Below are 52,944 nucleotides of genomic sequence, written 5' to 3'. Positions count from 1 at the left end.
ATCGCCGAGTTCCGCGAAGCGGCGGCGAGCGCCAACATCCCGGTCGTTCAAGCGTAAGCTGAACCCTGGGTAAAAAAGACCCCGCCAATCGGCGGGGTTTTTTATTGGGCTTGTGGGAGCGGGCTTGCCCCGCGATACGATGTACCAGGCAACCTGCAATCGCGGGGCAAGCCCGCTCCCACAGCCCCCATCAAATCACAAACAGATCCATGAACCTGTGCACCGCCGTCGCTTCGAGCGCCTGCTGGTTCTTGCACAGCGTGAAAATCTCACTCACCCGCTGCCCGGCAAAACGGGTCGCCAGGTTGGCCTTGAACTTCTCCTCCAGCATCGGAATTCCTTCCGCCCGACGGCGGCGATGACCGATCGGGTACTCCACCACCACCTGTGCGGTGCTCGAACCATCGCTGAAGAACACCTGTACCCCATTGGCAATGGAACGCTTGTCGGCCTCCAGGTATTCACGGGTAAAGCGCGGCTCCTCGACGATCTCCATCTTCTCGCGCAGCCGGTCGATGAGCGGGTGGGCGGCGTGGAACTCATCCTCGTAGTGCTCGGCCACCAGATTGCCAAAGATCAGCGGCACGGCCGTCATGTACTGGATGCAGTGGTCGCGGTCGGCAGCATTGGCCAGCTTGCCGACCTTGGAGATGATGCGGATCGCCGACTCATGGGTGGTGATGACGATCCTGTCGATCTGCTCCAGGCGATCACGCACCTGCGGGTGCAGGGCCACCGCCGCCTCGCAGGCGGTCTGGGCGTGGAATTCGGCGGGAAAGCTGATCTTGAACAGCACGTTCTCCATCACATAGCTGGCGAACGGCTGGGGCAGGCTGAAGACTCGCTGGCTTTGGGGCTTGAGCGCCAGGTCCTTGTTGGTATGGCTGAACAGCACGTCGTAGAAGCCCCACTGCGGCGCACTCAGTACCCCGGGCACGCCCATCTCGCCGCGCAGGGCGATGTCCGCCAGGCGCACGCCGCGACTGGAGGCATCCCCCGCCGCCCAGGACTTGCGCGAGCCGGCATTGGGCGCATGACGGTAGGTGCGCAGCGCCTGACCGTCGACAAAGGCATGGGACAACGCCGACAGCAACTGCTCGCGGTTGGCCCCCATCAGCCGTGCGCACACAGCCGTGGACGCCACCTTGACCAGCAGCACATGGTCCAGGCCAACGCGGTTGAAGGAATTCTCCAGGGCGAGCACGCCCTGGATCTCGTGGGCCATGACCATGGCGTCGAGCACTGCACGCATGTTCAACGGCGCTTCGCCATTGGCCACGCGCTTTTGCGAGAGGTGGTCGGCCACCGCCAGGATGCCGCCGAGGTTGTCCGAGGGATGCCCCCACTCGGCGGCCAGCCAGGTGTCGTTGAAGTCGAGCCAACGGACGATACAACCGATGTCCCAGGCCGCCTTGACCGGGTCCAGGCGGTAGCTGGTGCCGGGCACCCGGGCGCCGAACGGCACCACCGTGCCCTCCACCAACGGTCCCAGGTGCTTGGTGCATTCGGGAAAGCGCAACGCCAGCAGGCCGCAGCCCAGGGTGTCCATCAGGCAGTTGCGCGCCGTGTCCAGCGCTTCCACCGAGTCGACCTGGTAGCCCAGGACATAGTCGGCGATGTCCTGCAGCACCCGGTCGTAGTCGGGGCGGTCGTTCAGATCAACGTTGGCACTCATTTCACATCCCTCTGTCGACAAGGTAAACAGAGAGCCGAGCGCCGCTACCGCTTAGAAGGCATCACCCGGCACCCGCACCCAACCTTCCATCAGTATGCGCGCACTGCGACTCATGATGGCCTTGGTCACGCTCCATTCGCCGTCCACCTGGCGGGCTTCGGCGCCAACGCGCAAGGTGCCGGAAGGGTGGCCGAAACGTACGGCACTGCGCTCGCCGCCACCGGCGGCCAGGTTGACCAGGGTGCCCGGCACCGCGGCTGCAGTACCGATGGCCACCGCCGCGGTACCCATCATGGCGTGGTGCAGCTTGCCCATGGACAGCGCGCGTACCAACAGATCAACGTCGGCGGCGCCCACGGTTTTACCGCTGGACGACTGATAGGTGGTCGGCGGCGCGACAAAGGCGACTTTCGGCGTGTGCTGGCGCTTGGCGGCTTCATCGACGTGGGCGATCAGGCCCATGCGCACGGCGCCGTGGGCACGGATGGTCTCGAAGCGGGCCAGGGCCTCGACATCGCCATTGATCGCATCCTGCAGTTCGGTGCCGGTGTAACCGATATCGGCGGCATTGACGAAGATGGTCGGGATGCCGGCGTTGATCATCGTCGCCTTGAGGGTGCCGACACCTGGCACCACCAGGTCGTCGACCAGGTTGCCGGTGGGGAACATCGAACCGCCCTCGCCGTCTTCGTCGGCCGCCGGATCCATGAATTCGAGCTGCACTTCGGCGGCCGGGAAGGTCACGCCGTCCAGTTCGAAGTCGCCGGTTTCCTGGACTTCGCCGTTGCTGATCGGCACGTGGGCGATGATGGTCTTGCCGATGTTGGCCTGCCAGATGCGCACGGTGGCGATGCCGTTTTCCGGCACCCGGCTGGCGTCGACCAGGCCGGCAGCAATGGCGAAGGAGCCGACCGCCGCCGAGAGGTTGCCGCAGTTGCCGCTCCAGTCGACGAAGGCCTTGTCGATCGACACCTGGCCGAACAGGTAGTCGACGTCGTGGTCGGCCTTGCCGCTGCGCGACAGGATCACGGTCTTGCTGGTGCTGGAGGTGGCGCCGCCCATGCCGTCGATCTGCTTGCCATAGGGATCGGGGCTGCCGATCACCCGCAGCAGCAGTGCATCACGGGCTGGCCCCGGGACCTGGGCGCGCTCGGGCAGGTCGTCCTGGCGGAAGAACACGCCTTTGCTGGTGCCGCCACGGATGTAGGTGGCGGGGATTCTAACTTGAGGTACATGAGCCATGTTGAGCTTGTCCTGTAATCGTGTAGGAGCGGGCTTGCCCTGCGATGGGGTAGCCAATCGCGGGGCAAGCCCGCTCCCACAGGGGGAGGTGTTGCCTGTGCCTCAGTGGATCAAACCGCCGCCGACTCGAGGAAGTCCTGGGCGAAGCGCTGCAGCACGCCGCCCGCTTCGTAGATCGAGACTTCTTCGGCAGTGTCCAGGCGGCAGGTCACCGGCACTTCGACGCGCTCGCCGGTGTGACGGGTGATCACCAGGGTCAGGGTCGCACGCGGGGTACGCTCGCCGATCACGTCGAAGGTCTCGGTGCCGTCGATCTCCAGGGTCTTGCGGTTGACGCCCGGCTTGAACTCCAGCGGCAGCACGCCCATGCCCACCAGGTTGGTGCGGTGGATACGCTCGAAACCTTCGGCGACGATGGCCTCGACACCCGCCAGGCGCACGCCCTTGGCCGCCCAGTCACGGGACGAGCCCTGGCCGTAGTCGGCACCGGCGACGATGATCAGCGGCTGCTTGCGATCCATGTAGGTCTCGATCGCTTCCCACATGCGGGTGACCTTGCCTTCCGGCTCGATCCGCGCCAGGGAACCCTGCTTGACCTTGCCGTTTTCCTGGACCATTTCGTTGAACAGTTTCGGGTTGGCGAAGGTGGCGCGCTGGGCGGTCAGGTGGTCGCCACGGTGGGTCGCGTAGGAGTTGAAGTCTTCCTCCGGCAGGCCCATTTTCGCCAGGTATTCACCGGCGGCGCTGTCGAGCATGATGGCGTTCGAGGGCGACAGGTGGTCGGTGGTGATGTTGTCCGGCAGCACCGCCAAAGGACGCATGCTCTTGAGCGTGCGCTCGCCGGCCAGGGCGCCTTCCCAGTACGGCGGACGGCGGATGTAGGTGCTCATCGGGCGCCAGTCGTACAGTGGCTCGACCTTCGGCCCAGTGTCTTCCTGGATGGCGAACATCGGGATGTAGACCTTGCGGAACTGCTCGGGCTTGACCGCTGCCTTGACCACCGCGTCGATCTCTTCGTCGCTCGGCCAGATGTCCTTGAGGCGGATTTCCTTGCCGTCGACCACGCCCAGTACATCCTTCTCGATGTCGAAGCGGATGGTGCCGGCAATGGCGTAGGCCACCACCAGCGGCGGCGAGGCCAGGAAGGCCTGCTTGGCGTAAGGGTGGATACGGCCGTCGAAGTTGCGGTTGCCCGACAGCACGGCGGTGGCGTACAGGTCGCGCTCGATGATTTCTTCCTGGATCTTCGGATCCAGGGCACCGGACATGCCGTTGCAGGTGGTGCAGGCGAAAGCGACGATACCGAAGCCCAGCTGCTCCAGCTCTTCGTTCAGGCCGGCGTCCTTGAGGTACAGCTCGACGGTCTTGGAACCCGGCGCCAGGGACGATTTGACCCACGGCTTGCGGGTCAGGCCCAGCTTGTTGGCGTTGCGCGCCAGGAGGCCCGCGGCGATCACGTTGCGCGGGTTGCTGGTGTTGGTGCAGCTGGTGATGGCAGCGATGATCACCGCGCCGTCAGGCATCAGCCCCGGCTCTTCCTGCCACTGCCCGGCGATGCCCTTGGCGGCCAGGTCGCTGGTGGCGACACGGGCGTGGGGGTTGGACGGACCGGCCATGTTGCGCACGACGCTGGACAGGTCGAAGCGCAGTACGCGCTCGTATTCGGCGTTGGCCAGGCTGTCGGACCACAGGCCGGCCTCCTTGGCGTAGGTTTCCACCAGCTTGACCTGCTGGTCTTCGCGGCCAGTGAGCTTGAGGTAGTCGATGGTCTGCTGGTCGATGGAGAACATCGCCGCGGTGGCGCCGTATTCAGGGGCCATGTTGGAGATGGTCGCACGGTCGCCCAGGGTCAGGGCACGGGCGCCTTCGCCGTAGAATTCCAGGTAGGCACCGACGACCTTTTCCTTGCGCAGGAACTCGGTCAGGGCCAGTACCACGTCAGTGGCGGTGATGCCCGGCTGCGGCTTGCCCGACAGCTCGACGCCGACGATTTCCGGCAGGCGCATCCAGGAGGCGCGGCCAAGCATGACGTTCTCGGCTTCCAGGCCGCCGACGCCGATGGCGATCACGCCCAGGGCATCGACATGCGGGGTGTGGCTGTCGGTGCCGACGCAGGTGTCCGGGTAGGCCACGCCACGGTCGTTGTGAATGACCGGCGACATCTTCTCCAGGTTGATCTGGTGCATGATGCCGTTGCCGGGCTGGATCACGTCGACGTTCTTGAACGCCTTCTTGGTCCAGTTGATGAAGTGGAAGCGGTCTTCGTTGCGACGGTCTTCGATGGCACGGTTCTTCTCGAACGCTTGCGGGTCGTAACCACCGCATTCGACGGCCAGGGAGTGGTCGACGATCAGTTGCACCGGCACCACCGGATTGACCTGGGCCGGGTCGCCGCCGCCGTCGGCAATGGCGTCACGCAGGCCGGCGAGGTCCACCAGCGCGGTCTGGCCGAGGATGTCGTGGCACACCACGCGAGCCGGGAACCAGGGGAAGTCGAGGTCGCGCTTGCGCTCGATCAACTGGCCAAGGGAATCGTTGAGGGTGGCCGGATCGCAGCGGCGCACCAGGTTTTCCGCCAGTACCCGCGAGGTGTAGGGCAGACGGTCATAGGCGCCGGGCTTGATGGCATCGACTGCCGCACGGGCGTCGAAATAATCCAGGCCAGTGCCCGGCAGGTTCTTGCGAAATTCAGTATTCATGGCACAGGGACTCAATCACGGTAAGGTCGGTGGCAGGCTTGCCTCCCTGGTAGGAGCGGGCTTGTCCCGCGATGCGATGCACCAGGCAGATCGCGATCGCGGGGCAAGCCCGCTCCCACAGGGTGGTCTCAGCGTTGCTCGATTGGCACGAACTTGCGCTGCTCGACGCCGGTGTACTCGGCGCTTGGACGGATGATGCGGTTGTTGGCGCGCTGTTCGAACACGTGGGCCGCCCAGCCGGTCAGGCGCGAGCAGACGAAGATCGGGGTGAACAGCTTGGTCGGGATGCCCATGAAGTGGTACGCCGAGGCATGGTAGAAGTCGGCGTTGGGGAACAGCTTCTTCTGCTCCCACATGGTCTTGTCGATGGCTTCGGAGACCGGGTACAGCACGGTATCGCCCACTTCATCGGCCAGCTGCTTCGACCAGCCCTTGATCACCTCGTTGCGCGGGTCGGACTCTTTGTAGATGGCATGGCCGAAGCCCATGATCTTGTCCTTGCGCTCGAGCATCTGCAGCAGCTCGGCCACCGCATCCTGCGGGCTCTGGAAGCGTTCGATCAGCTCCATCGCCGCTTCGTTGGCGCCACCGTGCAGCGGGCCGCGCAGCGAGCCGATGGCGGCGGTGATGCAGGAGTACAGGTCCGACAGGGTCGAGGCGCAGACCCGGGCAGTGAAGGTCGAGGCGTTGAACTCGTGCTCGGCGTAGAGGATCAGCGAGACGTTCATCACCTTGACGTGCAGCGCGCTCGGCTTCTTGCCATGCAGCAGGTGCAGGAAGTGGCCGCCGATGGTGTCTTCGTCGCTGGTGCACTCGATGCGCACGCCGTCATGGGTGAAGCGGTACCAGTAGCACATCACCGCCGGGAACAGCGCCAGCAGACGGTCGGTCTTGTCGCGCTGCTGCTCGAAGGTCAGCTCCGGCTCCAGGGTGCCGAGTACCGAGCAACCGGTACGCATCACGTCCATCGGGTGAGCGTCTGCCGGGATGCGCTCGAGCACTTCCTTCAGGGCCTGGGGCAGATCGCGCAGGGTCTTGAGCTTGGCCTTGTAGCTGGCCAGTTGAGCGGCAGTCGGCAACTCGCCGTACAGCAGCAGGTAGGCCACTTCTTCGAATTCGGCGCCAGCGGCCAGGTCACGGACGTCATAACCACGGTAGGTCAGGCCGGCACCGGCTTGTCCTACGGTCGACAGTGCGGTCTGCCCGGCCACTTGACCACGCAGGCCGGCACCACTGAGTACTTTTGCTTCGGCCATGTCTTTCTCCACTCTTGAATTTGTTATGGAATCTTCAGGCTAATCCTGGGTGACAGTGTCGGTTTCATCGCGGGGCAAGCCCGCTCCTACAGGCTGTGTGGGAGCGGGCTTGCCCCGCGACGGGGTCACTCACCCTTTCTTTTGCGCGAACAGGGCGTCCAGGCTTTGCTCGAACGCGTGGTAATTGATGGCCTCGTACAGCTCCATGCGGGTCTGCATGGTGTCGACGACGTTTTTCTGGGTGCCGTCGCGGCGCAGCGCGGTGTAGACATTCTCGGCCGCCTTGTTCATGGCGCGGAACGCCGACAGCGGGTAGAGCACCAGGGAAACGTCGACCGAAGCCAGTTCCTCGGTGGTGTACAGCGGGGTGGCACCGAATTCGGTGATGTTGGCCAGGATCGGCGCCTTCACCCGGTCGGCGAAGGTCTTGTACATGGCCAGCTCAGTGATGGCTTCCGGGAAGATCATGTCGGCACCGGCCTCGATGCACGCTGCAGCGCGGTCCAGGGCCGATTCCAGGCCTTCGACGGCCAGGGCGTCGGTACGCGCCATGATCACGAAGCTGTCGTCGGTACGGGCATCCACTGCCGCCTTGATGCGGTCGACCATCTCCTGCTGGGAGACGATTTCCTTGTTCGGACGGTGGCCGCAACGCTTGGCGCCGACCTGGTCCTCGATATGGATGGCCGCGGCGCCGAACTTGATCATCGACTTGACGGTACGGGCAACGTTGAAGGCCGAGGAACCGAAACCGGTGTCCACGTCCACCAGCAGCGGCAGGTCGCAGACGTCGGTGATGCGGCGCACGTCGGTCAGCACGTCATCCAGGCCGCTGATGCCCAGGTCCGGCAGGCCGAGGGAGCCGGCGGCTACACCGCCACCGGACAGGTAGATGGCCTTGAAACCGGCACGCTTGGCCAGCAGCGCATGGTTGGCGTTGATCGCACCGACAACCTGCAGCGGGTGTTCGGCGGCGACGGCATCGCGAAAGCGCTGGCCTGGACTGTTTTTCTGACTCATGACTCACCTCGTGGGCTGGCAGCGTCCTGGTAATGACGCTCGACATTACGTTTGGAAGCGCCGATGTGACGGCGCATCAAGAGCTCGGCCAGCTCGCCGTCACGGTCGGCGATGGCATCGAGAATCCGGTGGTGTTCGGCGAACGCCTGGCGTGGCCGGTTGGGTGTGGCGGAAAACTGGATGCGGTACATGCGCACCAGTTGATACAGCTCACCGCACAGCATCTGCACCAGGGTGCGGTTGCCGCTGCCCTGGATGATCCGGTAATGGAAGTCGAAATCGCCTTCCTGCTGGTAGTAGCCAAGGCCGGCCTGGAACGTGGCGTCGCGCTCGTGGGTATCGAGGACCCGGCGCAGCTCGTCGATCTCGGCTACGCTCATACGCTCGGCAGCCAGGCGACAGGCCATGCCTTCGAGGGATTCGCGGATCTCGTAGAGTTCGATCAGCTCGGCATGGCTGAGCGACACCACCCGCGCCCCGACATGGGGCACGCGCACCAGCAGGCGCTGGCCTTCCAGGCGATGGATCGCCTCGCGCAGCGGGCCGCGGCTGATGCCGTAGGTGCGCGCCAGCTCAGGCTCGGAGATCTTGCTGCCCGGGGCGATCTCACCCTTGACGATGGCGGCCTGGATACGGCGGAAGACGTTTTCCGAGAGGGTTTCCGAATCCTCGGCTACCGCGCTGGGGGCTTGGGCTGTGTCCAGCATATTGTCGACACCTCATAAATCGATAGGGCCAAAACTAGCCAAATTCGAAAGCGAAGTCAAAGACAACATGGATATTGTCGACAATCGTCTAAGAACGAACTTCACCACCTGTAGTGTTGTCTGAGTGCAGCACGCTGGCGCCCCGACATCAGCGTGATAGAATGCCGCGCCTCCCCACGGGGCACGAATAGTGTGTCTGTCATCAAATTGTGCTGGTGGCCGATCATCGAGGACGCCTGCGCAGCACTGCCAGTGGCCTTGACCCGAACATTGCACAGCACCGCGCCAGGATTTATGAGACTTACGCCCCTTCTACTGTTGCTCAGCCTTTGTATGTTGCCTGCCCTGGGCCAGGCCGCGGAAAAGACCGTCTACGGCCTTAACGAATACGCCCGCCTCGCCGATATCGACCTGGAGGTCGCCGCCAAGCTCGACACCGGGGCCAAGACCGCCTCGCTCAGTGCCCGCGACATCAAGCGCTTCAAGCGCAACGGCGAGTCCTGGGTGCGCTTCTACCTGGCGATTGACGCCGCCCACGCGCATCCGATAGAACGACCCCTGGCCCGTGTCAGCAAGATCAAGCGACGCGCCGGCGATTACAATCCTGACGAAGGCAAGGCCTATACCGCCCGTCCGGTGATCGAAATGAATATCTGCATGGGTACGGCCAAACGCGTCATCGAAGTGAACCTGACCGACCGCAGCGCGTTCCAGTACCCGCTGCTGATCGGCTCCGAGGCGCTCAAGCACTTCGATGCACTGGTCGACCCAAGCCTTAAATACGCGGCCGGCAAGCCTGCCTGCGCCCCTGACGCTCCCACCGCAGAGTAATCCCGATGCGCTCTCTTACCCTTCATCTGAAAGTCCTGATCACCGTACTGGTGCTTCTAGGCATTCTGATCACGGCTTATCAGATCTTCTTCCTCGGCATCCCGGTGACCGAGGACGAGACCGATGACCTGTGGAACATCGACGCCAAGGTCGAGTTCGTCGCCAACCCCAAGGACCCGGTCAAGGTGCAGATGTTCGTGCCGCCGTTGAACCGTGACTATGTCAGCCTCAACGAGAGCTTCATCTCCAACAACTACGGGGTCAGCGTCAACCGCGTCGACGGCAACCGCAAGGTGACCTGGTCGGCCCGCCGCGCCAGCGGCAACCAGACCCTGTACTACCGCCTGGTCCTGACCAAGCGCTACAGCACCGAAAAAGCCAAGATCAAGGGCCCGACCTTCCGCGACAGCCTGGCTGTGGAAGGCCCGGAGAAGATCGCCGCCGAAGCCCTGATGGCGCCTATCCGCCAGCACTCGGCCGACGTCGAGACCTTTGTCGGCGAGACCATCAAGCGGGTCAACAACCTCAACGACGACAACGTCAAGCTGCTGCTGGCCGGTGATCCGTCGACGATGAACAAGGCCAAGATCATCGACCTGCTGCTGTCCATCGCCCACGTACCGATCGAGAAAGTCCACACCATCCGCCTGGTCGCCGACCAGCCGCAAACCCCTGAACTGTGGCTGCGCAGCTTCAACGGCACCGACTGGCTGTACTTCAACCCGGATACCGGCGAACAGGGCCTGCCGGCGGACCGCCTGCTGTGGTGGACCGGTGACGACAACCTGATCACCGTCGATGGCGGCAAGAAAGCTGCCGTCAGCTTCAGCCTCAACAACAGCGAGATGAACGCCATCCGCCTGGCCAAGCTGACCGACGAGAACACCGACGCCGACTTCCTCGAATACTCGCTCTACGGCCTGCCGCTGCAGACCCAGCAGACCTTCATGATCATGGTGATGATCCCGATCGGCGTGCTGGTGATCCTGGTGCTGCGCAACCTGATCGGCATCCAGACCCTGGGTACCTTCACCCCGGTGCTGATCGCCCTGGCCTTCCGCGAGACCCAGCTGGGCTTCGGTATCATCCTGTTCACCGTGATCACGGCGCTGGGCCTGTCGCTACGCTCCTACCTGGAGCACCTGAAGCTGCAGATGCTGCCGCGCCTGTCGGTGGTGCTGACCTTCGTGGTGGTACTGATCGCCGCCATCAGCCTGTTCAGCCACAAACTGGGCCTGGAACGCGGCCTGTCGGTAGCGCTGTTCCCGATGGTGATCCTGACCATGACCATCGAACGCCTGTCGATCACCTGGGAAGAGCGTGGCGGTGGCCATGCCATGAAGGTCGCCATCGGCACCCTGTTCGCCGCTTCCCTGGCGCACCTGCTGATGAGCGTGCCGGAGCTGGTGTACTTCGTCTTCACCTTCCCGGCGGTATTGCTGATCCTGGTGGGCTTCATGCTGGCGATGGGTCGCTACCGCGGCTACCGCCTGACGGAGCTGGTACGTTTCAAGGCTTTCGTGAAGGCTGACGCCTGATGATCGGACTCTGGAAAACCTGGAAAGCCCTGGAGGCCCGGGGCATCATGGGTATCAACCGGCGCAATGCGGACTACGTCCTCAAGTACAACAAGCGCCACCTGTACCCGATCGTCGATGACAAGATCATCACCAAGGAGCGTGCCATCAAGGCCGGCATTCACGTGCCGGAAATGTACGGGATCATCTCCACCGAGAAAGAAATCGACAAGCTGGGCGAGATCATCGGCGGGCGCAACGACTTCGTCGTCAAGCCCGCCCAGGGTGCCGGCGGTGACGGCATCCTGGTGGTCGCCGACCGCTTCGAGGACCGTTACCGCACGGTCTCGGGCAAGATCATCAGCCACGAGGAAATCGAGCACCAGATCTCCAGCATCCTCACCGGCCTGTACTCCCTGGGCGGTCACCGCGACCGCGCGCTGATCGAATACCGGGTCACCCCCGACCAGATCTTCAAGAGCATCAGCTACGAGGGCGTGCCGGACATCCGCATCATCGTGCTGATGGGCTACCCGGTGATGGCCATGCTGCGCCTGCCGACCCGCCAGTCGGGCGGCAAGGCCAACCTGCACCAGGGCGCCATCGGCGTGGGTGTGGACCTCGCCACCGGCGTGACCCTGCGCGGCACCTGGCTGAACAACATCATCAGCAAGCACCCGGACACCACCAACGCGGTGGACGGCGTGCAACTGCCCAACTGGGACGGTTTCATGAAGCTGGCCGCCGGCTGCTACGAGCTGTGCGGGCTGGGCTACATCGGCGTCGACATGGTCCTGGACCAGGACAAGGGCCCGTTGATCCTCGAGCTCAACGCCCGCCCGGGCCTGAACATCCAGATCGCCAACGACTGCGGCCTGACCAAACGCACCCACGCCATCGAGGCGCACCTGGAGCAACTGGCCAAGGACGGCGTCAAGGAAAGCGTCGAGCAGCGCGTTCGCTTCGCCCAGGAGCTGTTCGGCCACGTGCCGTCCAACTGAAGGCAAACAGCCTGTCCGCGTCAGCCAACCCTGGCTGGCGCGGGCCGGGCACCCAAGGTCGTAGTCAAGGCTAGGAGCATTTCCTACAGCGGATTACAATCGCCTCCCCCGCATCCATAGCTGTTTACTTGCATGCCGACCTGTACGCTCCACCCCCTGCCCTACCAGGCCAATCCCGCCGTCTATTTCGCGCATATCCGCCAGGCGCCCGGCGCCGTGCTGCTCGACAGCGCCCGACCGACCGCCGAGCGCGGCCGCTTCGACCTGCAAAGCGCCTGGCCGCTAGAGACCCTTGCGCCCGACGCTGGCGAAGACGGCCAGGCCTACCTGCAGCGCCTGCGTGCAAGCCTTGGGCAACTGGGTCGGGCAAGCCTGCCGGACGGCGTCGAGCTGCCATTTGCCGGCGGCCTGATCGGCTACCTGAGCTACGACTTCGGCCGTCGCCTGGAGCAACTGCCCAGCCTTGCGGTCGACGACCTGGGCCTGGCCGACGCAAACCTCGGGCTCTATGCCTGGGCGCTGATCAGCGACCACCTGCTGCAACGCACGCACCTGCTGTTTCACCCAAGCCTGGCCGAGGCCGAACGTCAGCGCCTGATCGCCCTGTTCGAAGCGCCCGCCCCGGCCTGCGAGGCACAGTTCTCCCTGCGGGCGCCCATGCGTGGCGACATCAGCGCCGAGGACTATCACCTGGCCTTCGAACGCGTGCAGCAGTACATCCATGCCGGTGACTGCTACCAGATCAATCTCACCCAGCGTTTTCGCGCGCCGTGCCAGGGCGACCCGTGGCACGCCTACCAGGCCTTGCGCCAAGCCTGCCCGACACCGTTCTCGGGCTTTCAGCTGCTGACCGACGGCAGCGCCCTGCTGAGCTTCTCCCCGGAGCGTTTCATCCAGGTCAGCCAGGGCCAGGTGGAAACCCGGCCGATCAAGGGCACCCGCCCACGCAGCGCCGACCCTGAGACCGACGAGCGCAATGGCGCCGAACTGCTGAGCAGCGCCAAGGACCGCGCGGAAAACCTGATGATCGTCGACCTGCTGCGCAACGACCTGGGACGCACGTGCGAGATCGGCTCGGTGAAGGTGCCGGAGCTGTTCAGCCTGGAGAGCTACCCCAATGTGCATCACCTGGTCAGCAGCGTCACCGGCCGCCTGGCTGCCGGCAAGGACGCCCTGGACCTGATTGCCGGCAGCTTCCCCGGCGGTTCGATCACCGGCGCCCCGAAGATCCGCGCGATGCAAATCATCGACGAACTGGAACCCAGTCGCCGGGCGCTGTACTGCGGGTCGCTGCTGTATGTGGACGTGCGCGGCGAGATGGACAGCTCCATCGCCATTCGCAGCTTGCTGGTCAAGGATGGGCAGGTGTGCTGCTGGGGTGGCGGCGCGGTGGTGGCTGACTCGGACTGGCAGGCGGAGTACGAGGAGTCGATCACCAAGGTCAAGGTGCTGCTCGAGACCTTGCAGGGCCTCTGAAAAGCATCGCCGGCTACGCCGGCTCCCACAGTGGAGTAATTGTGGGAGCTGGCGTAGCCAGCGATTGGGGCGCTTACAGGCTCAGCGAACGGTTCGACGCCTTGATGAATTCCTTCTTCAACGCTTCGAAATCATGCACCGCCGGGAACTGCGGGAATTCGCGGATCACGTTCTCCGGCGCATGGAACAGGATCCCGGCATCCGCTTCGCCGAGCATGGTGGTGTCATTGTACGAATCACCGGCCGCGATCACCCGGTAGTACAGGCTCTTGAACGCCAGCACCGATTGACGCTTGGGGTCTTTCTGACGCAGCTGGTAGCCGGTCACCCGGTCGCTCTCGTCGGTGATCAGGCGGTGGCAGAGCAAGGTCGGGAAGCCCAGCTGGCGCATCAGCGGCTGGGAGAACTCGTAGAAGGTGTCGGAGAGGATCACCACCTGGAAGCGTTCGCGCAGCCAGTCGACGAATTCAATGGCGCCGTCCAGCGGCTTGAGCGTGGCGATCACCGCCTGGATATCGGAAAGCTTCAGCCCATGCTCATCGAGAATGCGCAGGCGCTGCTTCATCAGCACGTCGTAATCGGGAATGTCACGGGTAGTGGCCCGCAAGGATTCGATTCCGGTTTTTTCCGCGAAGGCGATCCAGATCTCCGGGACCAGCACGCCTTCCAGGTCGAGACAGGCAATTTCCACAGCACACTCCTCGAACAACGCCAAAAATGGGAAGCCGCACTCTACATGCGCGGCGTCGACCCGGGCAATTTTTGTTAAGATCGGGGTATTACGAGCGCCAAGCGCCATTCAATGACCGGAAGCCGCCTGATGAGCCAACCCTTCGACGTCGCCGCCCTGGCCGCGACCTATGCCAACAAGTCCCCGCAGGACATCCTCAAGCTCGCCTTCGAGCACTTTGGCGATGACCTGTGGATTTCCTTCAGCGGCGCCGAAGACGTGGTGCTGGTGGACATGGCCTGGAAGCTGAACAAGAACGTCAAGGTGTTCAGCCTCGACACCGGTCGCCTGCACCCGGAGACCTACCGTTTCATCGACCAGGTGCGCGAACACTACAACCTGCCGATCGAGATCCTCTCCCCCGATCGCAGCAAGCTCGACCCCTTCGTCAAGGAAAAGGGCCTGTTCAGCTTCTACAAGGACGGCCACGGCGAATGCTGCGGCATCCGCAAGATCGAGCCGCTGCGCCGCAAGCTGAGCACCGTCAGCGCCTGGGCCACCGGCCAGCGCCGCGACCAGAGCCCGGGCACCCGCAGCCAGGTGGCGGCCCTGGAGATCGACAGCGCCTTCTCCACCCCCGAGCGCACCCTGTACAAATTCAACCCGCTGGCACAGATGACCAGCGAGGAAGTCTGGGGCTACATCCGCATGCTCGAGTTGCCCTACAACAGCCTGCACGAGCGCGGCTTCATCAGCATCGGCTGCGAACCCTGCACCCGCCCTGTGCTGCCCAACCAGCACGAGCGCGAGGGCCGCTGGTGGTGGGAAGAGTCGACCCAGAAGGAATGCGGGCTGCACGCCGGCAACCTGATTACCAAGGGCTGAAATCCAGCCATGAAAAAACCGGCCTGGAGCCGGTTTTTTTATCGCTGCCGCCTGGATCAGTGCACCGGCAGTTCGACGCCTTCGAACAGCTCTTCAAGCTCTTGCTTGTTGTGGCACTGGATGGCCTTGGCCATCACTTCGCGGGTCAGGTGCGGGGCGAACTTCTCGATAAAGTCGCACATGAAACCACGCAGGAAGGTGCCACGGCGGAAGCCGATCTTGGTCACGCTGGACTCGAACAGCTCGCTGGCATCGAGCACCACCAGGTCGCTGTCGAGCTTGGTGTCGACCGCCATCTTGGCCACGATGCCCACACCCAGGCCCAGGCGCACGTAGGTCTTGATCACGTCGGCGTCGGCGGCGGTGAACACCACTTTCGGGGTCAGGCCGCGGTGGCTGAAGGCCTCGTCGAGCTTGGAGCGGCCGGTGAAACCGAACACGTAGGTGACGATCGGGTATTCGGCCAGGGCTTCGAGGGTGAGCTTGGGCAGCTTGGTCAGCGGATGGCCTTGCGGTACCACCACGCAACGGTTCCAGCGGTAGCACGGCATCATCACCAGGTCACCGAACAGCTCCAGGGCTTCGGTGGCGATGGCGAAATCCACGGTGCCGTCAGCGGCCATTTCGGCGATCTGCATGGGCGAGCCCTGGTGCATGTGCAGGGCCACTTCCGGGTATTGCTTGATAAAGCTGCTGATCACCGGCGGCAGGGCATAACGCGCCTGGGTGTGGGTGGTGGCGATCGACAGGGTGCCCTTCTTCTCGTTGGAGAACTCCTGGGCGATCTGCTTGATGCTCTCGACCTTGCGCAGGATCTCGCCGGCGGTGGTGATGATCCGCTCGCCCGCCGGGGTCACCCGGGTCAGGTGCTTGCCGCTGCGGGCGAACACTTCCACGCCCAGTTCGTCTTCGAGCAGGCGGATCTGTTTACTGATGCCCGGCTGGGACGTATACAGGCTCTGCGCTGTCGCGGAGACGTTGAGGTCGTGGTGCGCCACTTCCCAGATGTAGCGCAATTGTTGAAGCTTCATAGGTATCCCTCAAATCAGCGGGGGCGTCACCGGCAGCAGCGACGATTTATAACTATATTAGTGGTTTGAAGAATAAATCTAGAACTATTTTGGCAGTGTAATCGGAAATCCCCCACATCGCTCACTCAGGCCCTCCTACGCCCCAGGTGTTGGGCCAGCGGCACCATGTACACCGGCACCGGCGACAGTTGCAGCAGGCGCACTGCCGTGCGGCCGATGGGAATATCCACGCCCGCCCCCTGGCTGTGGCTGCCGAAGATCAGCAGGTCGACACTCAGGCGCTGGGCCTGTTCCAGAATCACCTGGGCCGGGTCGCCCTGGCGCACGCGCACCGCCTTGATCAGGGCAAGGTCCGCCTCCTCACCCAATTCGTCACGAAAGTTTTCCAGGACCCGTTGCTCGATATTGGCCATGACCGTGTTGACCCCCTGGCTGTGCAACTGGTCCAGGGTCTGCTCATCCAGATAGCTTTGCAGCAGCGACTCGGCGAACTGCCCCATGGGCTCGACGGCATGAATCACATAAAGCTCCGCACCGAAGGTGCGCGCCAGGGCCAGCGCGTGCTGCATGACATAAGGCGCATACACACCGAGGTCGGTGGCATAGAGCATGGAGCGGATCATTCGACCTCCTTGACTGCCGCCTGGGCAGCGCAAGCTTCAGCTTAGCAGCGTGCAGGTGATGCGCGGTTCCGTCCGGCGCCCGGCACCGGCTGCCTAGCCCGGGGCCGGCTCGTTGCTGATGCCATGGGGCACATGGCCCGTGGCGACCACACTGCGCGCCCGCTCGCAATGACCGACCTGGTCGTCGAAAAACACGTCGGCGGCGAAGGCTTCGAGGAACGCCGACTTGTCCAGGCCGCCAAGGAACAGCGACTCATCCAGGCGCACGTCCCACTCGCGCAAGGTGCGGATCACCCGCTCGTGGGCCGGCGCCGAACGTGCCGTGACCAGGGCCGTGCGGATCGGGCAGGCGCCGCCTGGAAACTCTTTCTGCAACTGGTTGAGCGCAGCCAGGAACGGCTTGAACGGGCCGCCGTGCAGTGGCTCGCGCGCCGACAGGCGCTCGCTGGCCTGGAAGGCTTCGAGCCCGCCCGACTGGTAGACCCGCTCGGATGCATCGGAAAACAGCACCGCATCACCGTCGAAGGCGATCCGCAACTCATCGCTGGCCTCGCGCCGCGCCCCGCCGGAGAGGATGGTCGCGGCGGCGAAGCCGGCATCCAGGGCACTGCGCACGTCATCGGCATCGGTGGACAGGAACAGGTGGCAACCGAAGGCCGCCAGGTACGGATAAGGGCTGCGCCCACCGACAAAGGCGGCGCGGTAGATACCCAGCCCGTGCTGCTCGATGGAGTTGAACACCCGCAGGCCGGTGTCGGCACTGTTGCGCGAAACCAGCACCACCTCGACCCGGGGCTGGCCGAGGTGGGCATTGAGACCCAGAAGCTTCTGCACCAGCGCGAAGGTATCTCCAGGATCGAGCACTTCGTCCTCGTGCTCGATCTGGTACTGGCGATAGGCTTCGACCCCTTGCGCCAGGTAGATCCGATGGCTCTCGCTGAGGTCGAACAGCGCCCGGGAGGAGATGGCGACGACCAGCTTGTCGCCCAGGTTCTTGCTCATGTGAATACGGGCCTCACGTATTGGACGGTAGGAGCGGGCTTGTCCCGCGATGCGATATGACTGACACACTGCCATCGCGGGGCAAGCCCGCTCCCACCTGGCGGCAGCGGTTACTGCACCTGTTTCAGGTTACTCCGGTCGATAAACCCCAAGGCCCGGTACAGCGCCTCGATACGCGGCAAGCTGCATCCGGCCTCGCGCGCCCGGGCCAGGGGCTCGGCATAGATCACTTCCAGCTCCAGCGGCCGGCGATGGGCAAAGTCGTGGTACATGCTCGGCCAGTAGTCCGGCATCTTTTCGGTGACCGCGAACAGATGCTCAGCATAGCCCTGGGGCAACTCATGGCCACAGGCATTCGCCCCTTGCACCACCTCGGCCATCAGCGCCTGGATCAGTTCACGGCTGTCCGGGTCGGCCATCAGCGGCGTGGTGCTGGCCTTGAGCAGCACCGATAGACCGTTGTATGGCACGTTCCACACCAGTTTCTGCCAGCGCGCATGGTCCAGGTTGGCCATGGCCTGGGAGTCGATACCGGCCGCGCGGAACAGCTCGGCCCCGGCCTCGGCAATTGCCTGGCGCGCCGTTGCATCCAGCGCCGGACCGCTGTGATAGCCCAGGTTCACCGCCCCCAGCGCCTGGTGGCGGATCACCCCCGGCGCCTCGCGGTTGACACAGATGAAGCACAGGCCGCCCAGCAGGTGCAGGTTGTCAGGCAGCAAGGGGCGCAATTGCTCTTCCACACCCAGGCCGTTCTGCAACAACACGACCTTGCCATCAGCGGCAGCGACCCTGGCGATCAACGGCGCAAGCGCCGCATTGCTGGTGGTCTTGGCACCTACCAGCAACCAGTCGCAGGTCGGCATGTCGGCGGCATCGGCATAGGCCTGCACCGGCATCTGCAGGGTGCCATGCAACGCACTGTCGATCCGCAAGCCCTGGGCATTGACCGCATCGAACTCGCTGCGCAGGAGAAAGTGCACATCGAACCCGGCCCTGGCCAGCATCAGGCCGTAAAAGCCGCCGATGGCGCCGGTGCCGATGATGCCGATACGCGGCTTGCTCGTGTTCATCCCGCCCTCCTCTTATTGTTCACTTTTTATTCAATTATTTTTCACGCAAATCAAACGCTTTATCCAGCTTCACTATACTGAGGCGAACAAGGTCAAAAAAACGACACGGAGTCGAACATGCGTGGCTTTCTGCCTCACCCGGACGATGTACCGGTCGAACTGGCCCTGCGCCCGTCGCCCAGCCTGTTTCGCCAGCGCCTGCACACTATCAGCCTGGGCGGTATCGCCTGCAACCATCCGCGCGCCTATCGCCGTGGCATGGCCGTGGAAATGATCATCCCCTCCCTGGGCGACAGCGCACGTTACCCCGGTTACGTGGCCTGGTGCCAGAAGCAGCAGGACGGCTACCGGGTCGGCATCGCCTTCATCGACGAGCAGGCGCTGTTTGGCGCGCGAATGAGCGAACAGGTGTGCCAGATCCAGCACCTGTATCAGCAGCAGGCACTCGGCGACAGCACCCCTACCGACCTCGAGGCGCTCGCCCAGCAGTGGGTCAGCCTGCACGCCGGTGAGTTCTCCGAAGCCAGCCTTGAGGCCAGCCATACCCGCCAGATCCTCGTTTAACGACAAAAACCCCGTCCCTGCGGGCTCTGCCCATTGTCGAGCCACGGTGTAACGCGCTAAGGTTCTGCTCCCCGCTGCGTACAATCTTGCTGCTCCGCCGCACGGGGATCGCTGGCGGCCGGCACCCGTGACCTGACGAGTAACACGATGGCTGATTTACCGATCGATGACCTTAACGTTGCCTCCAACGAGACCTTGATCACCCCTGATCAGCTCAAGAAGGAAATTCCCCTGAGCGCTACCGCGCTCAAGACCGTGACTGCGGGCCGCGAAGTGGTTCGCAATATCCTCGACGGCAAGGACCACCGCCTGTTCGTGGTGATCGGCCCCTGCTCGATCCACGACATCAAGGCCGCCCATGAATATGCCCAGCGCCTCAAGGCCCTGGCCGCCGAAGTGTCCGACACCCTGTACCTGGTCATGCGCGTGTACTTCGAGAAGCCGCGCACCACGGTCGGCTGGAAAGGCCTGATCAACGACCCGTACCTGGACGACTCGTTCAAGATCCAGGACGGCCTGCACATTGGTCGCCAGCTGCTGCTGGACCTGGCAGAAATGGGCCTGCCCACCGCCACTGAAGCCCTCGACCCGATTTCCCCGCAGTACCTGCAGGACCTGATCAGCTGGTCGGCCATCGGCGCCCGCACCACCGAATCCCAGACCCACCGCGAAATGGCCTCGGGCCTGTCGTCGGCGGTAGGCTTCAAGAATGGCACCGACGGTGGCCTGACGGTTGCGATCAACGCCCTGCAGTCGGTCTCCAGCCCGCACCGCTTCCTGGGTATCAACCAGGAAGGTGGCGTGTCCATCGTCACCACCAAGGGCAACGCCTACGGCCACGTGGTGCTGCGTGGCGGCAACGGCAAGCCCAACTATGACTCGGTCAGCGTCGCCCTGTGCGAACAGGCCCTGGTCAAGGCGAAGATCAAGCCGAACATCATGGTCGACTGCAGCCACGCCAACTCCAACAAGGACCCGGCCCTGCAACCGCTGGTGATGGAGAACGTCGCCAACCAGATCCTCGAAGGCAACCAGTCGATCATCGGCCTGATGGTCGAAAGCCACCTGAACTGGGGCTGCCAGGCCATTCCGAAGAACCTTGACGACCTGCAGTACGGTGTATCGATCACCGACGCCTGCATCGACTGGGAAGCCACCGAGAAGACCCTGCGCAGCATGCACGCCAAGCTCAAGGACGTGTTGCCCAACCGCAACCGCGCCTGACGGGCGAACGAAAGTGGGAGCGGGCTTGCCCCGCGATGCGATGTCAATGACACAACGCAATCGCGGGTCAAGCCCGCTCCCACAATTGTCTGGCGAATTACAGTGAAGTACTGCTTGCCCTTCGCGATTCTCAGGCCTTGGTGGAGTGCCGCTGCTGGCGCTCCATGTAACGTTCCACGTACGAGCATGACGGAATCACGGTGTAGCCCATGTCTTCTGCGTACTGCAGCGCCTTCTCGGTCAGCGCCGCGGCAATACCCCGGCCCCGCAACGCATTGGGAACAAAGGTGCGGTAGATATCCAGGGTCTGCTTACCCAGGTCCATGTAGGTCAGGTAAGCACGATGACCGTCCACACTGGTCTCGAATTGGTGACCGGCCTGGTCATGGTGGATGGACAACGCCTCGCTCATCACTACTCCTCGCGGGTCTTATCATCAGACCCCTACCTTACCGATGTTTGTCCGGCGAAGGAACCTCTACGCCACCCCGTGCCCGTTTGGACAGCAAGAATTGCAGGGGCGTTCTCTGGCCATTGAGCACGTACAAATAGTAGGCGCCCCTGGCCCGGATACTCAAGGCGACTGGTCGCAAAAATTCGCGCACTTGCAGCGTGCGAACCAGGTGCCGGGCGCAGGCCAGATCTGTCACCGGATGTTCTAGTGCTATGACGCCAGACGACACTTCAAGTCACTATTAGTTCAACAAAAAACAAGTTTGCTACACTAATTCAGGCCCGTACAGGAAACGCCCTCAGGGTTTCCCTGAAACCTCGGTGGCGAATCCAGCGCAAGCGCATTTTTTTGCAGTTCTTGCGCTCTGTCAGTTTACTTACTACAAGTAATGGGTACTATGTACGCCGGCCAGTTTCTCTTTCTTGAGAGATGGCTATTTAATAGAAAGTCCTTGAAGGGGAACACGATGAACAACGTTCTGAAATTTTCTGCTCTGGCTCTGGCCGCAGTTCTGGCTACCGGTTGCAGCAGCGTATCGAAAGAAACCGAAGCTCGCCTGACCGCTACCGAAGACGCAGCTGCTCGTGCACAAGCTCGCGCTGACGAAGCCTACCGCAAAGCTGACGACGCTCTGGCTGCAGCTCAAAAAGCTCAACAGACCGCCGACGAAGCTAACGAGCGCGCTCTGCGTATGCTGGACAAAGCTAGCCGCAAGTAATTATCCCTCGGGATTTTTATTTGGAGCCGACCCACTTGTGGGTCGGCTTTTTTATTGCCCCTTCACAGACCTTGGGTGTTGAGGCCATGCGCTTATCCGTTCAATGCGGCGACGCTGCCGACCCCTTCCGCCTTTACGGCGGCCTACTTTTCTCTTGGGAAAAGTAGGCAAAACCGCTTGCTCCTGCATCCGGCCCTGCGCTGCGCTCCGGGTCCCCTCGCTACGGCGCCCTCCGGGGCCACGCGGCCTACGACTTGCTTCGCCAAGTCTACGGCTCGCGTTCTTCGGCTGACGCCGAAGGTGCTGCGCACGGCCCCTACAGGCACCTCCGCTCAGCCTCCTGAAGTCGCGTTCTGCGGCGCCTGTAACAACGCGCATGAGGAGCAAGGGTAGGAGCGGGCTTGCCCCGCGATGACGTCAGCCAGGCTGCGCCAAATTCTGATTTCGAAGATGCGCCCGTGCAGGCGCCACCCGTAACTTCGCGACTTCAGGAGGCCGAGCGTAGGTGTCTGGAAGGGGCAGGTGCGCAGCACCCTTCGGCGTAGCCGAAGTCGCGAGCCGTAGACTTGGCGAAGCAAGTCGTAGGCCGCGAAGCCCCGGGAAGACACCGTAGCGAGGGGACCCGAAGCGCAGCGTAGGGCCGGATGCAGGAGCGAGCGGTTTTGGTTCCTTTTGCCAAGACAAAAGGGACCCGCCGTAAGGGCGGAAGGGGCCAGCAGCGTCGCTACACCGAATGGATAAGCGCGCAATCTCAACACCCAAACCCTAGGTTCATAGCCCCCTGGATTGCGCGAAGAGCTATTGCCCCGGGAAAGGTAACCGCCAGAAACGACGAGGCCTGCACAATGGCAGGCCTCGGGTGCAGCAGTGCAGGGGTTACTGCAGGTCCAGCGGTACGCTCGAGACCATCGGCTGCTGGGCTGTGACAGGCACAGCGATTTCCACCGGCATGCCGTCTTCGGCGGCGATCACATCACGCACCATGTCCCAGTTCATGCGCATGTTGTTGGCCAGGTCTTCGCGCTTGAGCATGGCGTTGATTACCGCGGTGTGCTTGTCGACCACCGACGGATCGCCCTTGTCGTTGAGCGGCGTGTGCGCCTCCAGGTAGACCTTGCCGGCGCTGAGACCGAACTTGTACGGCTCGTTGATGATGCGCACCGAGACACCGACCGGAGCCATCTTGGCCAGCTCCAGCACGTTGTTGTTGAACATGCGGAAGCAGCCGTGGCTGGTGCGCATGCCGATGCCGAACTTCTTGTTCGAGCCGTGGATCAGGTAGCCCGGCACGCCCAGGGTGAACTTGAACGGCCCCAGCGGGTTGTCCGGCCCTGCCGGTACCACGGCGGGCAGGATGTCGCCGTCTGCGGCGTGTTCCTTGCGGATCGAGGCCGGTGGCGTCCAGGTCGGGTTCGGCGTCTTGGCCGTGACCTTGGTGTTGGCGATCGGCGAACCCCAGCCTTCACGGCCGATGCCCAGCGGGTAGGTGTGCACCACGTTCTGCCCTTTCGGGTAGTAGTACATGCGGTACTCGGCCAGGTTGATGACAATGCCTTCGCGCGGACCCGGCGGCAGGATGAAGCGGGTCGGCAGGATGATCTCGGTGCCGGCGCCGGGCAGCCAAGGGTCGACGCCGGGGTTGGCGGCGATCATTTCCAGGTAGCCCAGGTCGTTGGCGGTGCCGATATCGGCGAAGGTATCTTCGTACTTGGCCTTGATCACCTGGACCTGGCCAATGACGTCTTCACCAGGCGGTGGCAGGGGAAACTCCAGCGCAGCAGCAGGCCCTGCCGCCAGCAGGGCGGCCAGGGACAGGCAACGGGTGACGGCGGGAAAGCGCGGCAACATCCGGGAAATCCTTCGCTAATTCAGTGAGGTCAAGAAGACGATTGTACACCGATACCAGCACAATCGGGAGTGATCCGGACCAGCGAAGGCGTTACAGGGGATGAAAGGCTATGTCGCCAGTTGCAGCTCCGGCCACACTGGCCGGGTGCCACGGCGCTGGGCGTCGAGAATGGCCCGGCACAGCGCGCACAGGCGGCGGTCGCGGTAGATACCGCGTTCAACCATCGACCAGCGCGGCTGCGCCGGCAGCAAGGTGCCACACAGGGTGCGGTCGGCCGAGCCACCCAGTTCGAGCTGGCGGGCCACCAGATGGACGCGGATCTCCTGGCAGGCGAACAGGTCAAGCTGTTCGTCAGGCTCGATCAATTGATAGGCATACAGGGACCAGGCGGGACGCGGCATCGGGGGCTCCAAATCGGGGGCGCAACATTAGCCGAAAGCCGGTCACTATAAAAGCGTCAAAGCAGCGGTTTTAGTTGCGGCCAGGCATTTTCCAGCAACCTTTGCTGGGCGCCCTGCCCCGGATGGATGCCATCGGCCTGCATCAGCTCGGGCACGCCACCCACCCCTTCGAGGAAAAACGGCACCAGCGCCACCTGCTTCTCGGTCTGCAGGTCGGCATAGACCTTTGCGAAGGCGTCGGTGTAACGCTTGCCGTAGTTGGGCGGCAAGCGCATGCCCAGCAACAGCACCTTGGCCCCGGCCTCGCGGGAGCGGTCGATCATCGAGGCAAGATTTTGTTGCAATTGCTTTGGCGACTGCCCACGCAGGCCGTCATTGCCGCCCAGCTCCAGCACCACCAGCTCCGGCTTGTGCTCTGCAAGCAGCGCCGGCAGCCGCGCCTGGCCTCCGGCGCTGGTATCGCCACTGATCGAGGCGTTGACCACCCTGGCGTCGAAACCCTCGCTTTCCAGGCGTTGTTCCAGCAACGCAACCCAGCCCTGGCGGGTATCCAGGCCGAAAGCGGCACTGATACTATCGCCGACAACCAGCACGGTACCTGCGGCTGCGCCCTGGGTCATGCACATCAAGGCCAGGCCTGCACTCAACAACCATACTCGCATCGGATTCTCCATGGGCCCCAGCATTCTCACTGCGCGCAACCTTAGCAAAGTGGTCCCCAGCGCGGAAGGCGACCTGACCATCCTGCACGCGCTGTCGCTGGAATTGAAACAGGGCGACAGCCTGGCCATTGTCGGCGCCTCGGGCTCGGGCAAGTCGACCCTGCTCGGCCTGCTGGCCGGCCTCGACCTGCCCAGTGCCGGCTCCGTGACCCTGGCCGGCCACGACCTCGGGCCGCTGGATGAAGACCAGCGCGCCCGGGTGCGCGCCGAGCACGTCGGCTTCGTGTTCCAGTCGTTCCAGCTGCTGGACAGCCTCAACGCCCTGGAGAACGTCATGCTGCCGCTGGAGCTGGACGGTCGCCGCGACGCCCGCGAACACGCCCGCAGCCTGCTCGAGCGGGTCGGCCTGGGCCAGCGCCTGAGCCACTCGCCGCGCCAGCTGTCCGGCGGCGAGCAGCAACGGGTAGCCATTGCCCGGGCCTTCGCCGCCGAGCCTGCGGTGCTGTTCGCCGACGAACCCACCGGCAACCTCGACAGCCATACCGGCGAGCGCATCAGCGACCTGTTGTTCGAACTGAACAAGGAACGCGGCACCACCCTGGTGCTGGTCACCCATGACGAACGCCTGGCCCAGCGCTGCCGTCGCCTGATTCGCCTGGACGCCGGCCACCTGGTCGCGCCGCTGGAGGCCTGATGGCCCGCCTGCCGTTTGTCCGCCTGCTGGTCCTGGCCCTGCGCCAGTTGCTGCGCGACGCCCGTGCCGGCGAACTGCGCGTGCTGTTCTTCGCCCTGCTGGTGGCGGTGGCGGCCAGCACCGCCATCGGCTACTTCGGTGCTCGCCTCAATGGCGCGATGATGTTGCGTGCCACTGAGTTCCTCGGCGCCGACCTGGTGCTGCGTGGCAGCTCCCAGGCCACGCCCGAACAGATCGCCAGTGGCAAGGCTGCCGGCCTTGCCCATGCCCAGGTGGTGGAATTTTCCAGCGTGATCGCCACCGACAATGGTATTCAGCTGTCGAGCATCAAGGCTGCCGATGCGGCCTATCCCCTGCGCGGAGAACTGCGCAGCGCTGCCGAGCCGCATGCCAGTGAAACCAGCGGCGGCGGTCCGGCACCGGGTGAAGCCTGGGTCGAACCGCGCCTGCTGGCGGCCCTGGAGCTGAAGATCGGCGACAGCATCGACGTCGGCATGAAGACCCTGCGCATGAGCCGGGTGCTGACCTACGAGCCGGACCGTGCCGGCAACTTCTATAGCCTCACCCCACGGGTGCTGATCAACCTTGCCGACCTCGAGGCCACCGGCGTGGTGCAGCCCGGCAGCCGGGTCAGTTACCGCGACCTCTGGCGTGGCGAACCCCAGGCCCTGGCCCGCTACCAGGACAGCGTCACCGCGACCCTGGCACCGAACCAGCGCCTGCAGGACGCGCGCGACGGCAACCAGCAGATCGGCGGCGCCCTGGGCAAGGCCGAGCGTTACCTGAACATGGCCAGCCTGGTCGCGGTATTGCTGGCCGGTGTCGCCGTGGCCCTGTCGGCCAGCCGCTTTGCCAGCCGCCGTTTCGATGCCAGCGCGCTGTTGCGCTGCCTGGGCCTGTCGCGGCACCAGGCCCTGAGCCTGTTCTGCCTGCAACTGGCGATCCTCGGCAGCCTCGCCGCCCTGGGCGGCGCCCTGCTCGGCTGGCTGGCGCAACTGGGGCTGTTCAAGCTGTTGCAGGGCCTGATGCCGGCGCAGATTCCTCCCGGCGGCCTGGCACCAGCCCTGGCCGGCATCGCCACCGGCCTGGTGGCCCTGGCCGGCTTCGCCCTGCCGCCGCTGGCGGCCCTGGGCCGGGTGCCACCGCTGCGGGTGTTGCGCCGCGACCTGCTGCCGGTGCCCGCCAGCAGCTGGCTGGTATATGGCGCCGCGCTGCTGGCCCTGGGGCTGATCATGTGGCGCCTGAGCCTGGACCTGCTGCTGACCTTCGCCCTGCTGGGCGGCGGCCTGGTCGCCGCCGTGCTGCTCGGCGGGCTGCTGTTGCTCGGCCTGCGCAGCCTGCGGCGCCTGCTCGCCGGCGCGCCACTGGCCTGGCGCCTGGGCCTGGGCCAGTTGCTGCGTCACCCCCTGGCGGCGGCCGGGCAGTCCCTGGCCTTCGGCCTGATCCTGCTGGCCATGGCGCTGATCGCCCTGTTGCGTGCCGAACTGCTCGACACCTGGCAGAACCAGCTGCCCAAGGATGCCCCCAACTATTTCGCCCTGAACATCCTGCCCGACGACAAGAACACCTTCGCCCAGCGCCTCAACGAGTTCTCCGCCGAGGCCGCGCCGCTGTACCCGGTGATCCCCGGCCGCCTGACCGAAATCAACGGCCAGGCGGTGCAGCAGATCGTCAGCAAGGAATCCACCGGCGATCGCGCCGTGCAGCGCGACCTCAGCCTGACCTGGGCCGCCGACCTGCCGGCGGGCAATGCCTTGAGCGATGGCCAGTGGTGGCAAACCGCCCCATCTGATGACAACCACCTACCCGGCGTTTCCGTCGAGGCCGAGCTGGCCCAGAGCCTCAAACTCAAGCTCGGCGACCGGCTCACCTTCAGTATCGGCGGCCAGCAACGCCAGGCCTTGGTGAGCAGCCTGCGTACGGTCAACTGGGACAGTTTCCAGCCCAATTTCTACATGATCTTCCAACCCGGCACCCTCAAGGACCTGCCCACCACCTACCTGACCAGTTTCTTCCTCGCCCCCGGCCACGACCAGCAAGTGGTGGCACTGTCGCGGGCGTTCCCGGCGGTGACCATCCTGCAGGTCGATGCCTTGCTGGAACAGCTGCGCAGCATCCTCGCCCAGGTCACCCTGGCGGTGGAGTATGTGTTGTTGTTCGTGCTGGCGGCAGGCCTGGCGGTGTTGTTCGCCGGCTTGCAGGCCACCCTCGACGAACGCATTCGCCAGGGCGCCCTGCTGCGCGCCCTGGGCGCCGGGCGCGGCCTGCTGACCAAGGCCCGACGCATCGAGTTCGGTCTGCTAGGGGCGGCCAGCGGCCTGCTCGCCGCCATCGGTTGCGAGCTGATCACCCTGCTGCTGTACCGCTACGCCTTCGACCTGCACTGGAGCCCGCACCCCTGGCTGCTGCTGCTACCGCTCGTCGGCGCCCTGCTGGTCGGTGGTGCGGGTGTCTACGGCACCCGCCGGGCGCTCAATGCCAGCCCTTTGCAGGTGCTGCGCGAGTGCTGATCGCACCTTCGTCCGCGCCAATCGGCCCGTGCCTTTCGTCAGAAATGACCCCGTCACCACGATCAATGCCCCCGTGGCGTCCATGATTGTTGGCTCACGCTTTGCTTTGGTCCTCCTCGCAAGACCAAACCCAAGCGCCACGACGGAGGTTCGCATGAGCATTACGAAGTCTTTAATGGCATTGTCCATCGGCGCCATTCTGACGACATCCACGGTGTTGATACCCGATACCTGGTTCGGCTCTTCCAGCGCTTATGCCAAGGATGGTGGTGGCGGTGGCGGGCATGGAGGGGGCGGCGGTGGTGGTGGACACGGAGGGGGTGGCGGCGGACACGGCGGTGGTGGTGGACATGGTGGCAGTGGTGGAGGCGGTGGCCACGGTGGTGGAGGCGGTGGTCATGGCGGCGGTGGCGGACACGGCGGCAGTGGTAGCGGTGGCAGCGGCCATAGCGGTGGTGACCATGGTGACGGGCATTCCGGGCACAGCGCCGGCAATTCGTCTTCCGGCCGCTCGGGCACTCACGCCGAGCCTGGTGACGATCACGGTGTTCATGCTGCAGGCGAACCGGGCGACGATCGCGGTGTTCATGCCGCCGGTGAACCAGGCGACGATCGCGGTGTTCATGCCGCCGGTGAACCAGGCGACGATCGCGGTGTTCATGCCGCCGGTGAACCAGGTGACGATCGCGGTGTTCATGCCGCCGGCGAGCCGGGCGACGATCGCGGCGTACACGCACAACCGGGAGATGACAAGGGCGGACTACGCTGAGCCGTAGGCCGAAACGTTCCGGGGCAGGCAATTCTCCTGCCCCTCTCCCCCCACTTTCGGGGCTCAGCCCCCAATCATTTCACGTAGTCGATGGCATTGACCCACCAGCACATTTCGCCGGACGGGGTCTGCACGATGACCTCGTCCCCCACCTCTTTCTTCAGCAACGCGCGGGCCATGGGCGAATCGATGGAGATGTAGTCCATGCGCCCGTAGATCTCATCGTAACCGACGATGCGAAAGCGCTTGATCTCACCATCTTCGTTTTCGATCTCGACCCAGGCGCCGAAAAACACCCGACCTTCCTGCTCCGGCGAATAGTCGACCACACGCATGTCTTCAAGACGCTTGCGCAGGTAGCGCACCCGCCGATCGATTTCCCGCAGCAACTTCTTGTTGTACTGGTAATCGGCGTTCTCGCTGCGATCACCCAGGGAGGCCGCCCAAGTCACCTTCTGGGTGATATCGGGGCGCTTGACCCGCCACAGGTGGTCCAGCTCCTCTTTCAAGGCATCGCAGCCTTCGCGTGTAATGATCTTGGTGCTCAACAGTGTTCTCGCTTGATAACCGGCAACCGGCGAATCCAGCGGCCACTGTGCCTCAGACCGGGCAACTTGTGCCAGCCAGGCAATACAAATAGTGCAAACCCGACCCGGGCCCGCGTGACTCCCACAGGCCCGGGCCAGTCCCATGAGAGTGCCCCCACGGCACCTGGAACCGCAGACAACCACAAGAATACGGCCCGTCCCCATGCATGCCCTACGTAAAGCGCTGCACAACGAATTGCACGCCCGCCCGTCGCTGTACTTCGACGAGCCGGCCCATGTTTTCCACCTGGCGTTTCTCGGCACGGGCGCTGATTGCGAAGCCTTGCTGCAGCGCTGCTGCCCGGGCGTCTTCGACCCTGAAGCCGCCCAGGGCATCACCCAGCTCGACGGTTACCCGTTCAAATGGGAACGCCATGCCGAGTTCTTCACCCTTACCCTGGTGCTGCCCGCCGACAACAGCGAACTGACCTGGACCACCTTGCCCCAGGTACTGGCCCAGGCCGTGGAGCCATGCCAGCAGCAGGTGATCAACGCGGTGCAGGTGATCGTTCGCGAAGAAGCCGGGCTCGACCTTGAACGTTATGGTTTCAAGGACCCGTGCGGCTCCTGCGTCGGCGGTGGCGACGCCGTGGTCTGGAGCGATTTTCGTCTGACCGAGGACGGCAGCAGCCGCTTCGTGTTCATCAACCGTCGCCTCAATGCCTATCGCCAGGGCCGTATGATCCGCCGCCTGCTGGAGATCGAGACCTACCGGATGATGGCCTCGCTGGCGTTGGACACTGCCAAGACCTTGAGCCGCCAGCTCGATGCCTATGACCGCACCCTGGTCAGCCTGTCGGAACGCAACGTGGCCAGCGACGGCGGCAACGCCAAGGCGCTGCTCGAAGATATCGCGCAACTGTCACGGCAGGTGGTCGGCAGCTCGGTGAAATCTCGCCACCGCTTCAGCGCCACCCAGGCCTATGCGCAGCTGGTGTTCGAGCGCCTGGGCGAATTGCGCGAAAGCCATGTCGCCGATTGCCAGCGCCTGGGCGTGTTCATCGAACGTCGCTTCAAGCCCACCGTGCGCTACTGCGCCGCCACCGAGCAGCGCCTCGAACACCTGGCCGAAAGCGTTGCCAACCTGGGCGATCTGCTGCAGGCACGGGTACAGGTGGAGATGGAGGAACAGAACGCCGAGATCCTGCGCAGCCTCAACGCTCGTGCCGAATCGCAGATCAAGATCCAGCGGGCGGTGGAAGGCCTGTCGATCATTGCCATCACCTACTACCTGCTGAGCCTGTTCAAACTGGTCTACGCCGGCATGCACACCCTCGGCGCGCCGCTTTCAGAACGGGACGGGCTGCTGACCCTGGCACCACTGGCCATCCTGATCCTGGTGGTGGTGCTGTTGCGCATCAGGAAGGCCAAGGAGCATTGAGCCCAGGATCAACCGCGGGTGATCAGGCCTTGCCGGGCAACCCGGGTCAGGTGGCCGATCACCTCGGCGGCATCCTCGGCGCCGGGTGACTGGATCACGGCGAGGTCGAAGCGGTCGCTGGGGTACTGGCCGAGGGAATCGCCGGTGGCGGCGAACTGGATCAGGAAGGCAGTCGCGCGGCCCTTGCGGCGAGGCCAGCCATCGAGAAAGCGCAGGAGCGTAGGTTGGTGGCTACCGCCGAGCAGAACGCGCGGTACGCGGGTGGCCTGGCTGGCAGGCAGGGGAGTCAGGCAGACACTGGTACGTGGACAACTCATGGAGAGATTCTCCGCCTCGCAAATCCCGCTGGGCTGCGGTGGGAGGCGTCACCGAACCAGCGTTTTAGCGGTATTTGGCGAAACCCATGGGGCGTCCCTGCGCCCCGCAAGTAGCTGTTTAAATCGGCGCTAGCCAGCATCCTAGAGAAGCCGCGGGCTGACTGTCAACATACCGGGATACAAAAAAGCCGCATTCCTGTGGGAGCGGGCTTGCCCCGCGATTGCAGCTTATCGCGGGGCAAGCCCACTCCCACAGCCGCTACGCCTTGGCGCGGACCAACAGGCCATCCAGCGACAAGCGCCCCGCCCCTTCGATCATCAGCGCCACGGTGCCGCCCAGCAACGCCAGGGCAAACTCATAACCATTGTTGGCCATGAACAACCCGTTACCGATATGCGCCGAGAAAATCGCCACGATCAAGGTCACGGTCAACGCCAACGCCGCCGGCCGCACCAGCAGGCCGACCACCAGCGCCAGGCCACCGAAGAACTCGGCACCGCCCGACAGCAACGCCATCAACAACCCCGGCGCTAGCCCCAGGCTCTCCATGAACTGCGCCGTGCCGGCCAGGCCGCCACCGCCAAACAGACCGAAGAGCTTCTGCGCGCCGTGGGCCATGAAAATGATCCCGACGATAATACGGATGACACTCAGGCCCCAGCTGGCACGGCTGGCGAAAACGGCGTTGAGGGTAGTGTTCATGAGGCTTCCTTAAACGTGTGTGAGGAGGTGTTGGGCGCCATATTAATCAAATCAGCCAATAGTAAAATCGCAAAAAATGCGACATACCAATCGAATAATTCGATTACTTGCGCCCCGCCACCTTGCGCCCCTGAGCCTCCAGCGACTCACGCTCACGATCGAACGCCAGGAAGTACTTGTTGACACTGTTGACGTAGCTGACCGGCCCCATGCCCACCTGCTCCATGGCGATACGCTCGGTCTGGAAAAACCACTGGTTGCCGTTCAGGCCACGGCGACGGGCTTCGGCGCGCATCGCCTGGACCCGCTCGGGACCCAGGTTGTAGGCCGCCAGGGTGAAGGCCATGCGCTCACGCTCATTGAGTTGCTTGCTGGAAAAGAACTTGCGCCGGATCAGCGCCATGTACCGCGCACTGGCCTGTACATTGCCATCGACACTGCTGATATTGCTCACCCCTACCCGCTGCGCGGCGCCGGGGGTGATCTGCATCAGGCCATGAGCCCCCCCGGCACCGCGTGCAGTGGGATTGAGCGCAGACTCCTTGAAGGCCACCGCCGCCAGGTTCAACCAGTCAATGTCCTGCTCGCTGGCATGGCGCTGCAGCACCGGTCGCAGGGCTTCCAGCCGCTTGCGGTCGTTACGCGCCAGGGGGTTGTGCACCCGGTACAGACGCCGGTAGATGCGCTCGAACGCCGCGTCCTGGTTCTGCGGCGGCTTGTAGCCTTGCAGGAAGCGATCGACACTGGCGTGCAGCATCACCGCGTCACGCCGCACATACCAGCGCATGGCCTCGGGAGCGGCGACCTGGACCTTGCGGTCGATGCGCAGCTTGGGCATGACCCGCGCCCAGCGTTCGGCAATCGGCTGCTCGACCACGGTCAGGTGATAGATCCCCGCCTGGACCATCTCCAGCACATCTTCCACCGCCAGGGTCGGGTCGACCCACTCGACCTTGATCGGCGCCAGTTTGCGCAGCGCCAGCTGCTGGTTGATTTCGTGCAGGGTATCGCCGGCGGCACTGGCGCTGGTCAGGGCCAGAGTGCGGCCGGACAGCTGTTCGACCCGCTGGAAACTGCGCTCGCCCTTGCGCCCGACCAGCACCATGGGTACATGGTCCACCACCGGGTCGCTGGCCACCAGGCCACGGGTGGAGGTCGGATCGAGCAGTTCGCCGGGTGCGACCAGGTCTGCTTCGCCGCGCTGCAAGGCCGCCAGCAGTTGCTCCTTGGCCCGGGGAATGATTTTCAGGCTGATTTCCTGGCCATCGAGGGCCCGGGCATTGAGGTAATGTTCGAAGGCGCGCAGGCGATGGTACTCGACGCCCACCGACTCACCCTTGACCTCGCCGGAGCTGTTGCGACTCTGGTTGACCAGCACCTTGAGTACCCGGCTACTGCGGATCTGCGCCAGGTCACGCGCCTGGGTCTTGGCCACGGTCTGTTGCGGCCCGGGCAGCCGCGCGCTGGCCGGCCCTGCCTGCAGCAGACCGAAGCCCAGCACGATCAACAGAAAAAGCGCTCGCGTCATCCGTAAGAAGGCTCGCGGGTTGTGGTTGACGCCATAGAATGCAGTCGCTACATGACAAATGACTGCAAATGACCACGACAACTCATTGAAGTTCTTGGATTTATCGAAAATCCTCGAGCTTTGCTATGCTGGCCGGCCACCGGCCTGAGGTAGCACCATGCAACTCATCGACATCGGCGTCAATCTGACCAACCCAAGTTTTGCCGACAAGCACCAGGCCGTTCTCGAGCGCGCCGAGGCTGCCGGCGTACGCCAGATGATGGTCACCGGCACTAGCCTTGCGGGCAGCGAACAGGCCCTGGAACTGTGCCTGGCGCTGGATGAAAGCGGCCAGCGGCTGTTCAGCACCGCCGGCGTGCACCCCCATGACGCCAGCAGCTGGAATGCCGACAGCAGCCGTCAGTTGCGTGAACTGCTGGCCCAGCCACGGGTGCGCGCGGTGGGCGAATGCGGGCTGGATTTCAATCGCGACTTCTCGCCGCGCCCACAGCAGGAAAAGGCCCTGGAAGCACAATTGGCCCTGGCGGTGGAACTGCAGATGCCGGTGTTCCTCCATGAGCGCGATGCCAGCGAGCGCCTGCTGGCGATCCTCAAGGATTACCGCGATCACTTGCCCGCCGCCGTGGTGCACTGTTTCACCGGCGAGCGGGCGGCGCTGTTCGGCTATCTGGACCTGGACCTACACATCGGCATCACCGGCTGGATCTGCGACGAGCGGCGCGGCACCCACCTGCATCCGCTGGTCGGCAGCATCGCCCAGGGCCGCCTGATGCTGGAAAGCGATGCCCCCTACCTGCTGCCGCGCAGCCTGCGGCCCAAGCCGAAAAACGGTCGCAACGAGCCGGCCTTCCTCACCGAAGTGCTGCGCGAGGTAGCCGTGCACCGTGGCGAAAGCCCCGAACAACTGGCGGCCCACACCACCGCCTGCGCCCGCGCCTTCTTCGACCTGCCCGCGATTATTTGACGCATATCAACACGCCGCTCTTTTGGTCCCGACACAATGATGGCACCTTGCCAACAATGTTCGAGCTCAATCAGAGAAGACCTACTATGGGTGCCTGGCTTAGCAATATCTCCCTGAAATACAAGTTCTGGGCTGTCAATGCGGTGGCCTTCGTCACCACCCTGCTGCTGGTGCTCTATGCGGTGCACCTGGAGCAGCAGGCCAGGGCCCAGGCGGCCCAGGAAAAAGCCCAGGCCCAGGCCCGGTTGCTGGCAGACTGGCCCACTGGCCAGGACCTGCCGCACAACCCGCTGTGGCTGCAGTACGCACCGGGCCAGGCGCCGACCTTCGCCGGCGAAAAGCTCGACGCCCTGGCCACGGCCCGTGACTGGGTCGAGGTCCATGGTCTGGCCCTGACGGGTACGAATCCGGTCGCCGGCGCCCAGGTTATCGACCGCGATGGCCAGCGAATCGCCGTGCTCGCCCCCTCCCCCAGCCTTTTCCAGGTGTTCACCGACCGTTTCACCAACTACGCCGTCTGTGTGCTAATCCTGATGCTGGCCATGCTCGGCGCTTCGCAATTGCTGATCCGCTTCTTGCTCAGCCAGCTCAATACCCTCAAGGATGTGATGCTGCACGTGGAGAAGACCGGCGACCTGTCGGCGCGGGTGCCGTTGTCCTGCGGCGATGAAGTCGGCCAGATGGCCAGCGCATTCAACGCCATGCAGACCACCTACCACCGGGTGGTCAACACCGTGGCACGCACCGCGGCGCAACTGGACTCGGGCGCCGCCCGCCTGGCCGCCAGCATGAGCGACGTGCGCCACGGCATGCTCGGCCAGCAGAGCGAGACCGACCAGGCCGCCACCGCCATCAACGAAATGTCGGCCACGGTCTATCACATCGCCCAGCATGCCGGCGCCACCCGCGACCTGTCGCAGACCGCCGACACTCTGGCCGGCAGCGGCCAGGCCGTGGTCAGCCGGGTGCAGACCTCGATTTCCGGCCTGTCCAGCGGTGTGCAACAGACCGCCGAAATGATTCGCCAGTTGGCCGAGGACAGCCAGAAAATCAATGGCGTGGTCGGGGTGATCCACAGCATTGCCGAGCAGACCAACCTGCTGGCCCTCAACGCCGCCATCGAAGCCGCCCGTGCCGGCGACCTGGGGCGCGGCTTTGCCGTGGTCGCCGATGAGGTGCGCAACCTGGCCAAGCGCGTGCAGGCCTCCACCGACGAAATCACCACCATGGTCTCGGCCCTGCAGGCCGGCACCCGCGACGCCGTGGACTTCATGCAGGAGAGTTCGTTCAAGGCCGACGACTGCGTCCAGCAGGCCCAGGAAGCCGGTGCGGCCCTGGCGGAAATCACCAGCGCAGTGGCGCAGATGCGCGAAAGCAATACCCAGATCGCGGTGGCCGCCGAGCAGCAGAGCCAGGTGGCCGAAGAGATGAACCGCGCCGTGGTGAGTATCCGCGACGTCACCGAACAGACCGTGCAGCAGACGGTCGACTCGGCCACCACCAGCAGTGAGCTGGCGACCCTGGCGGGCGAGCTGAACAAAGCCATCGGTCAACTCAAGCTATAGGCCCGATAGCCGGTGCTGATTGGCCCCCGATTGGGGGCCAAACTATTCTTCAGGCAGGACCCTGAGGAATTGCCCATGAGCAAGCGCATGCCCAACCTGCCCGCCTGGCAATGGCGCGGCTACCACCACAACCACCGCAACCCGACCAACCTGGTGCTGCACCTGATCGCCGTGCCGCTGTTCATCCTCGGCGTGCTGCTGGTGTTGTCCGGGCTGTTCTCACTGGACCTGGGGCAACTGGCGGTCGGTGTCATTTCCCTGATCGCAGGCCTGGGCCTGCAGCGCCAGGGCCATCGCCTGGAGGCCCTGCAACCGGAACCCTTCAGCGACCGCAAGGACGCCGTCGGCCGGCTGCTGGTGGAGCAGTTCATCACCTTCCCGCGCTTTGTCCTGAGCGGTGCCTGGTGGCGCGCCTGGCGTGAGCGCCACCGCCATCGTCACTAGGCGAAGACCGTCACCGTCTGCCGGCTCAAGGCCAGCAACTGACCCGAGGCCGTCCACAGGGCGGCCGCCGCGTGCCCGTAGCCGTCGCGGGCGTACTCGGTCTGCACGCAGTACCGGCACCAGTCGTGGGAGGTCAGGCTTGGCACCGGGTGGATGAATTCGATGGTCCAGGTCAGGGTGCTGCCCGCAGCGGGTCGGTTGAGGAATGGCAGCAAGCTCGGTGGCCAGGCATCGACCAGCGCCAGCAGGTGCGATTCGCTCATGGTCTCGTCGCCGCCTTCATCGCGCAGCCGGACCCAGCCGCCCATCTCGCGTGACTGGTTGTTGCTGAACGGAAGACCACCAATGCCCCAGCGCAGCGACACATGGCGCATGAACTCAGGGGTTACGCCCTTGATATAGGGCAACTCGACGCTGGACTCCTCAAGGCTCTTCATTGCCACCGCCTCCAGCGCCGGCACCTCGACCACCGAGTTGCGCCCGGCGCCGAAGCTGCCCTGCATCAGGGTCACCACCTGGCCGTTCTGCACCGCGCGGCCGAGCAAGGAGCTGACCGCCTTGCCTTCGCGCAGCAGTTCCACCTCGAAGCTGATCGGCACCTCGGGTTCGGCCGGGCCGACAAAGGTGATGGCCAGGGAGCGCACCGGACGGCCCGGTGCGGTCTTGGCCCGCATGGTTTCATACAGCAGCGCCGCCATCAGGCCGCCGAAACAGGCCCGACCCTGGGCCCAACTGGCAGGAATGGTCACTGCCTGGGGATGCAGGCGGACCGCCTTGAGCAATTGCGAGAAATTCATGCCGACCTCATCCGTGGGAAAAGTCCGATCTTAACCACCACGGTCTACAGGAACAGCCCGCATTTCGGCCATATCAGCGGCTTATCGTCGCCCCAGGGCCTTTTCCAGCCGTTCGAGGGTGTCGTCGGCGCGTTGTTCGGCCACGACCAGCTGCGCTTTCCAGTGCTCGACGCAAGGCGCCAGGTCCGCTTGCTGCTCGGCTTGCAGCAACCACTGCAACAGGTCGTGCCAGTCGCCCAGGTCGCCCTGGGCTCGCTTGAGCTGACGCTGCAGACGCCGCCCGGCATGCTCGAGCTGCGGGTAGGCTTCGTCGCCATAACGCACGCGCTTGATCAACAGGCGCAGGCGATGGCGGTCATGGGCCGGATCGACCAGCGCTTCACGCAGCCTGTCCCACTGTTTGTCCAGGCGCTTGTCGACGCGCCTGCGCAAACGCAGGATCAGCTTTTCACGCTCGGCAGCACGCAGGAAGATCGGAAAGGCATCGACGATCGCCAGCAAGCGCCGCAACTCGGCGCTGTCGGCGACACGGGCAAAGGTCTGCCGGCGGTCGGCCAGGCGCCGCCGCGCGGCATCGACCTGCCCGCGTTCAAGCAATTGCGCCGCCAGCACTTCACGGTCGCGCAGCGGCGTGGTCAGTTCACCCAGCGCCTGGGCGGCGCCTTCGAGCTGATCGACCCCGGGCAACTCGCGCAATGGCCGCAACAGGCTGCGCAAGCGCCGGGTGGTGGTGCGCAGGTCATGCAGCGCCTCGCTGTCGGTGTCCGCCGCCAACCGCGCCTGGCAACCGAGCAGGCGTACCTGCAGGGCCAGGATCTGGGCAATCGCATGATCGAGCATGGCCGACATGATGGCCTCCTGGGTTAGCGACCGGCGCGGGATTCACGAATATAGAAACGGGCCTTCTGGGCCTTGTTACTGCACCCTTCGAAGGCTTCGAACTGCTGCTGGGTCTTGGCCCCGGTCAACAGCGACAGCGCCTTGGAGTAACTGACAGTACCGGCAAAACCTTCAGCCTTGGCCAGGTCGAGCTCCTTCCATGCCGCGTCCAGCTGGTTGGCGCAACTGTCGCGATAGGCAGTCTTGCCAGCGCACCCCGTCAGTACCAGGGCAATCAGGGGCAGGCAGATCCAGGCTTTCATCAGTGACTCCTTCAAAAGAAATGTTCAGGGTGGCGCGTTCGACGACAACAATAAAAAAAAGTGCCCTGCAAAGCGTAGCGCAGCGCGTATGACGATTGAAGCACAGACACGAATGGGCGCATTGTTAGACCAATGAAGCACAACAACCGGGGGCCATCATGAGCAAACGCGTGGCATTGGTGCTGGGCTCGGGCGGGGCACGTGGCTATGCGCACATCGGGGTGATCGAGGAGCTGGAGCGGCGCGGCTACGACATCGCCTGTATCGCCGGCTGCTCCATGGGCGCGGTAATTGGCGGCATCTACGCCGCTGGCAAGCTTGAGGAATACCGCAACTGGATCGAGAGCCTGGACTACCTGGACGTGCTGCGCCTGGTGGATGTGAGCTTCCGCCTGGGGGCCATTCGCGGCGAAAAGATCTTCGGCCAGATCCGCAAGATCGTCGGCGAAGTGAACATCGAAGAGCTGCGCATCCCCTACACCGCCGTGGCCGCCGACCTCACCAACCAGCAGGAAATCTGGTTCCAGGAAGGTTGCCTGCACCAGGCCATGCGCGCCTCGGCAGCGATTCCCAGCCTGTTCACCCCGGTGGTACAAGGCAACCGCATGCTGGTCGACGGCGGCATCCTCAATCCCTTGCCGATCATTCCGGTGGTGTCCAGCCACTGCGACCTGATCATCGCCGTGAACCTCAACTCCACCAACCAGCGTCAGTACCAGTTGCCGGTGATCGAACGGCCTGCCGCCTTCAAGCTACGCTTCGACAACCTGATCAGCTCGCTCGGCTCGCACCTGCCATTCCGGCGCAAGCCGGCCGAAGAGCTGATGCGTATCGAGCAGGAGCTGGCGCCCGGGGCTGCACAGATTCCCAACCCCTGGCTCAGCGATGCGGCCAACCCGGAGGCCCAGCAACCGGCTGCGGCTCCCGAAAGCGCCGGCGCACCGAAGTCGGCGACCGGCTCGTTCATCATCGACAACGTCGGGCCGGCGTCGCTGCTGGACCTGATCAACCAGAGCTTCGAAGTGATGCAGACCTCGTTGGCCCAGTACAAGATCGCCGGCTACCCGCCGGATGTACTGATCAACGTGCCCAAGCGGGTATGCCGGTTCTTCGAGTTCTACAAGGCCCCGGAGCTGATCGCCCTGGGGCGGGAGATTGCCCGGGATACGCTGGAGAACTACGAGGCGGAGCGGCGTTGAGCTTCAGGGCCTCATCGCCGGCTATGCCGGCTCCCACAGGGCCAGGTGCAAACTGAACCCTTGTGGGAGCCGGCATAGCCGGCGATAGGGCCGCCGGCGATTATTCCGGCCCCACCAACCGGTACCCCACTCCCGGTTCGGTAATGATGAAGCGCGGTGCCGTCGGGTCGTCCCCGAGCTTCTGCCGCACATGGCCCACGACGATGCGCAGGTAATGGCTGTCATCGACGTGGGTCGGCCCCCAGATATCCTTGAGCAGTTGCTGCTGGGTAATCACCCGCCCCGGATGACTCGCCAGTTGCGCCAGCAGCGCGTACTCCTTGCGGGTCAGGGCAACTTCCACGCCGTCCAGGGTCACCTTGCGAAACGCCAGGTCCACCGTCAACGGCCCGAAGCTGGCAGCCGCCTGGGCACTGCTGGCCTGGGGCACCTGGCGCAACAACGCACGCACCCGGGCGAGAAACTCCTGGATGCCGAACGGCTTGGTCACGTAGTCATTGGCGCCGTTGTCCAGTGCCTCGACCTTCTGGATCTCGCTGGCCCGCACCGACAGCACCAGCACCGGCACCGGGCTCCATTCGCGCAGCTCGCGCAGCACCTGCTGGCCGTCCATGTCCGGCAGGCCGAGGTCGAGCACCACCAGGTCGGGCCGGGCCAGGGCTGCCTGGGCCAGGCCTTCGGCCCCGGTGGCGGCTTCGATCACCTTGTAGCCCTGGGAGCTCAGGCTGATACGCAGGAACTTGCGGATCTGCGGTTCATCGTCGATGACCAGCAGGGTTGCGATCTGGCTCATGGGGCTTCGCTTTCAGGCTCGGGCTGGGTCGGAAGCGGCAAGCATAATGTGATGCAGGTGCCACGGCCATCGATACCGTCATCGACCCGGATATGCCCGCCATGGGCGCCGATCATGCCCTGGCAGATCGCCAGGCCCAGGCCCGTGCCCTGCCCGCCCCGATCCCCCCGGGCGGCGGTGTAGAACATGTCGAAGATCTTCTCGCGATCGGCCAGGGGGATGCCCGGGCCTTCGTCGCTGACGGCGAAATGCAGCTGCTCGTCCACCACCCGTACCTGCAGGGCCAGGCGGCCGCCCGCCGGGGAAAACCGCGCGGCGTTTTCCAGCACATTGACCAGCGCCTGCTCGATCAGTGCCGCATGCACGAACAACAGCGGCAAGCCGTCCGCCACCTCGGTGCTGACCTGCAACGGTGCCAGTACCACGCGCAGGCGATTGAGGGCACTGCCGACGATGTCGGTGGGCGCCACCCAGTCGCGGGCCAGCTTCAACCCGCCATGGCCCAGGCGGGTCATGTCCAGCAGGTTCTGGATATAGCGGTCCAGGCGCTCGGCTTCGTTGCGGGTGCCTTCGAGCAGCTCCTGGCGATCGGCGCGGGGGATCGCTTCACCCAGGGCCAGCAGGCTGTCGATGCTGCCGCGCATGGCGGTCAGGGGGGTGCGCAGGTCATGGGACACCGAAGCGAGCAAGGCGCTGCGCAGCTGTTCGGTTTCGCCATGCAGGCGCGCCGCCTCCAGTTGTTCGGCCAGGCGCGCCCGGGCCAGCGCCTGGGCCAGGGGTTGGCTCAAGGCCTTGAGCAGACGCCGGCGTGGGGGCGTCAGGCTCTGGCCCTGGCGCGGGCGCACCCCGAGCAGCGCCAGGCGCGACTCGTCCAGCGACAGCGGCCACCACCACCAGCGGCCATTGGGCAGGGTATCGCTGCCCAGCCCCGCGGCCTGGTCATGTTGCCAGGCCCAGTCAGCGGCAGCGCGCTCGTTGTCGGTGAACTGCGGGTTGCCGCCGCTGACCACCTGCAAGCGCCCTTCCACATCCCGCTCCAGCAGGCACACCTGCACATCGCTCCAGCCGTCCAGGTGCTGCCCGGCAGCATTGAACACCGCCTGGCGGTCGGTGGCGGCGGTGAGCTTGCGCGACAGGTCGAGCAGCTGGTTGGTCTGCTCCTGGGTTTCGTGCAGCGCCTGCAGCTGGCGACGCTGGCGGGCTGCCAGGTTGCCGGTGAGCGCCGCCATCAACAGAAAGAACAGCGAGGTCAGGACGTCTTCTTCGCGCTGGATGTTGAAAGAGAAATTCGGCGGAATAAACAAGAAGTCATAGGCCAGGAACGACAGCACCGCACAGGCCAGCGCCGGCCCCAGGCTGCTGCGCACCGCCACCAGCAACACCGCCGCCAGGAACACTAGCGAGATGTTGGGCAGCGGCAGGACACCCGCCACGACCCAGGCCAGCCCGGAGGCCAGCAAGGTGGCGACCAGGGCCAGCAGGTAGTGCCGCCAGACCCAGACTTTCTTCACCACGGCGCCTGGAGGCTCGGGCTTGTCGTCACGGTCAAGGACGTTGATTTCCAGGCCATGGGCCTCGCGCAACAAGCGGGTAGCCACTCCGGCGCCGAACAGTCGACGCCGCAGGCGATCGCGGGACTGGCCGACCAGCACCAGGCTGGCACGGCGCTCAACGGCATGCTGGATCAGGGTCTGGGCCACTTCGCCGGCACGCAGCAGCACCACCTCGCCGCCCAGGCGCTCGGCCAACTGCTGGGCCGCCTGCAGGCGCTGGCGGGCGGTTTCGTCGCGCAGTCGGCCGTTGTCGACATGCACCAGGCTCCAGGGCAGGTGCCGCCGCTGGGCCACCCGGCTGGCGTGACGCACCAGGCGCTCGGCCTGGGCATCGCCATCGACACCGACCAGCAAACGTCCACGCAGGGTCGGCGCATCCTGGCCAAGCTGGCGGTAACCGTGGGCCAGGTCCGCATCGACCTGGGCTGCCGCCGTCTGCATGGCCAGCTCGCGCAAGGCGGTCAGGTTGGTCTGGCTGAAGAAGGCATCGATGGCCGCCCGCGCCTGCTCCGGCACATAGACCTTGCCCTCGCGCAGGCGCTCGAGCAGCTCGCGTGGCGGCAGGTCGATCAGCACCAGTTCGAAGGCTTCCTGCAGCACCCAGTCCGGCAGGGTTTCGCGCACCTGCACGCCGGTGATGCCGCGCACCTGGTCGTTGAGGCTTTCCAGGTGCTGGACGTTGACCGTGGTGTACACATCGATGCCGGCGGCCAGCAGCTCCTGCACGTCCTGCCAGCGCTTGGCGTGGCGACTGCCGGGGGCGTTGCTGTGGGCCAGCTCGTCGATCAGCGCCAGCTGCGGCGCGGCCTTGAGCAGGCCATCAAGGTCCATTTCCTCCAGCTGCACGCCGCGGTACTCCGAGCGCAGCAAGGGCAACTGCGGCAGGCCGGCGAGCAAGGCTTCGGTCTCGGCCCGGCCATGGGTCTCGACCACCGCCGCCAGCACCTGCACACCCTGGCGCAGCTGGGCGTGGGCGGCCTGGAGCATGGCGTAGGTCTTGCCCACCCCCGGCGCCGCGCCGAGGAACACTTTGAGGCGGCCGCGCCCTTCGCGCGGTAGCCCGGCCAATAACGCATCGGCGCGTTCGGAATTGCTCTCGCTCACTGCTTGTCCTTACCTGGAAACCGGGGCCAGCCGTTCGACGGCGGCGTTCAAGGCCAGCACATTGACCACCGGCGGGCCGATCAATGGCTGCAGGGTGGACTGCTCGACCAGCGCTTGCAAGGCCTGCGTGCTGACCTGCCGCGCCGCCGCCACCCGTGGCAACTGATAGGCCACCGCCGCAGGCGACAAGTGCGGGTCCAGACCGCTGCCGGAAGTGGTCAGCAGGTCCAGCGGCACCGCGCCCTGGCCTTCGACATACTGCTGTGCGGCGCTCTGGCCGACACGCTCGGCCAGCGCCGGGTTGCTCGGTGCCAGGTTGCTGGCACCGCTGGCGACGGTGGCATAGTCGCCGGCCGAAGGACGCGCCTGGAACCAGGCGTCGCCCTTGAAGCCCTGGGCGATCAGCAGCGAGCCGCGCACCTGGCCCTGGTCGTCGTGCAGCAGGCTGCCATTGGCCTGGTCGGGGAAGGCCACCTGGGCCACCCCGGTGACCACCAGCGGGTAAGCCGCACCGGTGATCAGGGTCATCAACAGGATCAGGCTAAAGGCCGGACGTACGTAAGTGCTCATGGTCATCTCCTTGGTCTCAGACCAGTTGCAAAGCGGTCAGCAGCAGGTCGATCAGCTTGATCCCGGCGAAGGGCACGATCAGTCCGCCCACCCCATAGATCAGCAGGTTGCGCCGCAGCAGGTGCGCAGCGCTCGCCGCCTGTACCCGCACCCCGCGCAGGGCCAGGGGAATCAGCACGACGATGATCAGGGCGTTGAAGACGATCGCCGAGAGAATCGCGCTCTGCGGGCTGCTCAATTGCATCAGGTTGAGCGCCCCCAACTGCGGGTAGATCGCCGCGAACAGCGCCGGCAGGATGGCGAAATACTTGGCCACGTCGTTGGCGATCGAGAAGGTGGTCAGGGCGCCACGGGTCACCAGCAGTTCCTTGCCGACCTGGACCACATCCAACAACTTGGTCGGGTCGCTGTCCAGGTCGACCATGTTGGCCGCCTCGCGCGCCGCCTGGGTGCCGTCGTTCATGGCCATGCCGACATCGGCCTGGGCCAGCGCCGGGGCGTCGTTGGCGCCGTCACCACACATGGCCACCAGGCGCCCGTCGTTCTGCTCCTGGCGAATACGCGCCAGCTTCTTCTCCGGAGTGGCTTCGGCCAACACGTCGTCGACCCCGGCTTCGGCGGCGATGGCGGCGGCGGTCAGCGGGTTGTCGCCGGTCACCATCACGGTGCGGATGCCCAGCTTGCGCAGTTCGGCAAAGCGCTCGCGAATCCCCGGCTTGACCACGTCCTTGAGGTGGATCACGCCCAGCAGACGCTGATCGACACAGACCAGCAAGGGCGTACCGCCGCTCTGGGCGATCTTGTCCACTTCGCGGGACAGGGACGCCGGCATCTCCAGGCGCTGCATACCGACGAAAGCCAGTACCGAATCCACCGCGCCCTTGCGGTAGCGACGCTGCTGGTAGTCGACGCCGGAGAGCCGGGTCTCGGCGCTGAAGGCCACCGGGGTCAGTTGCCCGGCATCCGGTTCATTGAAGTCGTGCAACTGGCGCAGGTATTCGACGATCGACTTGCCTTCGGCGGTGTCGTCGGCCAGCGAGGCCAGCAAGGCACCCTCGCCCAGCTCCCTGGAGGTCACCCCGGGGGCAGCCTGCAGGGCGCTGCAGCGACGGTTGCCGAAGGTGATGGTGCCGGTCTTGTCGAGCATCAGCACATGCACGTCACCTGCCGCCTCCACCGCCCGCCCGGAACGGGCGATCACGTTCAGGCGCACCAGGCGGTCCATGCCGGCGATACCGATGGCCGACAGCAGGCCGCCGATGGTGGTCGGGATCAGGGTCACCAGCAACGCCACCAGGAACACCAGCGGGATGCTGCCGCCAGCGAAATGGGCGAACGGCTGCAAGGTCACCACGACCACCAGGAAAATCATGGTCAGACCGATCAGCAGAATGTCCAGGGCGATCTCGTTGGGGGTCTTCTGCCGCTTGGCACCTTCGACCAGGACGATCATGCGGTCCAGGGTCGACTCACCAGGGTTGCTGGTGATGCGGATCAGCAACCAGTCGGAGACCAGCCGGGTGTTGCCGGTGACCGCCGAACGATCGCCGCCGGACTCGCGGATCACCGGCGCCGACTCACCGGTAATCGCCGCCTCGTTGACCGCGGCAATCCCTTCGAGCACCTCGCCATCGCCGGGGATCATTTCCCCGGCCATGACCTTGACCACATCGTCCTTGCGCAGATGAGTGGCAGCCACTGTTTCGAAACCGCCCGAGGCGCTGCGGCGGCGGGCGCTCAGGCCCTGGCTGCCGGCCTTGAGGCTGTCGGCGCGGGCCTTGCCACGGCCTTCGGCCAGGGCTTCGGCAAAGTTGGCGAACAGCACGGTGAACCACAACCACAGGGCGATCTGCACCGCCACCGCCGTGGGCACGCCGCTGTCGGGCAACAGGCACAGCAAGGTGGTGAAGATCGCGGTCAGTTCCACCACCAGCATCACCGGCGAGCGCTTGAGCTGACGCGGATCGAGTTTGACCAACGCCTGCACCAGGGCCGGGCGCCACAGCGCGGCAAAGCTTGTCCCTGCCGCCGTGGCCTTTGCTGCTTTCACTTCGGGAATCGGCATGTTCATGAGTTGCTCCTTAGAAACCCAGGCTCAAGTGTTCGGTGATCGGGCCAAGGGCCAGGGCCGGCAGGAAGGTCAGGCCGCCCACCAGCAAAATGGTGACCAGCAGCAAGGTGACGAACAGCGGGCCGTGGGTCGGGAAACTGTTCTGCCCCACCGGCGCGCTCTTTTTCAGCGCCAGGCTGCCCGCCAGGGCCAGCACCGGCAGGATGTAGCCGAAGCGGCCGATCAGCATGCCCAGGCCCAGCATCAGGTTGTGGAAGGTGGTGTTGGCGCCCAGGCCGGCGAAGGCCGAACCGTTGTTGGCGCTGGCCGAGGTGTAGGCATACAACAGTTGGCTGAAACCGTGGGCACCGGGGTTGCTGATCGCCGCTGCCGGCCCCGGCAGGCTGGCCGCCAGGGCACCGAGCACCAGCACGCCGACCGGCATCACCAGCAGGGTCGCCACCAGCAATTGCACCTCGCGGGCCTGGAGCTTCTTGCCCAGGTACTCGGGGGTGCGGCCGATCATCAGGCCGGCCAGGAACACTGCGATCAGCACGTTGAGCAGCATGCCGTAGAGCCCGGCACCGACGCCGCCGAAGATCACCTCGCCGACCATCATGTTGACCAGCGCGACCATGCTACTCAGCGGATTGAGGCTGTCGTGCATGTTGTTCACCGAGCCGTTGGAGGCGGCGGTGGTGGTCACGGTCCAGAGCACGCTGGCAGTGGTGCCGAAGCGGCTTTCCTTGCCTTCGAGCGGCGCCGTCTGTTCGACCTGCGGGTTGTTCAGGGCCGGGTTGGGCTGGTTTTCGGACCACAACGCCGTGGCACCGCCGATCAGGAACAGCGCCAGCATGCAGGCGATGATCGCCCGGCTCTGGCGCAGGTCCTTGACGTAATGGCCGAAGGTGAACACCAGGGCCACCGGGATCAGGATGATCGACGCCACTTCGAACAGGTTGCTCCAGGCCGTCGGGTTCTCGAACGGGTGCGCCGAGTTGACGCCGAAGAAGCCGCCGCCGTTGGTGCCCAGTTGCTTGATGGCGATCTGGCTGGCCGCCGGGCCCAGGGGGATGGTCTGCTCGCTGCCTTGCAGGGTCAGGGCCTGGACATAGTCGCCGAAGGTCTGCGGCACGCCCTGCCAGACCAGCAGCAAGGCCAGCAGCAGGCACAGCGGCAGCAGGCCGTAGAGGGTGGCGCGGGTCATGTCGACCCAGAAGTTGCCCAGGGTGTGCGCCGAGCGCCGGGCGATACCACGGCACAGGGCGACCAGCACGGCAAGGCCGGTGGCGGCGCTGACGAAGTTCTGCACGGTCAGGCCAAGCATCTGGCTCAGGTAGCTGACCGAGGCTTCGCCGCTGTACGCCTGCCAGTTGGTGTTGGTGACGAAACTCACTGCCGTGTTGAACGCCAGCGACCACTCCTGCCCCGGCAGGTGCTGCGGATTGAGCGGCAGATGGCCTTGCAACAGCAATACAGCGAACACCAGGATGAAACCGGCCAGGTTGAAGGCCAGCAGGGCCAGGGTGTACTGCTTCCAGTTCTGCTCGCTGTCGGCCTTCACGCCAGCCAGCTTGTAGCAGCCGCGTTCCACCGGCCCCAGCAGCGGCGACAGCCAGGTGCGCTGGCCTTCCATCACCTTGTAGTAGAAACGCCCAAGCCCTGGCGCCGGCAGCAGCACCAGGGCGAAGAACGCCAGCAGCAACGCATAATCGTAACTGTGCATGGTCGCTCCTAGCCCCGGTCGGCGCGCAGCAGCGCGACCATCAGGTAGATCATCAACGCCACTGCCAGCAGCAGTGACACCCCGTCCAGAATGCTCATGAAAACTCTCCGTCCTTACGGCAGGTCGCCGTTGACGGTCATTGTCGGTAGAGCGGCTGTAAAGGGACGAGACCGGGACCTGCGCCCGGGCATAAAGAATGCGTAAAACTACGCCTTCAGTGCCCTGCCGAGGCCCGCCACTGAGGTGGCTGCACGTAGCCGGCGGCCCAGTCGACCACCGCCTCGGGCGGCATCGGCCGGGCGATGCCATAGCCCTGGGCGACATCGCAGCCCAGGCCCATCAGCAACTGGCCGTGCTCGACGGTCTCCAGGCCTTCGGCGATCACCTGGCGACCGAAGGCCCGGGCCAGGCCGATCACCGCCCGGGTCAGGGCCAGGTCGTCGTGGTCATTGAGAATGTCGCGCACGAACGACTTGTCGATCTTGATGGTCCGGGTCGGCAGGCGCTTGAGGTAGCTCAGGGACGAATAGCCGGTGCCGAAGTCATCCAGGGACGACTGCACCCCCAGGCGCTGGCAGGCCTCCAGGCACTGGCTGACCCGCTGGATGTTCTCGATGGCTACCGACTCGACGATTTCCAGGTCGAGCATCTGCGGCGCCACCGTCGGGTGACGCGCCAGCAAGCGTTGCAGGCGCTCGACAAAGTCGGCGCGCTGGAAATGTCGGGCAGCGATGTTCACGCTCACCGGCCACGCATGCCCGGCCTGCTGCCAGCGCTGCATCTGCGCCAGGGCCTGGGCGATCACCCACTCGCCGATATCGACGATCAGGTCGGTCTGCTCCACCAGCGGCAGGAATTCCGCCGGGGTCACCAGCCCCTTGAAGGGATGCTGCCAGCGCAGCAAGGCCTCGAAACCCAGCACCTGCCCGCTGCGCATGTTCACCTTGGGTTGATAGTGCAGGCACAGCTCGCCCTTGATCAGCGCGTGGCGCACCCGTGCCACGGTCTGGTGGGTGGCCTTGACCTCGCGGTCGGCCGACACGTCGAACAGGTGGTAGCGGTTGCGCCCGCTCTGCTTGGCGACGTATAGCGCCTGGTCGGCGTGGCGCAGCAGGGTGTCGGTGTCCTCGTTGTCGAGGGGGAACAGGGTGACGCCGATACTGGCGCTGACGCTGACCTCGCGCTCACGGATCACGTAGGGCGTAGCCAGGGCTTGCAGCACTCGCTCCAGTGCGGCCTGCAGCTGTGCCGGCTCCTGCACCTCGCGCAGGATCAGCACGAACTCGTCCCCCGAGAGCCGCGCCACGGCATCGCCGCCGCGCAGGATCGCCTTCAGGCGCGCGGCCACTTCCACCAGCAGCAGGTCGCCACTGGCATGACCATAGCCGTCGTTGACCGCCTTGAAGCCGTCCAGGTCGAGCATGCACACCGCCAGGGGCGTGTCCTCGCGACGGGAGAACTCCAGCGCCTGGTTGAGCAGGTCCGACAGGTAGGCGCGATTGGGCAGGCCGGTCAGCACGTCATGGCCGACCCGCCATTGCAAGGTATGCAGCAACTGCCGCTTTTCGGTGACGTCGAAGCGGATCGACACGTACTTGCGTACCCGCCCGCTGGCCGGATCGATCAGCGGCACCATGGTGCTGTCGACCCAGTACAGCGAACCGTCCTTGGCCCGGTTGCAGATCTCGCCCTTCCACACCCGGCCGGCGACCAGGGCGCGCCACATGCCGTCGAAGAAGTCCGGATCGTGCAGGCCGGAATTGAGGATGCGGTGGTTGGCGCCCAGCAGCTCGTCGCGGCTGTAGCCGGAAATACTGCAGAACTGCTCGTTGACGTAGGTGATCCGGCCACTCAGGTCGGTTTCAGAAAAGATCGCGGCCGCATCCACGGCCGTGCGGTAGTTATCGTCCATGAAAATCTCGTTGTCCCGGGGTCTAGCGGTTGAAGCGCTCGACCAGGGCACGCAGGCCCGAAGCAATACCCTGCAGTTCAGCCCCGCGGGTGGCGGCGGCATTGGCGTTCAGCGCGGTGTGCTGCACGGTGCCGGCCACGTTGTTGATCTGTTCGGACACCGTTTCGGCGACCGATGATTGTTGCTGGGAGGCCGCGGCCATCTGCTGGCTCATGTCGCTGATGCAGGCCACCGCGTCGCGGATACCCCGCAGCGCCTGCTGCGCCTCCAGCACCCGGGCCACGCCCTGCTCGGCTTCGTCGATACCCAGACTGGCGATCTGTACCGCCTCATCGGCGCCGCTACGCAGGCTGTCGATGATACCCTGAATCTGCAAGGTCGACTGCCGGGTCTTGCCGGCCAGTGCGCGCACCTCATCGGCGACCACGGCAAAACCGCGCCCCTGTTCACCGGCACGCGCCGCTTCGATGGCGGCATTGAGCGCCAGCAGGTTGGTCTGCTCGGCAATCGCGCGGATCACCTCGGCGGCCAGGGAAATGTCCTGGGTCTGCCCGGCCAGGTGGGTCACCGCCTGGTTGATCTGGCGAACGGTGCTGGCCAGCAACTGAATGGCCTCGCGGGTCGCCCCGGCCACTTCGCTGCCCTGCCCGGCCAGTTGATTGGCGGTGTGGGCTTCACCGGCGGTCTGCTGCACGTGCAAGGCGACCTCGGCAATCGAGGCGGCCATCTCGGTCATGGCCGCGGCGGTCTGGTCGGTTTCGGCGCGCTGTTCGAGCAAGGCCGTTTCAGTGTGCCGGGACAAGCGGCTGGAGTCGCTGGCCGCCTCGCTCATCTGCACGGCCAGGTCGCTCAGGCGCGTCAGGGCGGTCTTGAGCCGCGCCTGCTCGCTGATCAGGATCATCTGCAACTGCGCCGCCGGGCCCACGTCATCACTGTAGGTCAGGGCGACGATCGGGTCGGCGAAGGCGTTGCCCGCACTGCGGGCGATCTGCTGCAACTGCTGGTCCAGGCGCTGATGGGCCCACAGGCCGAGCGCGCCGAACAATCCCAGGGTGATGCCGTGGGCCGGCCAGCCGGGCAGCCACTGTTGCACGCCGATCGCCACTATGCCTGCCAGCAGCGGCACGCTGGCTACCCGGGCGAACCCGGCCACACGCCGAGCACCGGATACCGCCGCCTTGCCGGCGCGCAAACGGGCATACAGCGCCTCGGCGCGCCGCACCTGCTCGCGGGTCGGTTTGACCCGCACCGACTCGTAGCCGACCACACGGCCGTTTTCCAGGATTGGCGTGACGTAGGCACTGACCCAGTAGTAATTGCCGTTCTTGCTGCGGTTCTTGACGATGCCCATCCAGCTCTTGCCGGCCTTCAGGTATTGCCACATCTGCCGAAATACCTCGGCAGGCATGTCCGGATGGCGCACCAGGTTGTGCGGGCTGCCGATCAGTTCTTCCTGGCTGAAGCCGCTCATGGCGGCGAATTCGGCGTTGCAGTAGGTGATGTTGCTGGCGGTGTCGGTTGCAGAAATCAGCCGTTGATCCTCGCCGAAAGTCTGTTCGACCGAGGTGACCGGCAGGTTGAAACGCACGTTGAAATTCCTTCTGCTGCGGTCTGCATCCAGGCGCAGACCCTTCATCCGACATCGAAAAGAGCGCTCCATCAGGCGTTGCGCTCGCGCTGGATAAGCGGCACGCCCCTGTCTGGAACTTGATGGTTTTTGACCTGTCAAGATAATCTATTCTACGAATACCATCACATTTTGCAACCAAATGTGATGGCTTTTGACGTTGCCTGCGACTTATGTATATCGGTAAGTTCTTGATTCCAAATAGGAATTAATTGATGACACATTCAAGTTTGGGTCCGGCCATCAAGCGTTACCGCAAGGTCGCGGGGCTTACTCAGGCTGAACTGGGCGAGCGCACAGGCTTCGACCCCAAGACCATCAGCCGTTTCGAAACCGGCACCTACACCCCCAGCATCGACGCCCTGCTGATCTTCGCCGAAGTACTGGGCATCAAGCTCAAAGCCTTCTTCGCCGAACAGGACGACGAGGACGATCAGCGCGCCTACCTGTTCGACGTCATCCACAAAGCCCCACCCCAGGCCCTGGGCGACCTGATCAACGCCGTCGACCTGGTGTTGTCCAAATCCTGAACCTTCACGGCCGCCCTATTGGCATCAACTGGTCAGACCGGTAAAGCCAATTCCCATCCTTTTATCCGAAAACCCCTTGCGATCGCGAGAAAACCGCGCCTACACTGAGCACGCACTGGACATACCGGTAAGACCACAATAATTAAGTCCTCCGCTCTTTCGCCTCCGGGCACCGAAGCAAGGACACCGACCAGAGATCCCTCCCATGCTCAAATGGTGCTCGCGTTCGATCTTTCTCCAAGTAGTGCTCGGCCTGGTGCTCGGCATCGCCTGTGGCTTGAGCTTTCCTGAAGTTTCCCTGCAGCTCAAACCCCTGGGTGACGGCTTTATCAAGCTGATCAAGATGCTCATCGGCTTGATTGTGTTCTGCGTGGTGGTCAGCGGTATTTCCGGTGCGGGGGACCTGAAGAAGGTCGGGCGGATCGGCCTGAAATCGGTGATCTACTTCGAGATCCTCACCACCATCGCCCTGGTCATCGGCCTGGTGTTCGCCTTTACCTCCGGCATCGGCAGCGGCGCCAACATCCATCTGGACCAGTTGGCCAGCGCCGAAGCCAGCAACCTGGCCGAGCGTGGCCAGCACATCCACGGCACCGCCGCCTTCCTCATGGATTTGATCCCCACCTCGGTGGTCGGTGCTTTTGCCGACAACAACATCCTCCAGGTCCTGCTGTTCTCGGTGCTGTTCGGCAGTGCGCTGAACCTGGTCGGTGAAGCGGCCTCGGGCATCTCGCGGCTGATCAACGAGCTGAGCCATGTGATCTTCCGCATCATGGGCATGATCGTGCGCCTGGCGCCGCTGGGTGTGTTCGGCGCCATCGCCTTCACCACCAGCAAATATGGCCTGGAGTCGCTGCAGCACCTGGGCGGCCTGGTGGCGTTGTTCTACCTGACCTGCATCGGCTTCGTGCTGCTGATCCTGGGTACCGTGATGCGTCTGTCGGGCCTGCGCATCCTGCCGTTCATCAAATACCTGCGCGAAGAGCTGACCATCGTCCTCGGCACCGCCTCGTCCGACGCCGTGCTGCCACAGATCATGCGCAAACTGGAGCACCTGGGCATCGGCAATTCCACCGTCGGCCTGGTGATTCCCACCGGCTATTCCTTTAACCTCGACGGCTTCTCGATCTACCTGACCCTGGCCATCGTCTTTATCGCCAATGCCACCGGCACGCCCCTGGCCATGACCGACCTGTTGACCATCCTGCTGGTGTCGCTGATCACCTCCAAAGGTGCCCACGGCATCCCCGGTTCGGCGCTGGTGATCCTCGCCGCCACCCTCACCGCCATTCCCGCGATCCCGGTGGTCGGCCTGGTGCTGGTGCTGGCAGTGGACTGGTTCATGGGCATCGGCCGCGCCCTGACCAACCTGATCGGCAACTGCGTGGCCACCGTGGCCATCGGCAAATGGGAAGGCGATATCGACATGGAACGGGCCAACAATGTACTGGCCGGCAAACAGGGCTACAGCTTTGCCCAGCGCAAAGGCCAAGCCACCCATCAACAAGAGTTCTGAGTGAACGGGCCGGTGCCCTGGCGCCGGCCCGGCAAGCGTGAAACCGATCTCAGGGAGTGAACCGTGATCAGCTCATCAACCGTCGTCAACGCCGTGGTAGAAAAACTGCGCCAGGCCCTGGACCGGGGCCAGTGGCGCTCCGGCGAAATGCTCCCGGGCCAGCGTGAACTGGCCGAGCAACTGGGCATCAGCCGCCCCAGCCTGCGCGAAGCGGTCACCGTGCTGGAAACCTTGGGCCTGGTGCGCTCGCTGCCGGGCAAGGGTGTGCTGGTGCTGGAGCCGGGCAGCGTCGAAACGGCGCCCGTGGCCAACACCGTCGCCGAGGCCAGCCTGGAAGATGTGCTGCAACTGCGCTACACCCTGGAGCCATTTATCGTCGGCCTGGT

49 protein-coding genes and 1 pseudogene (1 of these 50 cut by a window edge) are annotated in these 52,944 nt (G+C 64.6%); 19 read left to right on the top strand and 31 right to left on the bottom strand.

The window, feature by feature from the left end; all coding sequences use genetic code 11:
• Nucleotides 1-190: 190 nt before the first annotated feature.
• The 6 genes from prpD to M2D63_RS12350 form a co-directional block, all read right to left on the bottom strand.
• Entirely contained in the window at nucleotides 191-1,675 is a 1,485-nt protein-coding gene (prpD, locus tag M2D63_RS12375) for a 2-methylcitrate dehydratase (protein WP_285863205.1), read from the bottom strand.
• Nucleotides 1,676-1,726: 51 nt separating this feature from the next.
• A complete protein-coding gene (gene prpF / locus M2D63_RS12370) occupies nucleotides 1,727-2,917 on the bottom strand; it encodes a 2-methylaconitate cis-trans isomerase PrpF (protein WP_285863204.1) in 1,191 nt (396 codons plus the stop codon).
• 110 nt (nucleotides 2,918-3,027) lie between these two features.
• A complete protein-coding gene (gene acnD, locus M2D63_RS12365) occupies nucleotides 3,028-5,616 on the bottom strand; it encodes a Fe/S-dependent 2-methylisocitrate dehydratase AcnD (protein WP_285863203.1) in 2,589 nt (862 codons plus the stop codon).
• 128 nt (nucleotides 5,617-5,744) lie between these two features.
• The gene (prpC, locus tag M2D63_RS12360) at nucleotides 5,745-6,872 is read right to left on the bottom strand and encodes a 2-methylcitrate synthase (protein ID WP_285863202.1); all 1,128 of its coding nucleotides are present in this window, start codon (nucleotides 6,870-6,872) and stop codon (nucleotides 5,745-5,747) included.
• Nucleotides 6,873-7,001: 129 nt separating this feature from the next.
• The gene (gene prpB, locus M2D63_RS12355; RefSeq protein WP_285863201.1) at nucleotides 7,002-7,892 is read right to left on the bottom strand and encodes a methylisocitrate lyase; all 891 of its coding nucleotides are present in this window, start codon (nucleotides 7,890-7,892) and stop codon (nucleotides 7,002-7,004) included.
• Nucleotides 7,889-8,599 carry a GntR family transcriptional regulator gene (locus tag M2D63_RS12350; RefSeq protein WP_285863200.1) on the bottom strand — a complete coding sequence of 237 codons (711 nt, stop codon included), beginning with the start codon at nucleotides 8,597-8,599 and terminating at the stop codon, nucleotides 7,889-7,891. The genes prpB and M2D63_RS12350 overlap by 4 nt, the downstream gene beginning before the upstream one ends.
• 294 nt (nucleotides 8,600-8,893) lie before the next feature.
• On the opposite strand from M2D63_RS12350, the gene M2D63_RS12345 reads away from it, so the two are divergent.
• The 4 genes from M2D63_RS12345 to pabB all read left to right on the top strand — a co-directional run bounded on the left by M2D63_RS12345 (nucleotide 8,894) and on the right by pabB (nucleotide 13,424).
• Nucleotides 8,894-9,430, top strand: a complete 537-nt coding sequence (locus tag M2D63_RS12345; protein ID WP_285863199.1) for an ATP-dependent zinc protease — start codon at nucleotides 8,894-8,896, stop codon at nucleotides 9,428-9,430.
• A gap of 5 nt (nucleotides 9,431-9,435) precedes the next feature.
• Nucleotides 9,436-10,968, top strand: a complete 1,533-nt coding sequence (locus M2D63_RS12340; RefSeq protein WP_285863198.1) for an inactive transglutaminase family protein — start codon at nucleotides 9,436-9,438, stop codon at nucleotides 10,966-10,968.
• Between the two features lie 2 nt (nucleotides 10,969-10,970).
• Complete coding sequence (locus M2D63_RS12335; RefSeq protein WP_285863208.1) at nucleotides 10,971-11,948, top strand: alpha-L-glutamate ligase-like protein; 978 nt, start codon at nucleotides 10,971-10,973, stop codon at nucleotides 11,946-11,948.
• Nucleotides 11,949-12,080: 132 nt separating this feature from the next.
• The gene (pabB, locus tag M2D63_RS12330) at nucleotides 12,081-13,424 is read left to right on the top strand and encodes an aminodeoxychorismate synthase component I (protein WP_285863197.1); all 1,344 of its coding nucleotides are present in this window, start codon (nucleotides 12,081-12,083) and stop codon (nucleotides 13,422-13,424) included.
• Nucleotides 13,425-13,497: 73 nt separating this feature from the next.
• Here pabB and thrH read toward each other — a convergent pair whose 3' ends face one another.
• A complete protein-coding gene (gene thrH, locus M2D63_RS12325; protein ID WP_285863196.1) occupies nucleotides 13,498-14,115 on the bottom strand; it encodes a bifunctional phosphoserine phosphatase/homoserine phosphotransferase ThrH in 618 nt (205 codons plus the stop codon).
• 129 nt (nucleotides 14,116-14,244) lie between these two features.
• Between thrH and M2D63_RS12320 the strand changes: the two genes are divergently transcribed.
• Nucleotides 14,245-14,979, top strand: a complete 735-nt coding sequence (locus tag M2D63_RS12320) for a phosphoadenylyl-sulfate reductase (protein ID WP_285863195.1) — start codon at nucleotides 14,245-14,247, stop codon at nucleotides 14,977-14,979.
• A gap of 56 nt (nucleotides 14,980-15,035) precedes the next feature.
• Here M2D63_RS12320 and cysB read toward each other — a convergent pair whose 3' ends face one another.
• From cysB to M2D63_RS12300, 4 genes are all read right to left on the bottom strand, one after another.
• Entirely contained in the window at nucleotides 15,036-16,010 is a 975-nt protein-coding gene (gene cysB, locus M2D63_RS12315) for an HTH-type transcriptional regulator CysB (protein ID WP_285863194.1), read from the bottom strand.
• Nucleotides 16,011-16,135: 125 nt separating this feature from the next.
• The gene (locus M2D63_RS12310; RefSeq protein ID WP_285863193.1) at nucleotides 16,136-16,633 is read right to left on the bottom strand and encodes a universal stress protein; all 498 of its coding nucleotides are present in this window, start codon (nucleotides 16,631-16,633) and stop codon (nucleotides 16,136-16,138) included.
• 93 nt (nucleotides 16,634-16,726) lie between these two features.
• The gene (locus tag M2D63_RS12305) at nucleotides 16,727-17,635 is read right to left on the bottom strand and encodes a 5'-nucleotidase (protein ID WP_285863192.1); all 909 of its coding nucleotides are present in this window, start codon (nucleotides 17,633-17,635) and stop codon (nucleotides 16,727-16,729) included.
• 110 nt (nucleotides 17,636-17,745) lie between these two features.
• Nucleotides 17,746-18,705, bottom strand: coding sequence for a putative 2-dehydropantoate 2-reductase (locus tag M2D63_RS12300; protein ID WP_285863191.1), 960 nt, complete (start codon nucleotides 18,703-18,705; stop codon nucleotides 17,746-17,748).
• 117 nt (nucleotides 18,706-18,822) lie between these two features.
• Here M2D63_RS12300 and M2D63_RS12295 point away from each other — a divergent pair, with 117 nt between their 5' ends.
• Together M2D63_RS12295 and M2D63_RS12290 are read left to right on the top strand one after the other, a co-directional pair.
• Nucleotides 18,823-19,269: a PilZ domain-containing protein gene (locus M2D63_RS12295; RefSeq protein ID WP_285863190.1), complete on the top strand. Its 447-nt coding sequence runs from the start codon at nucleotides 18,823-18,825 to the stop codon at nucleotides 19,267-19,269.
• A gap of 147 nt (nucleotides 19,270-19,416) precedes the next feature.
• Complete coding sequence (locus M2D63_RS12290; RefSeq protein ID WP_285863189.1) at nucleotides 19,417-20,493, top strand: 3-deoxy-7-phosphoheptulonate synthase; 1,077 nt, start codon at nucleotides 19,417-19,419, stop codon at nucleotides 20,491-20,493.
• A gap of 130 nt (nucleotides 20,494-20,623) precedes the next feature.
• Here M2D63_RS12290 and M2D63_RS12285 read toward each other — a convergent pair whose 3' ends face one another.
• Entirely contained in the window at nucleotides 20,624-20,905 is a 282-nt protein-coding gene (locus M2D63_RS12285) for a GNAT family N-acetyltransferase (RefSeq protein WP_028941432.1), read from the bottom strand.
• A 508-nt stretch (nucleotides 20,906-21,413) separates the two neighbouring features.
• Here M2D63_RS12285 and oprI point away from each other — a divergent pair.
• The gene (gene oprI, locus M2D63_RS12280; RefSeq protein ID WP_003259780.1) at nucleotides 21,414-21,665 is read left to right on the top strand and encodes an outer membrane lipoprotei OprI; all 252 of its coding nucleotides are present in this window, start codon (nucleotides 21,414-21,416) and stop codon (nucleotides 21,663-21,665) included.
• 876 nt (nucleotides 21,666-22,541) lie between these two features.
• Here oprI and M2D63_RS12275 read toward each other — a convergent pair.
• The 3 genes from M2D63_RS12275 to M2D63_RS12265 form a co-directional block, all read right to left on the bottom strand.
• The gene (locus M2D63_RS12275; protein WP_285863188.1) at nucleotides 22,542-23,513 is read right to left on the bottom strand and encodes a L,D-transpeptidase family protein; all 972 of its coding nucleotides are present in this window, start codon (nucleotides 23,511-23,513) and stop codon (nucleotides 22,542-22,544) included.
• Nucleotides 23,514-23,621: 108 nt separating this feature from the next.
• Nucleotides 23,622-23,915, bottom strand: a complete 294-nt coding sequence (locus M2D63_RS12270) for a hypothetical protein (protein WP_285863187.1) — start codon at nucleotides 23,913-23,915, stop codon at nucleotides 23,622-23,624.
• 56 nt (nucleotides 23,916-23,971) lie between these two features.
• Nucleotides 23,972-24,577: an arylesterase gene (locus tag M2D63_RS12265; protein WP_285863186.1), complete on the bottom strand. Its 606-nt coding sequence runs from the start codon at nucleotides 24,575-24,577 to the stop codon at nucleotides 23,972-23,974.
• 10 nt (nucleotides 24,578-24,587) lie between these two features.
• On the opposite strand from M2D63_RS12265, the gene M2D63_RS12260 reads away from it, so the two are divergent.
• From M2D63_RS12260 to M2D63_RS12250, 3 genes are all read left to right on the top strand, one after another.
• Entirely contained in the window at nucleotides 24,588-25,271 is a 684-nt protein-coding gene (locus tag M2D63_RS12260; RefSeq protein ID WP_285863185.1) for an ABC transporter ATP-binding protein, read from the top strand.
• Nucleotides 25,271-27,781 carry an ABC transporter permease gene (locus M2D63_RS12255; RefSeq protein ID WP_285863184.1) on the top strand — a complete coding sequence of 837 codons (2,511 nt, stop codon included), beginning with the start codon at nucleotides 25,271-25,273 and terminating at the stop codon, nucleotides 27,779-27,781. Before M2D63_RS12260 ends, M2D63_RS12255 begins: the two co-directional genes overlap by 1 nt.
• 154 nt (nucleotides 27,782-27,935) lie before the next feature.
• On the top strand, nucleotides 27,936-28,550 hold the full coding sequence (locus M2D63_RS12250; protein ID WP_285863183.1) for a hypothetical protein: 615 nt from the start codon (nucleotides 27,936-27,938) through the stop codon (nucleotides 28,548-28,550).
• Between the two features lie 74 nt (nucleotides 28,551-28,624).
• Here the strand turns inward: M2D63_RS12250 and greB are convergent, their stop codons facing one another.
• The gene (gene greB, locus M2D63_RS12245) at nucleotides 28,625-29,098 is read right to left on the bottom strand and encodes a transcription elongation factor GreB (RefSeq protein WP_285863182.1); all 474 of its coding nucleotides are present in this window, start codon (nucleotides 29,096-29,098) and stop codon (nucleotides 28,625-28,627) included.
• A 202-nt stretch (nucleotides 29,099-29,300) separates the two neighbouring features.
• On the opposite strand from greB, the gene M2D63_RS12240 reads away from it, so the two are divergent.
• A complete protein-coding gene (locus M2D63_RS12240; RefSeq protein ID WP_285863181.1) occupies nucleotides 29,301-30,518 on the top strand; it encodes a DUF3422 domain-containing protein in 1,218 nt (405 codons plus the stop codon).
• An 8-nt stretch (nucleotides 30,519-30,526) separates the two neighbouring features.
• Here M2D63_RS12240 and M2D63_RS12235 read toward each other — a convergent pair whose 3' ends face one another.
• The 3 genes from M2D63_RS12235 to M2D63_RS12225 form a co-directional block, all read right to left on the bottom strand.
• Nucleotides 30,527-30,835: a hypothetical protein gene (locus M2D63_RS12235; RefSeq protein WP_285863180.1), complete on the bottom strand. Its 309-nt coding sequence runs from the start codon at nucleotides 30,833-30,835 to the stop codon at nucleotides 30,527-30,529.
• A gap of 259 nt (nucleotides 30,836-31,094) precedes the next feature.
• Complete coding sequence (locus tag M2D63_RS12230) at nucleotides 31,095-31,538, bottom strand: DoxX family protein (RefSeq protein ID WP_285863179.1); 444 nt, start codon at nucleotides 31,536-31,538, stop codon at nucleotides 31,095-31,097.
• Between the two features lie 103 nt (nucleotides 31,539-31,641).
• A complete protein-coding gene (locus M2D63_RS12225) occupies nucleotides 31,642-33,066 on the bottom strand; it encodes a transglycosylase SLT domain-containing protein (RefSeq protein ID WP_285863178.1) in 1,425 nt (474 codons plus the stop codon).
• A gap of 157 nt (nucleotides 33,067-33,223) precedes the next feature.
• On the opposite strand from M2D63_RS12225, the gene M2D63_RS12220 reads away from it, so the two are divergent.
• The 3 genes from M2D63_RS12220 to M2D63_RS12210 all read left to right on the top strand — a co-directional run bounded on the left by M2D63_RS12220 (nucleotide 33,224) and on the right by M2D63_RS12210 (nucleotide 36,039).
• A complete protein-coding gene (locus M2D63_RS12220) occupies nucleotides 33,224-34,030 on the top strand; it encodes a TatD family hydrolase (RefSeq protein ID WP_285863177.1) in 807 nt (268 codons plus the stop codon).
• A gap of 86 nt (nucleotides 34,031-34,116) precedes the next feature.
• The gene (locus M2D63_RS12215) at nucleotides 34,117-35,595 is read left to right on the top strand and encodes a methyl-accepting chemotaxis protein (RefSeq protein WP_285863176.1); all 1,479 of its coding nucleotides are present in this window, start codon (nucleotides 34,117-34,119) and stop codon (nucleotides 35,593-35,595) included.
• 75 nt (nucleotides 35,596-35,670) lie between these two features.
• Entirely contained in the window at nucleotides 35,671-36,039 is a 369-nt protein-coding gene (locus M2D63_RS12210; RefSeq protein WP_285863175.1) for an Mpo1-like protein, read from the top strand.
• Here the strand turns inward: M2D63_RS12210 and M2D63_RS12205 are convergent.
• The 3 genes from M2D63_RS12205 to M2D63_RS12195 all read right to left on the bottom strand — a co-directional run bounded on the left by M2D63_RS12205 (nucleotide 36,036) and on the right by M2D63_RS12195 (nucleotide 37,978).
• The gene (locus M2D63_RS12205) at nucleotides 36,036-36,836 is read right to left on the bottom strand and encodes an acyl-CoA thioesterase II (RefSeq protein WP_285863174.1); all 801 of its coding nucleotides are present in this window, start codon (nucleotides 36,834-36,836) and stop codon (nucleotides 36,036-36,038) included. The genes M2D63_RS12210 and M2D63_RS12205 overlap by 4 nt on opposite strands.
• An 81-nt stretch (nucleotides 36,837-36,917) precedes the next feature.
• A complete protein-coding gene (locus M2D63_RS12200) occupies nucleotides 36,918-37,685 on the bottom strand; it encodes a CHAD domain-containing protein (RefSeq protein WP_285863173.1) in 768 nt (255 codons plus the stop codon).
• A 14-nt stretch (nucleotides 37,686-37,699) separates the two neighbouring features.
• Nucleotides 37,700-37,978, bottom strand: a complete 279-nt coding sequence (locus M2D63_RS12195; protein ID WP_285863172.1) for a hypothetical protein — start codon at nucleotides 37,976-37,978, stop codon at nucleotides 37,700-37,702.
• A 158-nt stretch (nucleotides 37,979-38,136) separates the two neighbouring features.
• On the opposite strand from M2D63_RS12195, the gene M2D63_RS12190 reads away from it, so the two are divergent.
• Nucleotides 38,137-39,177: a patatin-like phospholipase family protein gene (locus M2D63_RS12190; RefSeq protein ID WP_285863171.1), complete on the top strand. Its 1,041-nt coding sequence runs from the start codon at nucleotides 38,137-38,139 to the stop codon at nucleotides 39,175-39,177.
• A gap of 100 nt (nucleotides 39,178-39,277) precedes the next feature.
• Here the strand turns inward: M2D63_RS12190 and M2D63_RS12185 are convergent, their stop codons facing one another.
• From M2D63_RS12185 to M2D63_RS12145, 9 genes and pseudogenes are all read right to left on the bottom strand, one after another.
• Complete coding sequence (locus M2D63_RS12185; RefSeq protein ID WP_285863170.1) at nucleotides 39,278-39,970, bottom strand: response regulator; 693 nt, start codon at nucleotides 39,968-39,970, stop codon at nucleotides 39,278-39,280.
• A complete protein-coding gene (locus M2D63_RS12180) occupies nucleotides 39,967-42,627 on the bottom strand; it encodes a sensor histidine kinase KdpD (RefSeq protein ID WP_285863169.1) in 2,661 nt (886 codons plus the stop codon). Before M2D63_RS12180 ends, M2D63_RS12185 begins: the two co-directional genes overlap by 4 nt.
• A 9-nt stretch (nucleotides 42,628-42,636) precedes the next feature.
• Nucleotides 42,637-43,197, bottom strand: coding sequence for a potassium-transporting ATPase subunit KdpC (kdpC, locus tag M2D63_RS12175; protein ID WP_285863168.1), 561 nt, complete (start codon nucleotides 43,195-43,197; stop codon nucleotides 42,637-42,639).
• 16 nt (nucleotides 43,198-43,213) lie between these two features.
• The gene (gene kdpB / locus M2D63_RS12170) at nucleotides 43,214-45,268 is read right to left on the bottom strand and encodes a potassium-transporting ATPase subunit KdpB (protein ID WP_285863167.1); all 2,055 of its coding nucleotides are present in this window, start codon (nucleotides 45,266-45,268) and stop codon (nucleotides 43,214-43,216) included.
• Nucleotides 45,269-45,278: 10 nt separating this feature from the next.
• Nucleotides 45,279-46,973, bottom strand: coding sequence for a potassium-transporting ATPase subunit KdpA (kdpA, locus tag M2D63_RS12165; protein ID WP_285863166.1), 1,695 nt, complete (start codon nucleotides 46,971-46,973; stop codon nucleotides 45,279-45,281).
• A gap of 8 nt (nucleotides 46,974-46,981) precedes the next feature.
• Nucleotides 46,982-47,071, bottom strand: coding sequence for a K(+)-transporting ATPase subunit F (gene kdpF / locus M2D63_RS12160; protein ID WP_105642480.1), 90 nt, complete (start codon nucleotides 47,069-47,071; stop codon nucleotides 46,982-46,984).
• Nucleotides 47,072-47,187: 116 nt separating this feature from the next.
• Nucleotides 47,188-48,885, bottom strand: coding sequence for a bifunctional diguanylate cyclase/phosphodiesterase (locus M2D63_RS12155; protein ID WP_285863165.1), 1,698 nt, complete (start codon nucleotides 48,883-48,885; stop codon nucleotides 47,188-47,190).
• Between the two features lie 22 nt (nucleotides 48,886-48,907).
• Entirely contained in the window at nucleotides 48,908-49,978 is a 1,071-nt protein-coding gene (locus M2D63_RS12150; protein WP_405309896.1) for a methyl-accepting chemotaxis protein, read from the bottom strand.
• Nucleotides 49,979-50,191: 213 nt separating this feature from the next.
• Nucleotides 50,192-50,356: pseudogene (locus tag M2D63_RS12145) on the bottom strand (PAS domain-containing protein); the annotation flags it as partial.
• Nucleotides 50,357-50,727: 371 nt separating this feature from the next.
• On the opposite strand from M2D63_RS12145, the gene M2D63_RS12140 reads away from it, so the two are divergent.
• The 3 genes from M2D63_RS12140 to M2D63_RS12130 all read left to right on the top strand — a co-directional run.
• The gene (locus tag M2D63_RS12140; protein ID WP_285863163.1) at nucleotides 50,728-51,042 is read left to right on the top strand and encodes a helix-turn-helix domain-containing protein; all 315 of its coding nucleotides are present in this window, start codon (nucleotides 50,728-50,730) and stop codon (nucleotides 51,040-51,042) included.
• 205 nt (nucleotides 51,043-51,247) lie between these two features.
• Nucleotides 51,248-52,558 (top strand): C4-dicarboxylate transporter DctA, encoded by a 1,311-nt coding sequence (locus M2D63_RS12135; protein ID WP_285863162.1) that lies wholly within the window; start codon nucleotides 51,248-51,250, stop codon nucleotides 52,556-52,558.
• A gap of 63 nt (nucleotides 52,559-52,621) precedes the next feature.
• Nucleotides 52,622-52,944, top strand: partial view of a FadR/GntR family transcriptional regulator gene (locus M2D63_RS12130; protein ID WP_285863161.1) — the beginning only. The gene runs 382 nt beyond the window's last position; 323 of the gene's 705 nt are visible here — the first part of the coding sequence; the start codon lies at nucleotides 52,622-52,624; its stop codon lies beyond the right edge, outside the window.

The sequence above is a fragment of the Pseudomonas sp. BJa5 genome (assembly GCF_030272875.2).
Lineage (GTDB): Bacteria > Pseudomonadota > Gammaproteobacteria > Pseudomonadales > Pseudomonadaceae > Aquipseudomonas.
Note: the sequence above shows the minus strand (reverse complement) of the source record. Positions and strands in the feature narration are given on the sequence as shown.

Coding starts and splice junctions, on each gene's coding strand:
- prpD (WP_285863205.1), bottom strand. CDS start 1,675: ATGAGTGCCAACGTTGATCTGAACGACCGCCCCGACTACGACCGGGTG.
- prpF (WP_285863204.1), bottom strand. CDS start 2,917: ATGGCTCATGTACCTCAAGTTAGAATCCCCGCCACCTACATCCGTGGC.
- acnD (WP_285863203.1), bottom strand. CDS start 5,616: ATGAATACTGAATTTCGCAAGAACCTGCCGGGCACTGGCCTGGATTAT.
- prpC (WP_285863202.1), bottom strand. CDS start 6,872: ATGGCCGAAGCAAAAGTACTCAGTGGTGCCGGCCTGCGTGGTCAAGTG.
- prpB (WP_285863201.1), bottom strand. CDS start 7,892: ATGAGTCAGAAAAACAGTCCAGGCCAGCGCTTTCGCGATGCCGTCGCC.
- M2D63_RS12350 (WP_285863200.1), bottom strand. CDS start 8,599: ATGCTGGACACAGCCCAAGCCCCCAGCGCGGTAGCCGAGGATTCGGAA.
- M2D63_RS12345 (WP_285863199.1), top strand. CDS start 8,894: ATGAGACTTACGCCCCTTCTACTGTTGCTCAGCCTTTGTATGTTGCCT.
- M2D63_RS12340 (WP_285863198.1), top strand. CDS start 9,436: ATGCGCTCTCTTACCCTTCATCTGAAAGTCCTGATCACCGTACTGGTG.
- pabB (WP_285863197.1), top strand. CDS start 12,081: ATGCCGACCTGTACGCTCCACCCCCTGCCCTACCAGGCCAATCCCGCC.
- M2D63_RS12320 (WP_285863195.1), top strand. CDS start 14,245: ATGAGCCAACCCTTCGACGTCGCCGCCCTGGCCGCGACCTATGCCAAC.
- cysB (WP_285863194.1), bottom strand. CDS start 16,010: ATGAAGCTTCAACAATTGCGCTACATCTGGGAAGTGGCGCACCACGAC.
- M2D63_RS12310 (WP_285863193.1), bottom strand. CDS start 16,633: ATGATCCGCTCCATGCTCTATGCCACCGACCTCGGTGTGTATGCGCCT.
- M2D63_RS12305 (WP_285863192.1), bottom strand. CDS start 17,635: ATGAGCAAGAACCTGGGCGACAAGCTGGTCGTCGCCATCTCCTCCCGG.
- M2D63_RS12300 (WP_285863191.1), bottom strand. CDS start 18,705: ATGAACACGAGCAAGCCGCGTATCGGCATCATCGGCACCGGCGCCATC.
- M2D63_RS12295 (WP_285863190.1), top strand. CDS start 18,823: ATGCGTGGCTTTCTGCCTCACCCGGACGATGTACCGGTCGAACTGGCC.
- M2D63_RS12290 (WP_285863189.1), top strand. CDS start 19,417: ATGGCTGATTTACCGATCGATGACCTTAACGTTGCCTCCAACGAGACC.
- M2D63_RS12285 (WP_028941432.1), bottom strand. CDS start 20,905: ATGAGCGAGGCGTTGTCCATCCACCATGACCAGGCCGGTCACCAATTC.
- oprI (WP_003259780.1), top strand. CDS start 21,414: ATGAACAACGTTCTGAAATTTTCTGCTCTGGCTCTGGCCGCAGTTCTG.
- M2D63_RS12275 (WP_285863188.1), bottom strand. CDS start 23,513: ATGTTGCCGCGCTTTCCCGCCGTCACCCGTTGCCTGTCCCTGGCCGCC.
- M2D63_RS12270 (WP_285863187.1), bottom strand. CDS start 23,915: ATGCCGCGTCCCGCCTGGTCCCTGTATGCCTATCAATTGATCGAGCCT.
- M2D63_RS12265 (WP_285863186.1), bottom strand. CDS start 24,577: ATGCGAGTATGGTTGTTGAGTGCAGGCCTGGCCTTGATGTGCATGACC.
- M2D63_RS12260 (WP_285863185.1), top strand. CDS start 24,588: ATGGGCCCCAGCATTCTCACTGCGCGCAACCTTAGCAAAGTGGTCCCC.
- M2D63_RS12255 (WP_285863184.1), top strand. CDS start 25,271: ATGGCCCGCCTGCCGTTTGTCCGCCTGCTGGTCCTGGCCCTGCGCCAG.
- M2D63_RS12250 (WP_285863183.1), top strand. CDS start 27,936: ATGAGCATTACGAAGTCTTTAATGGCATTGTCCATCGGCGCCATTCTG.
- M2D63_RS12240 (WP_285863181.1), top strand. CDS start 29,301: ATGCATGCCCTACGTAAAGCGCTGCACAACGAATTGCACGCCCGCCCG.
- M2D63_RS12235 (WP_285863180.1), bottom strand. CDS start 30,835: ATGAGTTGTCCACGTACCAGTGTCTGCCTGACTCCCCTGCCTGCCAGC.
- M2D63_RS12230 (WP_285863179.1), bottom strand. CDS start 31,538: ATGAACACTACCCTCAACGCCGTTTTCGCCAGCCGTGCCAGCTGGGGC.
- M2D63_RS12225 (WP_285863178.1), bottom strand. CDS start 33,066: ATGACGCGAGCGCTTTTTCTGTTGATCGTGCTGGGCTTCGGTCTGCTG.
- M2D63_RS12220 (WP_285863177.1), top strand. CDS start 33,224: ATGCAACTCATCGACATCGGCGTCAATCTGACCAACCCAAGTTTTGCC.
- M2D63_RS12215 (WP_285863176.1), top strand. CDS start 34,117: ATGGGTGCCTGGCTTAGCAATATCTCCCTGAAATACAAGTTCTGGGCT.
- M2D63_RS12210 (WP_285863175.1), top strand. CDS start 35,671: ATGAGCAAGCGCATGCCCAACCTGCCCGCCTGGCAATGGCGCGGCTAC.
- M2D63_RS12205 (WP_285863174.1), bottom strand. CDS start 36,836: ATGAATTTCTCGCAATTGCTCAAGGCGGTCCGCCTGCATCCCCAGGCA.
- M2D63_RS12200 (WP_285863173.1), bottom strand. CDS start 37,685: ATGTCGGCCATGCTCGATCATGCGATTGCCCAGATCCTGGCCCTGCAG.
- M2D63_RS12195 (WP_285863172.1), bottom strand. CDS start 37,978: ATGAAAGCCTGGATCTGCCTGCCCCTGATTGCCCTGGTACTGACGGGG.
- M2D63_RS12190 (WP_285863171.1), top strand. CDS start 38,137: ATGAGCAAACGCGTGGCATTGGTGCTGGGCTCGGGCGGGGCACGTGGC.
- M2D63_RS12185 (WP_285863170.1), bottom strand. CDS start 39,970: ATGAGCCAGATCGCAACCCTGCTGGTCATCGACGATGAACCGCAGATC.
- kdpC (WP_285863168.1), bottom strand. CDS start 43,197: ATGAGCACTTACGTACGTCCGGCCTTTAGCCTGATCCTGTTGATGACC.
- kdpB (WP_285863167.1), bottom strand. CDS start 45,268: ATGAACATGCCGATTCCCGAAGTGAAAGCAGCAAAGGCCACGGCGGCA.
- kdpA (WP_285863166.1), bottom strand. CDS start 46,973: ATGCACAGTTACGATTATGCGTTGCTGCTGGCGTTCTTCGCCCTGGTG.
- kdpF (WP_105642480.1), bottom strand. CDS start 47,071: ATGAGCATTCTGGACGGGGTGTCACTGCTGCTGGCAGTGGCGTTGATG.
- M2D63_RS12155 (WP_285863165.1), bottom strand. CDS start 48,885: ATGGACGATAACTACCGCACGGCCGTGGATGCGGCCGCGATCTTTTCT.
- M2D63_RS12140 (WP_285863163.1), top strand. CDS start 50,728: ATGACACATTCAAGTTTGGGTCCGGCCATCAAGCGTTACCGCAAGGTC.
- M2D63_RS12135 (WP_285863162.1), top strand. CDS start 51,248: ATGCTCAAATGGTGCTCGCGTTCGATCTTTCTCCAAGTAGTGCTCGGC.